Origin of the sequence: Geodermatophilus sp. CPCC 205506 (genome assembly GCF_051383635.1) — a bacterium.
Classification (GTDB): Bacteria; Actinomycetota; Actinomycetes; order Mycobacteriales; family Geodermatophilaceae; genus Geodermatophilus.
This window is the reverse complement of sequence record NZ_JALPKP010000043.1, coordinates 1-48,173: the sequence shown is the minus strand read 5'-3', so window position 1 is coordinate 48,173 and position 48,173 is coordinate 1. Positions and strand designations below refer to the sequence as shown.

The window sequence follows — 48,173 nt, the reverse complement described above, 5'->3', positions numbered from 1 at the left end:
CGGCCGGGCAGCCCGCGCCGGCCGTGGGCACCGTGCCGCCGGCCGCGTCCCACCCGCTGGCACGGCTGGCGCAGGTCGCCCGGGCCGCGCTCGGCGTGGCCCACCGGGTGCGGCGCGGCGCGCAGGCGGCGATCGGCGTACCGGCACCGCCCGTGCCCCCGTCACCGCCGGATCCGGCCGCCACCGACCGCGGCACCCGCCGCGACACCGAGCCACGCCCGGTGCAGGAGCGGCCACCGACCCGGGACGAGCGGATCGCGGCCGTGGCGGCCTCACCCGCCTGGCGGGCGGGCGCGGCGCAGCTGGTGCTCGCCGCCTGGCTGCTCGCCGCCGTCGCCGAGTGGCACGTACTGGAGGTCTACACGCTGCCGGCGGCGCTCGGCCTGCTGGTCGCGGCCGGCCCCCGGGTGGCGACCGGCCGGTCGGCGGCGGCCTGGGGGCCGGCGCTGTGGGTCGCCGCCGCGCCCTCGGTCGCCTACGCGGTGCTGGCCCCGGGCAGCCAGCGACCGGTGGCCGTGTTCGTCGTCGCCGCGACCGCGATGGCGCTGGGCGCGTGGCGGTCCGTGCGGGCCCCCGTCGTCGCCGGGGGCGTCACCGCCGTGACCCTGGCACTGGGGCTGCTCGCGGTGCAGCTGCCGCTGCCCATCGCCGGCGCGCTGGTCGTCGGAGCGGCCCTGCTGGGCGTCGGTGCCTGGCGGGAGCAGCTGCTGCGCCGGCGGCGGCAGGAGTCCGACGCCGGGGGGACGCCGGAGCCGGCGGGTCACGCCGACGGCTTCCGCACCCGGCTGGCCGACATGCGCTGAAGAGGAACCCCTCTGCCCCACGCCTCACAGGCTCGTCGCGGGACCCCGGTGAGGTGCTGGAATGGCCCCCTTCCAGGGCCCGCCCTGAGCCTGCGAAGGGCGGGGAGGAAGGGGGCCATTCCTCAGACGCGGAAGCCGAGGGCGCGCAGCTGCTCGCGGCCGTCGTCGGTGATCTTGTCGGGGCCCCACGGCGGCATCCAGACCCAGTTGATCCGGATGTCGTCGACCAGGCCGGGGCCGGGGCCACCGGTGAGGGCCTGGCGGGCCTGGTCCTCGATGACGTCGGTCAGCGGGCAGGCCGCCGAGGTCAGCGTCATGTCGATGACGGCGACGTTCGAGTCGTCGACGTCGATGCCGTAGACCAGGCCCAGGTCGACGACGTTGACGCCCAGCTCGGGGTCGACGACGTCGCGCATGGCCTCCTCGACGTCCTCGATGAGCGCCGACTTGTACGCGGGCAGCTCGGCCGCCGTCGCGTCGGTCGCGGCCGGCGTCGCGTTCTCGGTGGTCTCGCTCATGCCTGCTGGCCTCCAGTCGGGGTGGCGTCAGCGACCGACAGAGCTCGGGCGCTGGCGTCCTTGAGAGCCATCCAGCTCATCAGTGCGCACTTGATCCGGGCGGGGTACTTCGACACGCCGGCGAACGCGACGGCGTCCTCCAGCTCGTCCTCGAGCTTCTCGGCCACCGCGGCGTCGCCCTTGCTCTGCATCAGCGTCATGAAGTGCTCGCCGGTCTCGAGCGCCTCGGGCACGGACTTGCCGATGACGAGGTCGTACATCGCCGACACCGAGGCCTGGCTGATCGAGCAGCCCATCCCCTCGTAGGAGACGTCGGCCAGCGTGTCGCCGTCCAGGTGCACCCGCAGGGTCACCTCGTCGCCGCACGTCGGGTTGACGTGGTGCACCTCGGCCTCGAACGGCTCGCGCAGTCCGCGGCCGTGCGGGTTCCGGTAGTGGTCCAGGATGATCTCCTGGTACATCGACTCGAGCTGCATGCTCTAGTCCGCCCCATTCCCGTTGGGCACAGCCGGGGCAACGCCGAAGAACGTCTGGGCCTTCCGGATCCCGTCGGCCAGGGCGTCGATGTCGTCGTACCCGGTGTGCACGTAGAAGGTGGCCCGCGTCGTCGCCGGGACGCCGTAGCGCCGAACGACCGGCCACGCGCAGTGGTGCCCCACCCGGACCTCGACGCCGAGGTCGTCGAGGACCTGGCCGACGTCGTGCGGGTGGATGCCCTCGACGGTGAAGGAGACCGCGCCGCCGCGGGCCACGGTGTCGGGCGGGCCGATCACGGTGACCCCGGGGATCTCGGCCAGCCTCGCCAGCGCGTACCCGGTCAGCGCCTCCTCGTGCGCCTGCACGTCGGCCATGCCGAGGCCCTGCAGGTACTCGACGGCGGCGGCGAGCCCGATCACCTGCGCGGTCATCGGCACCCCGGCCTCGAACCGCTGGGGCGGCGGCATGAAGGTGCTGCCCTCCATGCGGACGACCTCGATCATCGAGCCGCCGGTCAGGAACGGTGGCAGCGCGTCGAGCACGTCGTACCGGCCCCACAGGACGCCGACCCCGGTCGGGCCCAGCATCTTGTGGCCGGAGAACACGAGGAAGTCCGCACCCAGGGCGGCGACGTCGACCGGCTGGTGCGGCACCGACTGCGCGCCGTCGACCAGCACCAGCGCACCGACCTCGCGCGCGCGGGCGACGATGCCGCCGAGCGGGTTGATCGTGCCGAGGATGTTCGACTGCTGGGTGACCGCGACCAGCTTGGTGCGCTCGTTGACCACGGTGGCCAGGTCCGAGAGGTCCAGCCGGCCGTCGTCGGTCAGCCCCAGCCAGCGCAGGGTCGCGCCGGTGCGCTCGCACAGCTGCTGCCAGGGCACCAGGTTCGCGTGGTGCTCCATCTCGGTCACGACGATCTCGTCGCCCTGGCCGACGGCGTACCGGCGGAACTCCGGCTCCTTGGCGGTGGCCGCGTTCGACAGCGCGTAGGCGACGAGGTTGATGCCCTCGGTGCTGTTGCGCGTGAAGACGATCTCCTCGGCCGGTGCGCCGATGAACGCGCCGATCGTGGCGCGGGCCGCCTCGTAGCGGCCGGTCGCCTCCTCGGCGAGCTGGTGCGCGCCCCGGTGCGGGGCGGCGTTGCAGGTCTCGTAGAAGTCGCGCTCGGCGTCCAGGACGCTGCGCGGCTTCTGCGAGGTGGCCCCGGAGTCCAGGTAGACCAGCCGCTTCCCGTCGCGGACGGTGCGGGTCAGGATCGGGAAGTCCGCCCGGATCGCCTCGACGTCCAGAGGCAGGGGCGTCTTCTGCGCCCCGGCTTCGGGACGCGAGACGGTCTGGGTCATGACTGGAGGACCTCCGCTGCGGCCTTCTCCGCGCTGGCCTGCTCGTTCGAGTCCTTGACGTACGCGGCGTAGCCCTGGTCCTCGAGCTTCTCCGCCAGCTCCGGGCCGCCCTCCTCGACGATCCGGCCGCTGACGAAGACGTGCACGAAGTCGGGCTTGATGTAGCGCAGGATCCGCGTGTAGTGCGTGATCAGCAGGACGCCGACCTCGCCCTCGGCGCGGGTGCGGTTGACGCCCTCGGAGACGATCCGCAGCGCGTCGACGTCGAGGCCGGAGTCGGTCTCGTCGAGGATCGCGATGCGCGGCTTGAGCAGCCGCATCTGCAGGATCTCGTGGCGCTTCTTCTCACCGCCGGAGAAGCCCTCGTTGACGTTGCGCTCGGCGAACGCCGGGTCCATCTCCAGGGCCGCCATCTCGGTCTTGACGTCCTTGACCCAGGTGCGCAGCTTCGGCGCCTCGCCCTTGACCGCGGTGGCCGCGGTGCGCAGGAAGTTGGAGACGCTCACCCCGGGCACCTCGACGGGGTACTGCATGGCGAGGAACAGGCCGGCGCGGGCGCGTTCGTCGACGGTCATCGCGAGGACGTCCTCGCCGTCGAGGGTCACCGTGCCGCCGGTGATCGTGTACTTGGGGTGGCCGGCGATCGAGTAGGCCAGGGTGGACTTGCCCGAGCCGTTCGGACCCATGATCGCGTGGGTCTCGCCGGCGCGGACGGTCAGGTCGACGCCGCGGAGGATCTCCGTGGCGTCGTCGCCCTCACCCACGGTGACGTGCAGGTTGCGGATCTCCAGCACGCTGCCGTTCTGGGGGGTGGTCACTTCTCGCTCCTCAGTTGCTGGCCGCGGGAACGGAGGCGTCGACGTCGACCAGGACGTCGTCGCCCTCCACCCGGACCGGGTAGACGGACACCGGCTCGGTGGCCGGCAGGTTGGTGGGCTCGCCGGTGCGCAGGTCGAAGCACGACCCGTGCAGCCAGCACTCGATGGTCGGGGCGCCGCGGAACTCCTCGACGTCGCCCTCCGACAGCGGGACCTCGGCGTGCGAGCAGAGGTCCTCGATCGCGTAGACCTCGCCCTCGAAGCGGACGACCGCGACGTCGACGTCCGCGAGCTCGACCCGCAGCGAGCCGGTCTCCGGGACCTCGGTCAGCGCGCACACCCGCTCGAAACTCACTCGGAGACCTCCACCGGCTGCTCGTCCAGGCCGGGCAGGGCGCCGAGACGGGCCTCGATCGTGCCCATCAGGCGGTCCTGCAGCTCCGGCAGGCCGATGTGCTGGACGACGTCGGCGAAGAAGCCGCGCACGACCAGGCGGCGGGCGGTCTCGGCGTCGATGCCGCGCGAGCACAGGTAGAACAGCTGCTCGTCGTCGAACCGGCCGGTGGCGCTGGCGTGCCCGGCGCCGACGATCTCGCCGGTCTCGATCTCCAGGTTGGGCACCGAGTCGGCGCGGGCGCCGTCGGTGAGCACCAGGTTGCGGTTGAGCTCGTAGGTGTCGGTGCCGGTGGCCGCCGGGCGGATCCGCACGTCACCCACCCACACCGTGTGCGCCTTCTCGCCCTGCAGCGCGCCCTTGTAGAGGACGTTGCTGGTGCAGTTGGGCACCGCGTGGTCGACCCACAGCCGGTGCTCCTGGTGCTGGGTCTCGTCGGCGAAGTAGACGCCGAACAGCTCCGCGGTCCCGCCGGGGCCGGCGTACTGCACGTTGCTGACCAGCCGGACGAGGTCGCCGCCGAGGGTGACCACGACCTGCTTGACCGTGGCGTCGCGGCCGACGACGGCGTCGAACTGCGCGCCGTGCACCGTGCCGGGCGCCCAGTCCTGCACCGAGACGAGGGTGACCTGCGCGCCGTCGCCGACGAGCAGCACGACCCCGCCGGAGTACCGGGCCAGGCCGCTGTGGTCGAGGACGACGGTCGCCTTCGCGAACGCGCCCACCTCGACGACCAGCTGGCCCCAGACGACCTCGTCGGACCCGGTGCCGGACAGCCCCAGCCGGACCGGGCGGTCGAGCTGGGCCTCGGCCGGCACGCGGACGACGGCCGCGCCGCCGCTGCGCTGCCGGGTGAGCGCCGCCAGCCGGTCGACCGGCTCGGGCAGCCCCTTGATCAGCGGGTCGTCGGCCTCGACGCTGGTCAGCTCGACGCCCTCGGGGAGCTCGGTGTCCCACTGCAGGTGGGCGTCGGAGGGCGCGCCCTGCAGCAGCGGGCGGATGCGGCGCATCGGGGTGAAGCGCCAGTCCTCCTCGCGGCCGGTGGGGTCGGCGAAGGCGTCGGGGTCGGTCGAGGTGAACCGCTCGGCCGGGGAGCCGGTCGGGGCCGGTCCGCCGTGGGAGTGCGCGCCCGGCGTGGCGCGGCCGGCCGTCGCCGTCTCCGACGCCGGGGTGGTCGGCGGGCCGGCCTGCGCACCCACGCCGGGGGCGAACAGCTCGCCGGCGAGGGTGGCCGGCGCGACCGCGACGTCCTCGGTGGTGCTCGGGGTGTTCTGCTCCGGCATCAGCCGACGGCACCTTCCATCTGCAGCTCGATCAGGCGGTTCAGCTCGAGGGCGTACTCCATGGGCAGCTCCCGGGCGATCGGCTCGACGAAGCCGCGCACGACCATCGCCATGGCCTCGTCCTCGGACAGGCCGCGGCTCATCAGGTAGAAGAGCTGGTCGTCGCTGACGCGGGAGACGGTTGCCTCGTGACCCATGGCCACGTCGTCCTCGCGGACATCGACGTAGGGGTAGGTGTCCGACCGGCTGATCGTGTCGACCAGCAAGGCGTCGCACTTCACCGTCGACCGGGACCCGTGCGCGCCCTCGTCGATCTGGACCAGTCCGCGGTAGGACGTCCGGCCGCCGCCGCGGGCCACCGACTTCGACACGATCGTCGAGGAGGTGTTCGGCGCGGCGTGCACCATCTTGGCGCCGGCGTCCTGGTGCTGGCCCTCGCCGGCGAAGGCGATGGAGAGCACCTCGCCCTTGGCGTGCTCGCCGGTCATCCAGACCGCGGGGTACTTCATGGTGACCTTGGAGCCGATGTTGCCGTCGACCCACTCCATGGTCGCGCCCTCGTGGGCGATGGCCCGCTTGGTGACCAGGTTGTAGACGTTGTTCGACCAGTTCTGGATGGTCGTGTACCGGCAGCGGGCGTTCTTCCTGACGATGATCTCGACGACCGCGGAGTGCAGCGAGTCCGACTTGTAGATCGGCGCGGTGCAGCCCTCGACGTAGTGCACGTAGGCACCCTCGTCGACGATGATCAGCGTCCGCTCGAACTGGCCCATGTTCTCGGTGTTGATCCGGAAGTAGGCCTGCAGCGGGATCTCCACGTGCACGCCCTTCGGCACGTAGATGAACGAGCCGCCGGACCACACCGCGGTGTTCAGCGCGGCGAACTTGTTGTCCCCCGACGGGATGACCGAGCCGAAGTACTCCCGGAAGAGGTCCCCGTGCTCCTTGAGCGCGGTGTCGGTGTCGAGGAAGACGACGCCCTGGTCCTCCAGCTCCTTCTGGATCTGGTGGTAGACGACCTCGGACTCGTACTGCGCGGCGACACCCGAGACCAGCCGCTGCTTCTCGGCCTCCGGGATGCCCAGCTTGTCGTAGGTGTTCTTGATGTCGTCGGGCAGCTCCTCCCACGAGGCCGCCTGGGCCTCGGTGGAGCGCACGAAGTACTTGATGTTCTGGAAGTCGATGCCGGAGAGGTCCGAGCCCCAGTCGGGCATGGGCTTGCGGCCGAAGAGCTTGAGCGCCTTGAGCCGGCGCTCGAGCATCCACTCAGGCTCGTTCTTGCGGGCCGAGATGTCCCGGACGACGTCCTCGCTCAGACCACGCTTGGCCGACGCTCCGGCGACATCGGCGTCAGCCCAGCCGTACTGGTAGCGGCCGAGCTGGTCGATCTGCTCGTCCTGCGTCAGCGGCGTACTGGTCACCGGCTGCTGGGTGCTGGTCATACGGGCGTCCTCTCCCGGTCGATCGTGGGGGCGGTGCTGGTGGACGGGGCGGTGCGCACAGTGGCCGTCGTCGGCCGCGCTCCTCGCTCACCTGGTACAGGTCTTTCGGGGGTCGGTCTGTTCCCTCGCCGCAACGGGCCGGGGATGTGTGTGGTGCAGATCCCGTCGCCGTGGGCGATCGTGGCCAGGCGCTGTACGTGCGTACCCACCAGGCGGCCGATCACCGCGGTCTCGGCCTCGCACAGCTGCGGGAACTCCGCCGCCACGTGCGCCACCGGGCAGTGGTGCTGGCAGAGCTGCCCGCCGCTGGAGATCGCCGAGGCCGAGGCAGCGTAGCCCTCGGCCGTGAGGGCCACGGCGAGCACCTGTGCCCGGTCGACGGTCCCGCCGCCCGCGGCCTGCTCCACGGCCGTGGAGCAGCGCCGCTCGAGCCCGGCGAGCTGGGCCTCGGCGACCGCACGGACGGCGTCGGGCCCGCCCGAGGCGGCGACGAACCGCAGCGCGGTCAGCGCCAGGTCGTCGTAGGCGTGCGGGAAGGCGCTGCGGCCGGCGTCGGTCAGGTGGAACAGCCGCGCGGGACGGCCCCGGCCCCGGCGGCCGCCGGGAGCCTGCCGCTCCTCGACCTGTCCGGTCGCGACGAGGGCGTCGAGGTGGCGGCGGACGGCGGTCGGCGAGACGCCCAGCCGGCCGGCCAGCTCGGTCGCCGTCTGCGGACCGTGCTCGAGCAGCAGGGCGCTGACACGGTGCCGCGTCCGGCCGTCGTCGGTGGTCGCCGACGGGCGGGACGGGGGCGCCATGCCCCCGACGTGCACGCTGTCGCTTTCCACAACACAAGTGTTACCTATTTCCGGCCGCTCGCAACCAAGGCTGCCCTAACCCGCCCCTTGCGCCGGACGCGCCTGTGATCGATGCCACCAGGAGCCACCGCCTAGCATCGGGGGGTGCCGGTCTCCCCTGCCGTCGTCTCGCGTCTCGCCCTGGCCAACGCCGTCGCCAACGGCGCCATCGTCCTCACCGGCGGGGCCGTCCGACTGACCGGCTCGGGGCTCGGCTGCCCCACCTGGCCGCGGTGCACCGACGCGAGCTTCGTCGCCACCCCCGAGCTGGCCGGCCACGGCGTCATCGAGTTCGGCAACCGGCTGCTGACGTTCGTCCTCGCCGCGGTCGCGATCGCCACCGTGGTCGCCGTCTTCCGCTCCCCACGGCGGGACCTGCGCGGGCTCGCCGTCATCGCGTTCCTCGGCATCCCCGCCCAGGCCCTGCTCGGCGGCGTCACCGTGCTCACCGGCCTCAACCCGTGGACGGTCGCCGCGCACTTCCTGGTCTCCTCGGGGCTGGTCGCCGTCACGACCGTGCTGTGGCTGCGGTCCCGCGAGCCCGGCGTCGGCCGGCCGCTGGTCCGCCGCCCGTTCGAGCTGCTGGTCGGGGGGATCGCCGCGGCGACCGCAGGGGTCCTCGTGCTCGGCACCGTCGTCACCGGCAGCGGGCCGCACAGCGGCGACCCCGAGGCAGGCCGCACCGGCTTCGACCCGGAGCTGGTCAGCCAGCTGCACGCCGACTCGGTGTTCCTCCTGCTCGGGCTGACGATCGCGCTCCTGGTCGCGCTGCACGCCACCGACTCGCCCGGCCGGATCCGGCGGGCCGCCCGCGACCTGTTGCTCGTCCAGCTGGCCCAGGGCGTCGTCGGCTACGTGCAGTACTTCACCGACCTGCCGATCGCCCTGGTGCTGCTGCACATGCTGGGCGCGGTGCTGGTGACGGCGCTCACCGCCCGGCTGGTCTGGTCGGTGCGCGGCCCGGCCTCCGACGTCCCGGTCGGGGCACCGGCGCCCCGGGTCTCGGCCCGCACGCACTAGCCGGTCGCCGACGGGTCGTCGTCTCGACGGCTGGAGGCGACGACCCGTCGGCGCGGTGCGAGCACGTGGTCCGGTGCTACGACAGGTCCACCCGCCAGACCTCCCCGTCGTACGTGACGATGTAGGCCGCGCCGCGGGTCACCTCGAGCGACGTGGGCCGGTCGAGCGGCTCCGCGACGACGTCGAAGCCGCCGTCGTCGACGCGCAGCAGCTGGCCGGTGTCCGGCACCGCGGGCGTGGCCGGCGTCCCGCCCGCGGGGAAGGCTCCCTGGGACAACGCGTACTCCGCGTGCCGGCCGAACTCCACGTCCACCAGGAGCCGGCCACCCGACGCGACGTCCCGCACGCGGTCCGAACCGACGCGGAACGAGACGATGCGCCCGTCCTCGGGCCGGTGCGGCACGGGCCCGGCAAGGGCGAGGTGGACCCGGCGTCCCTCGCCGTCCAGACCGGTCGGCACCACGTTGCCCAGTTGCAGGACCGAGCGCACGTCCCCATCGGGGTCGGCGCGCAGCACGCGGTTGTGGTTGCCGTCGGTGATCAGGAAGCCGCCGCGGAAGGGCTGCATGGCGTAGGGCACGCCGCCCGGGGCCTCCCCTCCCACCGGCGGCGGGTTCGCCCGGGAGAAGGCGCCGGTGTCCGCGACGACCGTGCAGGTGTCCTCGTCGTCCACCCGGTACACCCCGGTGACCGCGTCGGCGACCAGCCCGACCAGGACGTACATCGTGTCGTCCAGGAACGCCACGTCCATCGCGCCACCGGCCGTGGCCGCCGCCCCCCGGAGCGGCAGGCACGTCGCGACGACGGTCACCTCGCCGGTCCGGCGATCGATGCGGGACACCTCGCCCGCGGTGGGCTCGGTGACGTACAGGTCGCCGTCGGGACCGATCGTGCTGCCCGAGCCGCCGCCCAACCCGGATGCGAGCAACCGCGCCTCGGTCGGCTCACGCTGATCGTCGTGGCCCTGCGCCACCCCTGGTACCGCCAGCCCCGCCCCCACCACCGCGAGGACGAGCAGAGACCGGTTCCGGTGTCGTGGGTGCATGGTCGGACCTCCCCCTGCGCCGCCGTGCCGCACGCGCGGGTGCCTCCGCCGGCATCCCCGTCCCGGGCCCGACGTGCGGAGCCGGTCTACTCGGGTCGCCGGGGTGGGACAAGGGGTTTCGATCCGGCTCCGTCCGGAGGCTCGGAGCCGTCGCTCAGACGAGGACGTCGACGATGATCGCGACCGACACCAGGGTCATGTAGGTGATCGAGATGTGGAACAGCTGCATCGGCTTGGTCTCCGCGCCCGAGCGGATGCGGCCGAGCAGCCGGTGCGCCTCGATCGCGAACCACAGTCCCAGCCCCGCGGCCGCGGCGGTGTAGATCCAGCCGATCCCGAACCCGTCGGCCACCGGCCACAGCAGCAGCGAGATGGCGACCGTGGCCCAGGTCCACGCGACGGTCTGCCGGCCGACCGACTGCGCAGCGGCCACCACCGGCAGCATCGGGACGTCGGCGCGGGCGTAGTCGGACCGGAACCGCATGGCCAGCGCCCAGAAGTGCGGCAGCTGCCAGCAGAAGACGACGCCGAAGAAGACCACCGCCGGCCAGTCCAGGGACCCGGTGACCGCGGCCCAGCCGATGAGCACCGGCGCCGCCCCCGGCACCCCGCCGAACAGCGTCGAGTGCCGGGTGTGCCGCTTGAGCACCATCGTGTAGAGGACGGCGTAGTAGACGATCGCGCCCAGCGCCAGGGCCGCGGCCAGCAGCGTCGTGGTGGCGGCCAGCAGGGCGACCGAGACGACGGTCAGCACCAGGCCGAACACCAGCGCCCCGCGCGGGCTGACCTCGCCCATCGGCAGCGGCCGCCGCTCGGTGCGGTGCATCAGCCGGTCGATGTCGCGGTCGTACCAGCAGTTGAAGACGTTGGCGGCGCCGGCGGCGAGCGTGCCGCCGACCATGGTGGCCAGCAGCAGCCGCCAGGACGGCCAGCCGCCGACGGCGAGCATCATCGCCGGCAGCGTGGTGACCAGCAGCAGCTCGATGATCCGCGGCTTGGTGAGGGCCACGTAGTTGCGGATCGTGGCCGAGGCGCGACGGGCCTGGACGGCCGGGCGCTCGGACAGCGCCGTCACCGCGAGGCCTCGGGCACACAGGTGCGCGGGCAGGGCACCACCGGGCACCTGGACAGCACGGGGTCCCTTCCGACCGGGGACAGCAGAACGGGGACCACTGTAGCCCGCGGTGCCCCCCTGTCCTGGCGGGCATGACCGGCGTCCCGTCGCGGCAGACGGCTAGGGTCGATCACGTTGGTGCTGCGCTCGCAGCGGGTAGGGCCGACGTCGACGACGACGGTGCGTCCGGGTCCTGCACCGCAGGACCGGGGTGGCGCGCGCCAGGCCGGTCGCTGGAGCTCGGCACCGTCGTCCGCCCGGGGTCCGACGGCCCCACCGAGCGTCCCGGGTGGTCCCGCACCGGCCGACCCCGAGGGAGCACGCGAGAGATGGGAACCAAGAGCACCGAGTCCGAGGCCCCGGCCGAGGCCGCGAGCGACGCCCCGACCGGCAACCCGACGCAGCCCTCCCCCACGCTCCCCGACGACTTCGGGGACATGGACCGCCGGGTCATCGACACCGCCCGGGTGCTCGCGATGGACGCCGTCCAGAAGGTCGGCAACGGCCACCCCGGGACGGCGATGAGCATGGCCCCCACCGCCTACCTGCTGTTCCACAAGTGGCTGCGGCACGACCCCACCGACCCGAACTGGGCCGGCCGCGACCGGTTCGTCCTGTCGATGGGCCACTCGAGCCTGACGCTCTACGTCCAGCTGTTCCTGTCCGGCTACGGCCTGGAGGTCGAGGACCTGCAGGCGCTGCGCACCTGGGGCTCCAGGACCCCCGGCCACCCGGAGGTCAACCACACCCCCGGCGTCGAGACCACCACCGGGCCGCTGGGCCAGGGGGTCGGCAACGCGGTCGGGATGGCGATGGCGGCCCGCCGCGAGCGCGGCCTGCTCGACCCCGAGGCCGCCGAGGGCGAGAGCCTGTTCGACCACACCATCTGGTGCTTCGCCTCCGACGGCGACCTGGAGGAGGGCGTCAGCGGCGAGGCCTCGTCGCTGGCCGGCACGCAGCGGCTGGGCAACCTCGTCCTCGTCTACGACGACAACCGGATCTCGATCGAGGACGACACGAACGTCGCCTTCACCGAGGACGTCGGCAAGCGCTACGAGGCCTACGGCTGGCACGTGCAGCGGGTCGACGACGGTGAGGACCTCGCCGCGGTCGACGCCGCGTTCGCCGCCGCGGTGGCCGAGACGGGCCGGCCCTCGATCGTCGTGCTCCGGACGATCATCGCCTGGCCCGCGCCGAACAAGCAGAACACGGGCGCCGCGCACGGCTCCGCGCTCGGCGAGGCCGAGGTGAAGGCCACCAAGGAGATCCTCGGCTTCGACCCCGAGCGGACCTTCCAGGTCGACGACGAGGTGCTGGCGCACGCCCGCTCCGTCGTCGAGACCGGCCGCAAGGCCCGCGCCGAGTGGGACGAGCGCTTCGCCGCCTGGGAGCAGGCGCAGCCCGGGCGCGCCGCGCTGCTGGCCCGCATGCGGGAGCGCCGGCTGCCCGAGGGCTGGGCCGACGGCCTGCCGTCGTTCCCGGCCGACGAGAAGGGCGTGGCCACCCGCAAGGCCTCGGGGCAGACGCTCGCCGCGCTCTACCCCGAGCTGCCGGAGCTCTGGGGCGGCTCGGCGGACCTGGCGGAGAGCAACAACACCGCCGTCGAGGGCGAACCGTCGTTCCTGCCGGCCGACCGGCAGACCAAGATGTGGTCCGGCGGCCCCTACGGGCGCACCCTCCACTTCGGCGTCCGCGAGCACGCGATGGGCGCGATCATGAACGGGATCGCGTTGCACGGCGGCACCCGCGTGTACGGCGGCACGTTCCTGACCTTCTCCGACTACATGCGCGGGGCGGTCCGGCTGGCGGCGCTCATGCAGCTGCCGGTCACCTACGTGTGGACCCACGACTCGATCGGGCTGGGCGAGGACGGCCCCACCCACCAGCCGATCGAGCACTACGCCGCGCTGCGGGCCATCCCGGGGCTGGACGTCGTCCGGCCGGCCGACGCCAACGAGGTGACGGTGGCCTGGCGGACCATCCTCGAGCACAACGACCGGCCGGCCGGGATCCTGCTGTCCCGGCAGAACCTGCCGGTCTTCGACCGTGAGCGGTTCGCCTCCGCCGAGGGCGTGGCCCGCGGCGCCTACGTGCTGGCCGAGGCCTCGAACGGCGCGCCCGAGCTGATCCTGCTCGGCACCGGATCCGAGGTGCAGATCGCCATGGCCGCCCGCGAGCGGCTGGAGGCCGAGGGCGTGCCGACCCGGGTCGTCTCGGTGCCCTGCGTCGAGTGGTTCGCCGACCAGGAGCAGGCCTACCGCGAGGAGGTCCTCCCGCCGTCGGTGCGCGCCCGGGTCAGCGTCGAGGCGGGCGTGCCCATGGGGTGGCGCGAGTTCGTCGGCGACGCCGGCCGGATCGTGGGCCTCACCCACTACGGGGCCAGCGCCGCGTACTCCGTCCTGTACGAGCAGTTCGGCCTGACCGACGAGGCGGTCGTGACCGCCGCGCGGGAGAGCCTCGAGGCGGCGCGGTCCGGCACCGCCGTCCCGGCCGGTCCCGTCCCGGCCACCGGCGGACTGCCGCACCCGACCGGCGACCGCTGATGAAGGACCCCGCTGTCCCCCACCACTCGCAAGCTCGCGGCGGGCCCCTGCAGCGGGGCCGCTCCAGGCCCAACCACGAAAGGCAATGACATGGCACAGAACGAGAAGCTGGCCGACCTGTCGTCGGCGGGGGTCGCCATCTGGCTCGACGACCTGTCCCGCGACCGCATCCGCAGCGGCAACCTGCAGTCGCTGGTCGACGAGTACAGCATCGTCGGGGTCACCACCAACCCGACGATCTTCGCGGCGGCGATCAGCGGGTCGGAGCTCTACGACGACCAGCTGCACGCCCTCGCCGTCCGGCAGGTGAGCGTCGAGGAGGCGCTGCGGACGATCACCGGCGCCGACGTCCGGGACGCCTGCGACCTGCTCGCTCCGGTCGCCCAGCGGCAGCCCGGCGACGGCCGCGTCTCCCTCGAGGTGGCCCCCGGCCTGGCGCACGACACCGACGCCACGGCCGCCGAGGCCGCCCACCTGTGGTGGCTGGTCGACCGGCCGAACCTGTTCATCAAGATCCCGGCGACCGAGGCCGGGCTGCCGGCGATCACCACGTCGATCGCCCGCGGCATCAGTGTCAACGTCACCCTCATCTTCAGCCTCGAGCGGTACCGGGCGGTCATGGACGCCTACCTCGCCGGGCTGGAGCAGCGGCTGGCCGACGAGCCGGACGCCGACCTCACCGGCATCGCCTCGGTCGCGTCGTTCTTCGTGTCCCGCGTGGACACCGAGATCGACAAGCGGCTGGACGAGGTGGGGGCCGACCCGGCGCTCAAGGGCCGGGCCGGCGTGGCCAACGCCCAGCTGGCCTACCAGGCCTACGAGGAGGTCTTCTCCTCCGACCGCTGGAAGGCCCTCGAGGCCAAGGGCGCCCGGCCGCAGCGCCCGCTGTGGGCCTCGACCGGCGTCAAGAACCCCGACTACTCCGACACGCTCTACATCAGCGAGCTCATCGCCCCCGGCACGGTCAACACCATGCCGGAGAAGACGCTCATGGCCTACGCCGACCACGGCGCTCCCGGCACCCCGGTGCAGAAGAGCTACGACGAGGCCGCCTCGGTCATGCAGGCCGTCGCCGACGCCGGCGTCGACCTCGACGACGTCTTCCGCGTCCTCGAGGAGGAGGGCGTGCAGAAGTTCGTCGACTCGTGGGACGAGCTGACCGAGTCGGTGCGCACCCAGCTCGAGGACAAGAAGTGACCGAGGGCCGGTGACGCTGCGGTTCGCCTGCGCGGGCCTGGACGTCCCGCCGGCGGTCCGTACCCAGGTCGCCGACGACGACGTCGCCGCCCGGCTCGCGGCCGAGGACCCGACGCTGTGGGGTCCGGACGCCGCGGCCGGGACGGCGGCCCGGCTGGGCTGGCTGGACCTGCCCTCGACGTCCCGCGAGCTGGTGCCCCGGCTGGCCGCGCTGCGCGCCGAGCTGCAGGCCGAGGGCCTGGACCGGGTCGTGCTGTGCGGCACGGGCGGGTCCGCGCTGGCGGCCGAGGCGGCCTGCCGGACGGCGGGCGTCCCGCTGGTCGTCCTCGACGGCACCGACCCCGGCCAGGTGGCCGCGGCGACCGCCGAGCTGGAGCGCACGGTCGTCGTCGTGACCTCGGGCACGGAGACGACCGACGCCCACCGCCGGGCCTTCGTCACGGCCTTCGCCGCCGCGGGCCTGGACGAGGCGCGGATCGGCACCCGGTTCGTCGTCGTGACCGGCCCCGGCTCCCCGCTCGCGCAGACCGCGGCGGCGATGGGCGCCCGCGCGGTGTTCCTCGCCGAGCCGGGCCTCGGCAGCCGGTACGGCGCGCTGTCGGCGTTCGCGCTGGTGCCGGCCGCGCTGGCCGGGGCCGACGTCGGCGCGCTCCTCGACGAGGCCGTCGAGCTGGCCGAGGACCTGGTCAAGCCGGACAACCCCGCCCTGGAGCTGGGCGTCGCCCTCGGCGCGGGCTTCCGCACCGGCCGGGACAAGGTCGCCCTCGCCGACGGCGGCTCGTCCCCGGCGGGGTTCGCCGGCTGGGCCGAGCAGCTCATCGCGGGGTCCACCGGCACGCAGGGCCGCGGCCTGCTGCCGGTGGTGGTGGAGTCGGTCGACGCCCCCGGCGCCACCGGCGCGGACACGCTGCTGGCCGTCGTCGGCGGCGACCCCGTCGCCCCGGGCCCGTCGGTCGGCGTGACCGGTCCCCTGGGCGCCCAGTTCCTCGCGTGGGAGTACGCGACCGCAGTCGCCGGCCGGGTCCTCGGGATCGATCCCTTCGACCGGCCCGACCCGGACGAGGAGGACCCGCCGGTGCCCGAGGACGGCGTGCCGGAGCAGCGGCCGGCCGCGACGATCGGGGCGGTGCAGCTGTCCGGCGTGAACGGCGTCCTGGACGCGGTGGACCTCTCCCAGCACGACGGGGTCGCCCTGGCCCTGGCCGCCGTGCTGGCCGCCGTCCCGCCGCGCGGCTACCTGGCGGTCACCGCCCACCTCGACCCCGGGCGCGACGCCCGCGCGGCCGCGCTCCGGGCGGCGCTCGCCGCCCACGGCGATCGTGCGGTGACCTTCGGCTGGGGTCCGCGGACGCGGTCCACCACTGGTCCCTACCACCAGGACGGCCCGCAGACCGGGGTGTTCCTGCAGATCACCGGCGACGTCGACGACGACCTCCCGGTGCCCGACCGGCCGTACTCCTTCGGCGACCTCCAGGCGGCGCAGGCGGCCGCGGACCGGCAGGCCGTGGCCGACCGCGGCCGGCCGCTGCTGCACCTGCACCTGACCGACCGCGCCGCCGGCATCGGCCAACTGCTCGACGCGCTCGGCTGAGCGCCGTCCAGCAGGATCGGTGCCGGAGACTTGTCCTGCGATCCGCCCCGTCGGCCGGTCCACCGCCGCGCCGGACGACGGGTCCCCGCCGACCTCGAGGACGGAAGATGATCCCCAACCCGCTGCGCGACCCGCGGGACCGGCGGCTGCCCCGCGTGCCGGAGCCCTGCGCCCTGGTCGTGTTCGGCATCACCGGCGACCTGGCCCGCAAGAAGCTGCTGCCGGCGGTGTACGACCTGGCCAACCGCGGCCTGCTGCCCACGAACTTCGCCCTGCTCGGGTACGCCCGCCGCGACTGGGGTGACACCGACTTCGCCGAGCTCGCCCGCGAGGCCGCCCGCAAGGCCGCCCGCACGCCGTGGCGCGAAGAGGTGTGGGAGCGGCTGGCCGGCAGCGTCCGGTTCGTGCAGGGCTCGTTCGACGACGACAACGCCTTCGACCAGCTCGCCGAGACCCTCGGCGAGCTGGAGGGCACCCACGGCATCGGCGGCAACGCGGCCTTCTACCTGTCCATCCCCCCGGCCATGTTCCCCATCGTGCTCAAGCAGATGCAGCGCACCGGCATGGCCGACAGCACGCCGGACCGCTGGCGCCGGGTGGTCGTGGAGAAGCCCTTCGGCACCGACCTGGCCTCCAGCCGGGAGCTCAACGCGCTGGTCGACTCGGTGTTCAGCGCTCAGGACGTCTTCCGCATCGACCACTACCTGGGCAAGGAGACCGTCCAGAACCTGATGGCGCTGCGGTTCGCCAACACGCTGTTCGAGCCGATCTGGAACGGGCACAACGTCGACTCGGTGCAGATCACGATGGCCGAGGACGTCGGCATCGGCGGGCGGGCCGGGTTCTACGAGGAGACCGGCGCCGCCCGCGACGTCCTGCAGAACCACCTGCTGCAGCTGCTCGCCCTGACCGCCATGGAGGAGCCGGTCGAGTTCTCCGCCGAGGAGATCCGCACCGAGAAGCTCAAGGTGCTCCGCGCCATCTCGCTGCCCGACGACCTCGCCACCTTCGCCATCCGCGGGCAGTACGAGCAGGGCTGGCTGGCCGGCCAGCGGGCCAGCGGGTACCGGCAGGAGGAGGGCGTCGACCCCGAGTCGACCACCGAGACCTACGCCGCCGTCCGGCTGGGCGTGGAGACCCGCCGCTGGGCGGGGGTGCCGTTCTACCTGCGCACCGGCAAGCGGCTGCCGCGGCGGGTCACCGAGATCGCGCTGGTGTTCAAGCGCGCGCCGCACCTGCCCTTCGCCGACACCGACACCGAGGAGCTCGGCAACAACCAGCTGGTGGTGCGGGTGCAGCCCGACGAGGGGGTCACCCTCAAGTTCGGGTCGAAGGTGCCCGGCAGCGTCATGGAGGTCCGCGACGTGTCGATGGACTTCCTCTACGGCGAGCAGTTCACCGAGGTCAGCCCCGAGGCCTACGAGCGGCTGCTCCTCGACGTCCTGCTCGGCGACGCGACCCTGTTCCCGCGCAACGCCGAGGTGGAGGCCTCGTGGACGGTGATCGACCCGCTCGAGGAGTTCTGGGCCGGGACGACGCCGCACGCCTACCGGGCCGGCGAGTGGGGCCCGCGGGCGGCCGACGAGATGCTCGCCGCCGAGGGTCGACGGTGGCGGCGGCCGTGACGCGCACCCGCGGTACAGCCACCCGACTGGAGGAGACGCCATGACGACCCTGTGGGACACCACCGGATCCGCGGTGGTCAAGGAGCTGGCCGCCCAGCGGCGCACCGGCGGGGCCGTCCTGTCCGGGGTTGCGCTGACCCTGGTGGTCGTGGCCGACGAGGGGCGGGTCGAGGAGGCCGAGGAGGCCGCCACCGCCGCCTCCGAGCAGCACCCCTGCCGGCTGCTCATCGTCGTCCGCCGGCAGATCGAGGCCCCGGCGCCTCGGCTGGACGCCGAGGTGCTGATCGGCGGGCGGCTGGGTCCCGGCGAGGCCGTGGTGATGCGGATGTACGGGCGGCTGGCCCTGCACGCCGAGTCGGTCGTGCTGCCCCTCCTGGCCGCCGACGCGCCGGTCGTCACCTGGTGGCACGGCACGCCCCCCGAGCGACTGGACACCGACGCGCTGGCCGTCATCGCCGACCGCCGGATCACCGACAGCTCGCTGGCCGACGACTCGCTGGCGGCGCTGCGCACCCGGGCCGAGGACTACGCGCCGGGTGACACCGACCTCGCCTGGACCCGCAGCACGCCGTGGCGGGCCACCCTCACGTCGACGGTGGACTCGGTGGCGGGCCGGCGCGGGGACGTCGTCCGGGTGCACGGCGGTCAGGTCGAGGGCGATCCGCGCAACGCGACCGCCCTGCTGCTGGCGGGCTGGCTCAGCGCGCGGTGCGACACCGAGATCCCGGTCATCGAGGGCGAGCGGCGGCCCGGGCCCAGTGGGGTGTCCTCCGTCGTCCTGCAGCTGGACCAGGACGAGGAGGTGCGGGTCACCGCGGACCGGCGGGGCGGCGCCGTCATCGCCCAGCCGTACCGGCCCGAGGCCATGGTCGCGCTGCCGGACCGCCAGCTCGGCGACCTGGTCGGCGAGGAACTGCGCCGGCTGGACCCCGACGAGCCGTTCGCCGAGGCGCTGGAGGCGACGACCGGCACGTCCGGCCTGTCCCGGCGCTCACCGGTGCGCTCGCACGTGTGGTTCGACCCGACCGACGTCCGCGGCGGGGACGGCGACCCGCTGCCCACGGTGCCGCCGACGTCGGCGGGTGCCGAGGAGGTCGCCGAGCACGGCGAGCAGGACACCGAGGAGGTCCGCACGTGACCGGGCTCGCGACGTCACCGAGGAGCACGGCAGCCCGGCGCGCGCGTCGGCCGAGCGCCGGCGAGGCAGGCTCGTGAGCCTCCCCCCGGGGGACCGGATCGCCGCGCAGCTGCCCGAGGACGGGCGTCCGGTGCCCGACGTCGTCGTCGAGCCCGACGCCGACCGGCTGGCCCGCGCGGTCGCCTCCGCCCTGGTCGCCCGGCTCGCGGCGGCGCAGGCGGTGCACGGGACGGCGTCGGTCGTGCTCACCGGCGGCGGGATCGGGACCGCCGTGCTCAAGCGGGTCGCGGCCCTCGCGGCCGAGCCCGAGCGGGAGCGGGTCGACTGGAGCGCGGTCGACGTCTGGTGGGGCGACGAGCGCTACCTGCCCGCCGGCGACGGGGAGCGCAACGAGACCGGTGCCCGGCGGGCGCTGCTGGACGCGGTCGACGTCCCGGCGGAGCGGGTGCACGCCATGCCGGCCGCCGACGCCGGCTTCGCCGAACCCGAGGACGCCGCCGCCTGGTACGCGGGGCAGCTGGCCGACGCCGCCCCCGACGGCGCCGCGCTCCCCCGCCTCGACCTGCTGCTGCTGGGCATGGGCGCCGAGGGCCACGTCGCCTCGATCTTCCCGGACTCGCCGGCCGCCGCCGACGACCGCCCGGTGGTCGCGGTCCGCGACTGCCCCAAGCCACCCCCGACGCGGATCAGCCTCGGCTTCCCGGCGATCAACAGCGCGGAGGAGGTGTGGCTGCTGGTCACCGGGGAGGCGAAGGCGCCGGCAGTGGCCCGGGCGCTCCGCGAGCGGCCCGGCCCGCAGCAGCTGCCCGCAGCCGGGGTGCACGGCCGCCGGGCCACCCGCTGGCTGCTGGACGCGGCCGCGGCGGGCGGGCTCGACTCCGCGGACTGACCGGTGGAGGTGCGGGTCCTCGGGCCGCTGGAGGTGCGCCGCGACGGCGTCCCCGTGACCCTCGGTGCCCGGCTGCAGCGGGCCCTCCTGACCGTCCTCGTGCTCGAGGGCGGCCGGGTGGTGCCCGCCGACCGGCTGGCCGAACTGCTGTGGCGCGGCGCCCCGCCGCCGAAGACGTCGGCGTCGCTGCACACCACCGTGGCGCACCTGCGCCGGGCGCTCGAGCCGGGGCGGACGCCGCGCAGCGGGCCGTCGGTGATCGTCAGCGCGGCGCCCGGCTACCGGCTCGCCACGGAGGACGTCGACGTCGACGCCGACCGCTTCGAGCGGCTGCTGGCCGAGGCTCCCGGCCTCGCCGGAGCCGACGACGCACGGGCGCTGCGACTGCTCGACGAGGCGCTCGGCCTGTGGCGGGGGCCCGCGCTGGCGGAGTTCGCCGACGAGCCCTTCGCCCGCCCGGCGGCCGACCGGCTGGAGGCGCTGCGGCAGAGCGCCGTCGAGCTGCGGGCCGGCGTCCTCGTCGCGCTGGGCGACGTCGCCCGCGCGGTCGCCGAGCTGCAGGCCCACCTCGGCGCCCACCCGCTGCGCGAGCAGGCCCGCGCGTCCCTCGCCCGGGCCCTCTACCTCTCCGGCCGGCAGGCCGAGGCGCTGGCCGTGCTGGGCGAGGGCCGCCGGCTGCTGCGCGAGGAGCTCGGCCTGGACCCCGGACCGGAGCTCCGGCGGCTCGAGCAGCAGATCCTCGACCACGACGACGCGCTGCGACCGGAGCGCCCGCCGGCCCCGGCCGCCCCGGCACCTCCGCCCGCCCCCGCGCCCGCGCCCGTCCGGCTCACCGGTCGGGACGAGGAGGTGGCGCTGCTGCGGTCCGTCGTCGCCTCCGCCGCCGGCGGGAGCGGCGGGGTGGTCCTGCTCACCGGCGACGCCGGGATGGGCAAGACCGCGCTGCTCGACGCGCTGCGCGACGCGGTGTCCGACGCCGGGGGCACCGCGCGCGCGACGGTGTGCCGGGACGGCCTGGCCGCGCCGCCGTTCTGGCCGGTGGTCCAGGTGGTGCGCGCGGCCGCCGCGACGCTGGGCCCCGACGCCCGGGCGCGGCTGGGCGCCCGGCTGGGGCCGCTGCGCGGGCTCGTGCCCGACCTCGGCGGGCCGGGTGACCCGGCGGCCGGCGGCGTGGACCCGGCGATGGTGCTCGTGCACCTCACCGACGCGCTCGAGGTGCTCCTGACCGGGCCGGACGGCGGCCGGCCGGCCCTGCTCGCCGTGGACGACCTGCACCTGGCCGACCCCGCGACCCTGCAGCTGCTCACCGGCCTGGCGCAGGGACCGGACCGCACGCCGCTCGTCCTCGCCGTCGCGCTGCGCACCGGCGAGGACGCCGACTCCCCCGCGCTGACCGACGCGCTGGCCACGCTGGGCCGGCTTCCCCGGTCGGTCCGGATCGACCTCGAACCCCTGCCGGACGACGCGGTCGCCCGGCTGGTGCGTGCGGCCGCCCCGTCCGAGCCGGGGGCCGCGGAGGTCGCCGCCGTCGTGGCCCGCGCGGAGGGCAACCCGTTCTACGCCCTCGAGCTGGCGCGGCTGCCGGCGGACGACCGGCCCGCGCCCGGGGTGGGCCGTCCGGTCGGCGGCGTGCCCGCCGCCGTCTTCGACGTGCTGCGCCAGCGGGTGCAGCGCCTGCCGGCCCCCGGCGAGGAGCTGCTGACCGCGCTGGCCGTCGCCGGGGAGCCGCTGGCGGTCGACGACGTCGCCGCGGTGAGCGGGGTCCCGCTGCCCACCGCGCTGCCGGTGCTGGAGGCCGCGGTGCGGGCGCGGCTGGCGGTGGACGCCGGCGCGGGACGGTTCGGCCTGGCCCACGGGCTGCTCGCCGACGCGCAGCGGGCCTCGCTGAGCAGCGCCCGGGCGGCCCTGCTGCACCGGGCCCTCGCCGAGCGGTTCGCCGAGCGGCGCGGCGCCGATCCCGGCGAGGCCGCGTCGATCGCCCACCACCACCTGGCCGCCGCGGCGCTCGACGGCGGTGCCGCGGCCCTGCCGTGGCTCGAGCGGGCCGCCGACGCCGCCCTGGCCGTGTCCGCCCTGGACGCGCTGCGCGAGCTCTCCGGCCGGCTGCTCGCCCTCCCGGCGCTGGCCACCGATCCCGACCGGGACCGGCGGGAGCTGCGGGCGCGCAGCCGGATCGGCTACGTCGACGTCTGGTCGGCCGGCTACGACAGCCCGTCGATCCGGGAGTACTGCCGGCTGGTCGACCACTGGACCGTCCCCGACCAGGCCCGCCCGGACGACCAGGAGCTGCTCTGGGTGGCGGGCCTCTTCCAGTGCCAGGTCGGCCGGCTGGACGACGCCGACCGCACCGCCGCGCGGATGGCCGCGCTCGCCGGGGGTCTGGACGACGCCACCGCCACCTACCTGGCCGAGGACATGACCGCCGTCGTCCGGTGGATGCAGGGCCGGGCCGACGAGGCGCTGGCCGCCCTGGACCGCGCCGAGGCGGTGTCCGCGGCGGCCGACCTGCGGCGGTCGCTGGCGTTCTCCCCGCCCACCCGCATCGCCGTCGTCCGGGCCCTCGCGCTCTGGCACGTGGGCCGGCGGGCGGACGCCCGCGCGCAGGCCGACCTCGCGCTGCGCGCGGCCGCGGCGGCCGGGCTGGGTGCCGCCGGGTTCGCCCGGCGCTGGGCGCTGGTCCTGGCGCTGCAGGACGGGGACCCCGACCGGGTGCGTGCCCTGGTGTCGATGGAGCTGGCCGAGACCTCCTGGGAGCGGTTCCGCTACCCCTCCGCCGTCGTCGCGTTCGCCGAGGGCTGGCTGCAGGTCCGCACCGGCGACCGGGACGCGGGGCTGGCCGCCATGCGCACGGCCCACGCGGTGCTGGTCGACCAGGGGCTGTCCGCCGGCCGCTCGGTCTTCCTCGGGCTCCTCGCCGAGGCCGCCCTGGCCTGCGGGGACCCGCGGCAGGCGCACGCCTACGGCACGGCCGGCCTGGCGATCGGCGAGCGCGGCGAGCGGTTCTGGACGGCACCGCTCGAGCGGGTGCGGGCGGCCGCGCTCGCCGCGGACCCGGGGGCCGACGTCAGTGGATGACAAGTCCCGGCTCAGTCGGCCGGCCGACCCTGACCCCATGACCGAGACGCTGCTCCGCGACCCCCTCCGGGAGATCCGTCCCGGCGACCGCTGGCTGGTCGCCGTCGCCCACCCCGACGACGAGTCCTTCGGCTGCGGCTCGACGATCGCCCGCGCCGCGGCCGCCGGGGCCGAGGTGACGGTCGCCTGCGCCACCCGCGGCGAGGCCGGGGAGCTGCCGCCCGGGGCGCCCGACTGCGGCGACCTGGGCGCGGTGCGGGAGGCCGAGCTGCACCGCGCCGCCGCCGCACTCGGGGTGGCGCGCGTGGAGCTGCTCGGCTACCGGGACTCCGGCTTCGACGGCCCGCCGCCGCCCGGGTCGCTGTGCGCGGCCGACCCGGCCGCCGTGGCCGCCGTCCTGGCCCGGCTGGTCGCGGACCTGCGGCCCACGGTCGTGATCGTCCTGGACGGCAGCGACGGCCACCGGGACCACCTGGCGGTGCGGGCCGCGGCGCGGGCAGCGCTCGCCGGGCCGGGCGGCCCCCGCCCGGCCCTCTACGAGCACTGCCTGCCCAACGCCCTGATGCGCGGCTGGCTCGAGGAGATGCGCTCGCTGCGGCCGGACACCGCCTACCACGCGCTGGACCCGGCCACGCTGGGCCGGCCGGACGACGAGGTCACCGACGTCCTCGACGTCAGCGGGGTGCTGGACCGGCGGGAGGCCGCCATCGCCGAGCACCGGTCGCAGGCCTCGCCGTTCGACGGGCTCAGCGAGCCGCTGCGCCGGGCGTTCCTGACGACCGACCACCTGGCCCGCGTCCCCCTCGGGGAGCACACTGCCTGACGCGACCGCTGCAAGCAGATCGCAAGCGGGCCTCCAGACGGCGGCGGCACAGTGACCGCACCCCGTTCCCACGCACCCCGGAGACTGCGATGACGCTCCCCGCCTCCACCCGCCCGGCCATCGACCGCCCCGCGGGCGCCGTCGTGCCCACTCCGGCGCTCCGGCACGCCGGCTGCTACTGGGACCACGAGCAGGCGGGCTGGGTGCGGTACGCACCGGTGCCCGCGCCCCGGCCGGCCCAGGACTGACGAGGCCCCCCGCAGGTCCCCCCGCGAGCGGTGGGGGCAGGGGGTACTCCGTCAGGCGCCCCGGCGGGCCCGGAGCTTGGCGAGCGCCTCCTCGAGGAGCGCGTCGCCGTCGGCGTCGCTGCGCCGCTCGCGGACGTAGGCGAGGTGGGTCTTGTACGGCTCCGTGCGCGGCGCCGGCGGCGGGGCCGCCTGGTCCTGCCCGGCGGGCAACCCGCAGCGTGGGCAGTCCCAGAACTCGGGGACATCGGCGTCGGAGGCGAACGCCACCCGCGTCTCGTGCCCCTGCGTGCACCAGTAACCGATGCGGCGGCGCGGAGCGGTCTCGCCGCGCTCGGCCTCACCCATCGGCCCTGCGCCGACCCGCGTCCCCCGGATCGCGTTCCCACCAGCCACGAGCGCCCCCTGTGCGTCCCCAGGTGATCGCGACCCCGGACGGGCCGCGCGCGCAGTCTAGGGCTTGGACGTCGCGATTCCGGTCACGTTTTGCGCGCGGGACCGTGCCGCGCGCGCCGCCGGACCCCCGGAGCTGCGGCTCAGACCTTGAGCAGGATGCCCAGGCCCACGATGCAGACCGCCCAGATGAGGGCGGTGAAGATCGTCAGCCGGTTCAGGTTCTTCTCGACCACGGACGAGCCGGCCAGCTGCGAGGAGACCGCGCCGCCGAACATCGAGGACAGGCCCCCGCCCTTGCCGCGGTGCAGCAGGATCAGCACCACGAGGAGCACGCTGGTCAGCACCAGCAGCACGTTGAGGACCAGCTCGATCATGCATCGAGGGTAACCGACCGCTCGCGCACCCCCGACCGACGCGGCCGAGACCGGCTGTCAGCGGCTCTGCCACCCGTCCGCATCCGCGCCCTGGTCCGCTCCTCGCTCGCCGGCGCTCGCTGCGATGCTCCCAGGGCTGTCAGCGGCTGTGCCACCCGTCCGCATCCGCGCCCTGGTCCGCTCCTCGCTCGCCGGCGCTCGCCGCGATGCTCCCAGGGCTGTCAGCGGACTCCGGCGGTGGCCAGGTCGTAGGACGTGTAGGCCGACATCACCACGCCGTTGCGCAGCCGCTGACCGGCCAGCAGCTGCACCCGGGTCTCGGTCAGCGGCACGTACGCGCCGGTGGCGGTGGCCGCGGTGGCGACCTCGCTCCAGGCGGCCCGGGCGGCCCCCGGGTCCCCAGCCGCAGCGCGCGCGGCGTCGATCAGCCCGTCGACGGCGGGATCGGCCAGGCGCGCGAAGTTGGTGTTGCCCACCGGGCTGATCGACCGGCCGTCGACCAGCGGCTCCAGGAACGAGCCGGGCGTCGGGACGTCCGCCGTCCAGGTGGCCAGGACGATGCCGAACCCGTTGGCCGCCACGTTGTCGGGGTTGCCGACGTCGGTGGCGTAGAAGCTCGGCGCGGCCAGCGGGCGCACCTCGACCTGGATGCCGATCTCGCCCAGCTGGCCGGCGATCTCGTCGGCCACCGCGACGCTGGTGGTGGCGTCCGGGACGGCGAGCACCGTGCGGAAGCCGTCGGGCTGCCCGCAGGTGGCCAGCGACTCGCGGGCCGCGGCGAGGTCCGGCTCGGGGTCGGACTCCTCCGGCCCGCCCTCGAGGGCGCGCGGCCACAGCTGTGAGGTGCGGACGGCGTTGACCGCCCCGCCGAGCCGCTCCTGCACCGCCCGGCGGTCGATCGCGGCCGCGACCGCCGCCCGGCACGCGGGGTTGTCCAGCGGGGCCACGTTGGTCGGGAGGGCGAGCAGCCGCACCACCCCGCTGGTCACCTCGTCCACCCGCTCGGTGACCGGCACCTCCCCGCCGGCGCCCTCGGCCAGCCGTGCCGTCGTCGCCGCCTGCACGCCGGTGCCGGAGACGTCGACGTCGGCGGACCCGGCGAGCAGGGCCTGGTCGCGCTCCACGCCGGTCAGCCCGGTGCGCACGATCACCCGGTCGGGCAGCGCGGTGCGGACGTCGTCGGTGGCGCCGTCCCACTGCGGGTTGCGGTCGAGCACGATGCCGGTCACCGGGTCCACCGAGCTGATCGCGTACGGGCCGGAGGACACCGGATCGCGGCCGTAGTCGCCGGCGGTGTCGTTCTCGATCGGCACCGGGCTGCTGGAGGGCAGCGCCATCACGTACGGGAAGTCCGGCTGCGGGCTGCGCAGCCGGAAGGTGATCGTCCGGTCGTCGGGAGTCTCGACCGCCGCCAGCCCCAACTTGTCGGGCGCCTCGTCCTGGTAGGGCCCGGCGTAGGGGTTGCCCGGGTCGTCCAGCAGCTCGACGACCTGGGTGGGACCACCCACGACCACGTCGGAGGCGAAGGACCGTTCGATGCCGTACTTGACGTCGCGCGAGGTGATCGGCCGGCCGGTCTCGAACCGGGCGCCCTCGCGGAGGGTGAACGTCCAGGTGGTGCCGCCGTCGGGGCTGGTGCCCAGGTCGGTGGCGAGGTCGGCGACGAGCTGGTCGCTGCGCCCCGGCTCGGTGGAGAAGGTCACCAGGGTGCGGGTGTAGAGCCGCATGAGGTTCCACACGCCCGGCAGGTACGAGCGCTGCGGATCGAGGCTGTCCACCTCGCCGGTGACCACCCGGAGCGTGCCGCCCGCGGTGTCCGACGGCGCCCGGACACCGGTCAGGCCGGCGTCCGGGCCGCCGCCCTGGACGGGCACGCCCGTGTCGCCGTCCCCGCTGCTGCAGCTGACGGCGACCGCGACCACGAGCAGGACGGCGGCGGCGATGCCGACGACCCGGCCCCCGGTCCCGCGGGCCCAGGCCGGTCCCCGACTTCGCGTGCTGTCCACCTACCCGCTCCCCGCCTGCCGGCGGCGGCGGTCAGCTGCCGTCGGCGGCTGTCCGACAGATCTGCGTGAACTCGTCGGCGTCCAGGCTGGCGCCACCCACGAGTGCACCGTCGACGTCCGGCCCGGCCAGGATCCCGGCCGTGTTGGCGGCCTTCACCGACCCTCCGTACAGGATACGGACGACAGCGGCCGTCTCCGGGCCTAAACGCTCGGCGAGCCGCGTCCGCAGTGCGCCGCAGACCTCCTGCGCGTCCTCCGGGGTGGCGACCTCGCCGGTGCCGATCGCCCACACCGGCTCGTAGGCGATGACGATCCCGGTGCCCCCGCCCGGCGTGGTGACCTGCTCGGCGGTCAGCCCCTCGAGCGCCGCGTCGAGCTGCGCCGTGCAGTGCGCGACGTGCGTGCCGGCGCGGCGGACGTCGAGGCCCTCCCCCACGCAGAGGATCGGCACCAGGCCGTGCCGCAGCGCCGCCTGGACCTTGCTGGCCACGACCGCGTCGTCCTCGCCGTGCATCGCCCGCCGCTCGGAGTGGCCGACGACGACGTAGGCGCAGGCGAGCGCGGCGAGCATCGCCCCGCTGACCTCACCGGTGTACGCGCCGGAGTCCTGCACGGAGAGGTCCTGCGCGCCGTAGCCGACCTCCAGCTTGTCGCCGGTCACCAGCGTCTGCACGCTGCGCAGGGCGGTGAACGGCGGCAGGACGACGACCTCGGCGGCCTCGAGCTCGGGCTCCTTGAGCGAGAAGGCGAGCTTCTGCACCAGCCCGATGGCCTCGAGGTGCGTCATGTGCATCTTCCAGTTGCCGGCGATGAGGGGACGGCGCCCCTCCCGCCGCGCGGCGGTGCCCTTGCGTGCCATCAGGCGTCCCCTCCGTCGGCGAGCACCGCGAGGCCCGGCAGCTCCCGGCCCTCGAGGTACTCCAGCGACGCGCCGCCGCCGGTGCTGATGTGGCCGTAGGCGGCCTCGTCGAGGTCCAGCTGCCGCACCGCGGCCGCGGAGTCGCCGCCGCCGACGACGGAGAGCCCGTCGATGGCCGCGACCGCCTGCGCCACGCCGCGGGTGCCGGCCTGGAAGGGCGCCAGCTCGAACACGCCCATCGGGCCGTTCCAGAAGACGGTGCGGGCGCCGCCGAGCTCCGTGCCGAACACCTCGACGGTGCGCGGTCCGACGTCCAGGCCCATCTGCCCGTCCGGGATCTCCTCGACCCCGACCGTGGTCGTCGCGGCGTCGGCACTGAACTCCGGGGCGCAGACGACGTCGACCGGCAGGACGATCCGGTCCCCCGCCTCGTCCAGCAGCCGGCGGCAGGTGTCGACCTGGTCGGCCTCCAGCAGCGACTTCCCGACGCCGTGGCCCTGGGCGGCCAGGAAGGTGAAGCACATCCCGCCGCCGACCAGCAGCCGGTCGACCTTGGGCAGCAGCGCCTCGATGACGGCGAGCTTGTCGCTGACCTTGGAGCCGCCGAGCACCACGACGTAGGGCCGCTGCGGATCCTGGGTCAGCCGGGTGAGGACGTCGAGCTCCTGGGCCACCAGCCGGCCGGCCACGTGCGGCAGCCGCTGGGCGACGTCGAACACCGAGGCGTGCTTGCGGTGCACCGCGCCGAACGCGTCGTCGACGTAGACGTCGGCCAGCGCGGCCAGCCGGTCGGCCAGCTCGCCCCGCTCGGCGTCGTCCTTGGAGGTCTCGGCGGCCTCGAAGCGGACGTTCTCCAGCAGCAGCACGTCACCGTCGGCGAGGCCGGCGGCCCGGGCCCGCGCGTCGTCCCCGGCGACGTCGGTGGCCAGGGGCACCGCGGTGCCGAGCAGCTCGCCGAGCCGCTCGGCGACCGGGGCGAGGGAGAACTGCGGGTCCGGGGAGCCCTTCGGGCGGCCGAGGTGGGCGGCGACGATCACGCGGGCGCCGGCGTCCCGGAGCGCCTGCACGGTGGGCAGGCTGGCCCGGATCCGGCCGTCGTCGGTGATCGCGCGGGTGCTCTTGTCGAGGGGGACGTTCAGGTCGGCGCGCACGAGCACGCGCCGGCCCGAGACGCCCTCGGCGAGCAGGTCGTCGAGGGAGCGCATCGTCAGAGGGACTTGCCCACCAGCGCGGTCAGGTCGACGAGGCGGTTGGAGTAGCCCCACTCGTTGTCGTACCAGCCGAGCACCTTGACCATCGGGCCGAAGACCTTGGTCAGCTTGGCGTCGTAGATGCACGACGCCGGGTCGGTGACGATGTCGGAGGAGACGATCGGCGCGTCGGTGTAGGTGAGGTACTTGCCGAGCGGGCCGGCCGCCGCCTCGCGGTAGGCGGCGTCGATCTCCTCCGCCGAGGCCTCCCGGTTCACGGTCACCGTGAGGTCGGTGGCCGAGCCGGTGGGCAGGGGCACGCGCATGGCGTACCCGTCGAGCTTGCCCTTGAGCTCGGGCAGCACCAGCCCGATGGCCTTCGCGGCGCCGGTGGACGTCGGCACCATGTTGAGCGCGGCGGCGCGGGCGCGGCGGAGGTCCTTGTGCGGACCGTCCTGCAGGTTCTGGTCGGCGGTGTAGGCGTGGATCGTGGTCATCAGGCCGCGCTCGATGCCGAACGCGTCGTTGAGGACCTTCGCCAGCGGGGCCAGGCAGTTCGTGGTGCAGGACGCGTTGCTGATGATCGTCTGCGAGCCGTCGTAGAGGTTGTCGTTGACGCCCATGACGATCGTGATGTCGTCGTCGCTGGCCGGCGCGGAGATGATGACCTTCTTCGCGCCACCGGCGTCGACGTGCTTGCGGGCGTCGGCGGCCTTGGTGAAGAAGCCGGTGGACTCGACGACGACGTCGACGCCCAGGTCGCCCCACGGCAGGCTGGCCGGGTCGCGCTCGGAGAGCACCTTGATGGTGTTCCCGCCGACCTTGATGCCCTCGCCGTCGGCGGCGACGTCGTCGGCCAGCTTGCCGAGGATGCTGTCGTACTTGAGCAGGTGGGCGAGGACCTCGGGGCTGGTGAGGTCGTTCACCGCCACGATCTCGATGTCCTGGCCGCTGGCCGCGGCGGCCCGCCAGAAGTTGCGGCCGATCCGGCCGAATCCGTTGATGCCCACGCGCACGGTCACTGCAGACCTCCGATGTCGGTCGACGCTGTCAGTCGGGGCCGCGAGACCGCGGCCTCGCTCCGGCGACGACCCTAGCGGTCGCGGGAGGCCGGGGCGCGGGCCGCCCGGAGAGGCGACCCGGGCCCACGGAGGCGGCCCCTCCAGGGTCCCGCTGGAACGGCCACCCTCCAGGGTCCCGCGCCGAGCGAGGCGTGGGGGGAAGGGTGGTCCTCCTACTGGGCGAGCATGTCCTCGGTGACCACCGACTCGGTGTCGGGGATGCCGAGGTCCTTGGCCCGCTTGTCGGCCATCGCCAGCAGCCGGCGGATCCGGCCGGCCACGGCGTCCTTGGTCATCGGCGGGTCGGCGCGCTGGCCGAGCTCCTCCAGCGAGGCCTGGCCGAACTCCAGCCGCAGCCGGCCGGCTACCAACAGGTGCTCCGGGGCGTCGCCGGCGAGGATCTCCAGGGCGCGCTCCACGCGGGCGCTGGCGGCCACCGCAGCGCGGGCCGAGCGGCGCAGGTTGGCGTCGTCGAAGTTGGCCAGCCGGTTGGCCGTCGCCCGGACCTCGCGGCGCATCCGCCGCTCCTCCCAGGCCAGCACCGCGTCGTGCGCGCCCATGCGGGTCAGCAGCGCGCTGATCGCGTCGCCGTCCCGGACGACCACCCGGTCGGCGCCGCGCACCTCCCGGGCCTTGGCGGCGATGCCCAGCCGCCGCGCCGCGCCGACCAGGGCCATCGCGGCCTCGGGACCGGGGCAGGTGACCTCGAGCGAGGAGGAGCGGCCGGGCTCGGTGAGCGAGCCGTGGGCGAGGAAGGCGCCCCGCCAGGCGGCCTCGGCGTCGTTGATCCCGCCGGAGACGACCGACGGCGGCAGGCCGCGCACCGGGCGACCGCGCTGGTCGACCAGCCCGGTCTGCCGGGCCAGCCCCTCGCCGTGCTTGGCGATCCGGACGAGATAGCGGACGCCGCGGCGGATGTTGCCGCCGGCGAGCACGCTCACGCCGCTGGTGTAGCCGTAGACCTCGCTGATGTCACGGCGCAGCCGGCGGGCCACCGAGCCGGTGTCCAGCTCGGCCTCGATGACCACGCGGCCACCGACGATGTGCAGCCCGCCGCTGAAGCGCAGCAGGGCGGTGACCTCCGCCTTGCGCTCGGAGGTCTTGGTGCACTCCACCCGCGACAGCTCGTCCTTGACCATGGCCGTCATCGCCATGCCGTCCACCCCCACGTTCCCCCGGGGTTACCAGGCCCCATGTGCGACGTCCCCTCTTCTTCCCCTCGTACCGTCACCGGTACTCGGCGTTGCCGTACCCGGCAGCTCCCTTCCATGCCCTACGCCTCCCCGACGGCGGACCCGAGCGCCGCCGCCAGGCGGGCCGGGTCGTGCCGCGGAGCGCCGTCGAGCTCGGCGACGGGAGCCAGGACCAGCTCCGCGCCGCACTCACGCACCGCAGAAAGGAGACCACAGCGGTCAACAACCGAGTCGACATCGGCAATCACCGTGTGCAGCGCCACTCCGCCCAGATGGGCGCGCAGCACCGCCAGGTGCTCCTCCGGCGAGAAGCCGTCGGTCTCCCCCGGCTGCGGTTCCAGGTTGAGGACGACGACCACGCGGGCCCTGCTGGCGGCCAGCGCGGCCCGCAGCCGGGGCACCAGCAGGTGCGGCAGCACGGAGGTGTACCAGGAGCCGGGACCGAGCGACACGACGTCGGCCGCGGCGATGGCGTCGAGCACCGCGGCGCTCACCGGCGGGTCCGGCGGGGAGACCAGGATGTCCCGCACCCGGCCGGGCGTGCTGGCGATGGCCACCTGCCCGCGGATGGTGCGGGTGCGGGCCGGGTCGTCGGGGTCGGTGCTCTCCACCCGCGCGACGAGGTCGAGCGGGACGTCGGCCATCGGCAGCACCCGGCCGCGGGCGCCGAGCAGCCGGCAGAGGTCGTCCAGCGCCGCGACGGCGTCCCCGTCGTGCAGCTCGGTCAGGCCGGTGAGCACGAGGTTCCCCACCGGGTGCCCCGCCAGCACGCCGGTGCCGCCGAACCGGTGCTGCAGCAGCGCCGCCATCCGGCGGGTGTCCTCGGCCTGGTCGGCCAGGGCGGCCAGCGCCATGCGCAGGTCCCCCGGCGGCAGCACCGGCATCTCGCGGCGGATCCGGCCGGAGGAGCCGCCGTCGTCGGCCACGGTGACCACGGCGGTGAGCGCGGGGGTGATCCGTCGCCACGCGGCCAGCGCGGCGGCCAGGCCGTGCCCACCGCCGAAGGCGACAACGCGGGGCGGCCGCCCGGACGACGCCTCCGGACCCTCGGGTGCGGCGCCCACTACTCGCGGCCCAGGTCGCGGTGCTGGACGGCCGCCGCGACGCCGTCGGCGGTCAGCCGGCGGGCGAACTCCTCGGCGATCGCCACGCTGCGGTGCTTGCCGCCGGTGCAGCCGACGGCGAGGGTCAGGTAGCGCTTGCCCTCCCGCCGGTAGCCGGGGATCAGCAGCCGCAGCACGTCGAGGTAGCGGTCGAGGAACGCTCCGGCGTCCTCCTGGCCGAGGACGTAGTCGCGCACGTCCGGGTCCTGACCGGTGTGCGGGCGCAGCTCCGGCAGCCAGTGCGGGTTGGGCAGGAAGCGGGCGTCGATCACGAGGTCGGCGTCCAGCGGAAGCCCGTACTTGAAGCCGAAGCTGAGCACCGTCGCGGTGAGCGGTGGCGCCTGGCCCTCGTGGGCGAAGGAGTTCTCCAGCGTGGCGCGCAGCTGGTGGACGTTGAGGTCGCTGGTGTCGACCCACAGGTCGGCCTCACCGGCGATCCCGGTCAGCAGTGCGCGCTCGGCGGTGATCCCGTCGATGAGCGTGCCGCCGTCCTGCAGCGGGTGCTCGCGCCGGTTGGACTCGTAGCGGCGCACCAGCACCTCGTCGCGGGCGTGCACGTAGACCACCCGCGGCCGGTGGCCCACCTCGGCCAGCACCCGGATCGCCTCCTGCAGGTCGCTGGAGAACGCCCGGCTGCGCACGTCGACCACGGCGGCGAACCGGCGGACGTCGCCGCGCGCGCCCAGCTCGACCATCGGCAGCAGCAGCGCCGGCGGGAGGTTCTCCACGACGAAGAAGCCGAGGTCCTCCAGCACCCGGCCGGCGCTGTTCTTGCCGGCGCCGGACAGCCCGGTGACGACGACGACGTCCAGCGGCTGGGTCTCGGTCGACGTCGGGTCGATCGGCGGCGGCACGTCGGTGTGCGGGTGCCCGGGCGCGCCCGGCGGCGTGCCGAGGACGCCGCCGCCGGACGCGCGGGTCAGCTCGCTCACGAGGCCACACGTCCGACCTCGGCCGTGGCACCGGCGTCGGGTCGGGGCGTGCCGCGATCGGCGGGCCCCTGCGGCGCGGTGGTCGTCGCCACGACGTCGTCCGAGGCGGCGTCGGGAGCCGGCGGTGTCTCCGCCGGCTCCGCGACCGCGGCCTGCACCGCCTCCGCCGTCCGACGTCCGATGCCGGGCACGGCCATGAGCTCCTCGACCGTGGCCGCGCGCAGCCGCTTGAGGGATCCGAACTGCTTCATCAACGCCTTCCGCCGCGTCTCCCCGAGGCCGGGGACGTCGTCCAACAGGGAGACCAGCATGCCGGTGGACCGCTTCTGCCGGTGATAGGTGATGGCGAACCGGTGGGCCTCGTCGCGGACCCGCTGCAACAGGTACAGCGCCTCGGAGGTGCGCGGCAGGATCACCGGGTCGCGCTCGTTGGGCAGCCACACCTCCTCCATCCGCTTGGCCAGCCCGCAGACGGCGACGTCGACGACGCCCAGTTCGTCCAGCGAGCGCGCGGCCGCCGCCACCTGCGGCGCACCGCCGTCGACGACGAGCAGGTTCGGCGGGTACGCGAACCGGCGCGGCCGGCCCTCCTCCGCGGCGACGCCCTGCTCGTCCCGACGGTCGGCCTCCTCCTTGAGGTGCCGGGCGAACCGCCGCCGGACGACCTCGGCCATCGCCGCGGTGTCGTCGGTTCCGTTGGTGACGCTGAACCGGCGGTAGTCGGACTTCTTCGCCAGGCCGTCCTCGAAGACCACCATCGAGGCCACCACGTTGGTGCCCTGGACGTGGGAGACGTCGATGCACTCGATGCGCAGCGGCGCGTCGGGCAGCTCGAGCGCCTCCTGCAGCTCCGAGAGCGCCAGGGACCGGGCGGTGAGGTCGCTGGCCCGCTTCACCCGGTGCCGGGCGAAGGCCTCCTTGGCGTTGCGCTCCACCGTCTCCAGCAGCGCCCGCTTGTCGCCGCGCTGCGGCACCCGCAGCGAGACCCGCGAGCCGCGGAGCTCGCTGAGCAGGTCGGCGTAGACGTCGGCGTCGTCGGGGAGCTCGGGGACGAGCACCTCGCGGGGCACGGCCTCCCCCGCCTCGCCGACGCCGGTCTGCTCGTCGACCCCGCCGTAGACCTGCAGCAGGAACTGCTCGACCAGCTCGCCGGTGGTGACCGCCTCCACCTTGTCGACGATCCACCCGCGCTGGCCGCGAACCCGCCCGCCGCGGACGTGGAAGACCTGCACCGAGGCCTCGAGCTCGTCCTGGGCGAAGGCGACGACGTCGGCGTCGGTGCCGTCGCCCAGGACGACGGCCTGCTTCTCCAGGGCCCGCCGCAGGGCCCCCAGGTCGTCGCGCAGCCGGGCGGCCTTCTCGTACTCCATCGCCTCCGCGGCGGCGGCCATCTCCCGCTCCAGCCGCTTGACCATCTGCTCGGTGCGGCCGGCCATGAAGTCGCAGAAGTCGTCGACGATCTCGCGGTGCTCCTCGGCGGAGACGCGGCCCACGCAGGGCGCGGCGCACTTGCCGATGTAGCCGAGCAGGCACGGCCGGCCGATCTGCCCGGCCCGCTTGAAGACGCCGTTGCTGCAGGTGCGCGCGGGGAAGACCCGGGTGAGGGTGTCGAGGGTCTCGCGGATCGCCCACGCGTGCGCGTAGGGGCCGAAGTAGCGGACGCCCTTCTTCTTCGGCCCGCGCATGACCTGCAGCCGCGGGTACTCCTCGTTCAGCGTCACGGCCAGCGACGGGTAGCTCTTGTCGTCGCGGTAGCGGACGTTGAACCGCGGGTCGAACTCCTTGATCCAGTTGTACTCGAGCTGGAGCGCCTCGACCTCGGTGCCGACGACGGTCCACTCCACGCTGGCCGCCGTCGTGACCATCTGGCGGGTGCGCGGGTGCAGGCCGGCGACGTCGGCGAAGTAGCTGTTCAGCCGCTGGCGGAGGCTCTTGGCCTTGCCGACGTAGATGACCCGGCCGCCGGGGTCGCGGAACCTGTAGACCCCCGGCGACTCCGGGATGCTGCCGACCGCCGGTCGGTACGTGGACGGGTCCGGCATGGAGCCCAGGTTAGGTCGGGGGGACGACGGTCCGCCCACCCCGGGGCGCGGGAACCGTCACAGGGACCACACGGATGTGATTCCGCCGCCCGCCCGGCCGTTGACAGCCCCGCCGCCCGGGTCCCAGCCTGGTTCCGCACGGGGGCAGGCGAGAGGGCCCCTCCATGGGTGCACACGTCCGTGCGGGCGACCGGCAGATCTGGACCGAGCAGGTCGGGCAGGGGCCCGACGTCCTGCTGATCGGTGGTCTCGGCGACACCGTCGAGTCCTGGCAGTTCCAGCTCGACGGCCTGGCCGACCGCTACCGGCTGACCGCCTTCGACAACCGCGGCGCCGGGCGGACCCCGATGCCGGCCGAGGGAGCCACCGTGGCGGGGATGGCCGACGACGCGGCCGCCGTCCTCGACGCCCTCGGCATCGGGTCCGCGCACGTCGCGGGCTTCTCGGGTGGCAGCCTCATCAGCCAGGAGCTGGCACTGCGCCGTCCCGACCTGGTCCGCAGCCTGGTGCTGCAGAGCACGTGGGCGGCGCTCGATCCGTACTTCCGCGCATGGGGACACTTCGTCGAGTGGCTGGTCGACAACGCCTCCGACGAGCGCACCTTCCTCGAGTCGTTCTTCCTGTGGATCTACACGCCCCGCGCGCACAACGACGGCACCGTCGCAGCCTTCATCGACGAGGTGGTCGCCTTCCCCCACAAGCAGTCGGCGGAGGACGTGCACCGCTTCCTCGCCGACATCTGGCACTACGACAGCACCGAGCGGCTGCCCGGCATCAGCGCGCCGACGCTGGTGCTGGCGGGGGGTGTCGACCCCACCGCACGACCGCACCTCGGCCGGGCGGTCGCCGACCTGATCCCCGGGGCGCGCTTCGAGGTGTGGGAGACCGAGTCACACCAGCCCTTCCAGGAGGTCCCGGACCGGTGGAACGCCCGCGTGGACGCGTTCTGGCAGGAGGTCGCGGCCCGCGCCGGGACGCCGCACCCCCGGGCGGCGGACGACGAACACCCGTCGCCGGACCGGCCCCCGGCACCCTCCGCCCGCGGCGGTTGACCGGCCCGCCCACCGCGGCGCCGGAGAGAGGAGGCCGGAGATGGGCCGGCACATCCGGGTCCGGGAGCTCGACATCTGGACCGAGCAGGTCGGGCAGGGGCCTGACGTCCTGCTGATCGGCGGCGCCGGGGACACCGTCGAGTCATGGCAGTTCCAGCTCGACGGGCTGGCCGACCGCTACCGGCTGACCGCCTTCGACAACCGCGGCGCCGGGCGGACGGCGATGCCCCGCGGCCGGGTGAGCGTGGCCACGATGGCCGACGACGCCGCCGACGTCCTGGACGGCCTCGGGATCGCGTCGGCGCACGTGGCGGGGTTCTCCGGCGGCAGCATCGTCAGCCAGGAGCTGGCGCTGCGCCGTCCCGACCTGGTGCGCAGCCTGGTGCTGCAGAGCACCTGGCCGGTGCCGGACCGCTACCTGAGCACGTGGCTGCGGTTCGTCCAGCGGCTGGCGGCGGTCGACTGGAGCGAGCGCGACTTCCTCGAGGGCTTCTTCCTCGACATCTACACGGCACGGGCGCACGACGACGGCACCGTCGCGGCCTTCATCGAGGAGGTGCTCGCCTTCCCGCACAAGCAGGCGCCGGAGGACCTGCAGCGCTACCTCGACGCGTTCCTCGACCACGACGGCACGGCGGGGCTGCCCCGGATCACGGCGCCGACGCTGGTGCTCGCCGGTGGGGTCGACGTGGTCGCCCGCCCGCCGCTGGGGCAGGCCGTCGCCGAGGCGGTCCCCGGGGCGCAGTTCGAGGTGTGGGCGACCGAGGCGCACCAGCCCTTCCAGGAGGTCCCCGACCGGTGGAACGCCCGCGTCGACACGTTCTGGCAGGAGGTCGAGGCCGGCATCGGGACGCCGCACCCGCGGGCGGCGGACCACGACCGCGCGGCGCCGGCCCGCCGGGAGGGGTGACGCTCAGCCGGGGATCCGGCCGTCCAGCCAGGCCAGCAGGTCGCCGGTCACCTCGTCGCGGTTGGTCTCGTTGAAGACCTCGTGGCGGGCGTCGTCGTAGACGTGCAGCTCGACCGGCAGGCCCCGGGCCCGGAGCAGGTCGGCGAGTGCGGTGACCTGGCCGGCGTCGACCCCGCCGACCGGGTCCCGGCTGCCGGCCAGCAGCAGGACCGGCAGTCCGTCGGGGATCGTCGCGAGCGCGTCGGGGGTCACCGATCCGACGGCCAGGCCGAAGACGCCGGCGGCGTAGCCCGCGGTCAGCGGCATCTCGTCCCCGCACAGCGGGTCGGTGACGTACGCGTCGACCTCGGCGGGGTCGCGGGAGAGCCAGTCGAAGCGGGTGCGGGCCGGCTCGAAGGCCTCGTTGAAGGCGCCCAGCGCGTCGAGGGCGTGCTCGCCGGCTCCCGCCGCGACGGCCTCGTCCAGGGCGGCGACCGTGTCGGCGAGGTGCGGGGCCACCCCGACCGGCCCGGACAACACCAGGCCGGCGAGGTCGCCGCCGTCCCGCTCCGCGGCGGCGAGCGCGACGATCGAGCCCATCGAGTGGCCTACGAGCACCCGTGGCACGCCGGGCTGCTGCTCGGCCATCACCCGCTGCAGGGCCCGGACGTCCCCCAGGAGGCTGTCCACCCCGGCGCCTCCGGAGCCCCCGAACCGGCCGACCCCGCTGCTCTCCGCCGTCCGGCCGTGTCCCCGGAGGTCGAGGGCGTACACGGCCAGGCCGCGGCCGGTCAGCGCCGCCGCCAGGCGGCCGTACCGGCCGGAGTGCTCCGAGGCGCCGTGGACGATCTGGACGGTGCCGCGGACGTCGCCGTCGGGCAGCCAGCGCCGGTAGACCAGGCGGACGCCGTCGGGGGCCTCCAGCTGCCGCAGTTCGTCTGACGTCGCCGTCATCGGGGGGCCTCTCCAGGTGGGTTCTTCACCGCCAGGACCGGGCAGTCGACGTCCAGCAGGATCCGCTGGGCGGCGCTGCCCATGAGCAGCTTGCCCACCGCCGAGCGCTTGCGCAGCCCGATGACCAGCAGCTCCGCCCCGGTCTCCTCGACCACGGCGGCCAACTCCTCGGCCACGTCCCTCCCCCGGACCGGCTGGCGGACCTCGAACACGACCCCGGCCGCGGCGAGGTCGGTGTGCAGCCGCTGCAGGCGGTCGCCCTGGAGGAACTCCTCGTCGACGAGCGCGTCCCCGCGCGAGCTGTTGACCACCACCAGCCGCGCGTCCCGCCGCTGGGCCTCGACGACGGCGTGCTCCAGCGCCGCCTCACCCCGCGGGTTGGCGACGACGCCCACCACCACGACCCCGCTCACTCAGCCCTCCCCTCCCTCGCGGTTGGCCGCCGCGGTGTCGCGGTGGCGCAGCTCGCCGCTCTCCTGCACCTCCTCGGGGGTCGCGCGGCGGCCGCGGACGACGCGCAGCACGATCGGCACGACGAGCGCCAGGAGGGCCAGCAGCAGCACGATCCGGCTGAACCAGGTGTCGACGAGGACGCTGAGGTCCCCGCCGCTGATGGCCAGGGCCCGCCGGAGGTTGGTCTCGGCGATCGGCCCGAGGATCAGGCCGATCACCGCCGGCGCCACCGGCCAGCCGTAGCGCCTCATGACGAACCCGAGCCCGCCGAGCAGGAGCAGCAGCACGAGGTCGAGCGGGTCGGCGTTCACCGCGTAGCACCCGAGCGAGGCGAACAGCAGGATGCCCGCGTACAGGTACGGGCGCGGGATGCGCAGCAGCTTCACCCACACGCCGGCCAGCGGCAGGTTGAGCACCAGCAGCATCGTGTTGCCGATGAACAGGGCCGCGATGAGGGTCCAGACCAGGGTGGACTCGGTGGTCAGCAGGGTCGGGCCCGGCTGGATGCCGTAGCCCTGGAACGCGGCCAGCAGGATCGCCGCCGTGGCCGACGTCGGCAGCCCGAGGGTGAGCAGGGGCACCAGGACGCCGGCGGCCGCGGCGTTGTTCGCCGCCTCCGGCCCGGCCACGCCCTCGATCGCGCCCTTCCCGAACTGCTCGGGGTGCTTGGTCAGCTTCCGCTCGGCGGCGTAGGAGAGGAACGTCGGGATCTCGGCGCCGCCGGCCGGCAGCGCCCCGAACGGGAACCCGAGGGCGGTGCCGCGCAGCCACGGTTTCCAGGAGCGGCGGAGGTCCTCCCCGGTCATGTACCGGCCGGACGCCGCCATCACCTCCACGGGCCCGTGCCGCAGCCGGGAGGCGACGTAGAGCGCCTCCCCGACGGCGAACAGGGCCACCGCCACGACGACGACGTCGATGCCGTCGTTCAGCTGCGGGACGCCGAGGGTGAAGCGCTCCTGCCCGGTGAGGACGTCGGTGCCGACCAGCCCGAGGTAGAGCCCGATGCCGAGGGAGGCCAGGCCGCGCAGCGGGGACGCACCGAGCACCGTGGCCACCGCGACGAAGGCGAACACGGCCAGCGCGAAGTAGTCCGCCGCGGTGATCCCGATGGCGAGGTCGACGACGACCGGCGCCACCAGGGCGAGCAGCAAGGTGGCGATCGTGCCCGCCACGAAGGAGCCGATCGCCGCGGTCGCCAGGGCCGCGGCCCCACGGCCGGCCTTGGCCATCTTGTTGCCCTCGAGCGCGGTCATGATCGAACTGGCCTCGCCGGGGGTGTTCAGCAGGATCGACGTCGTCGACCCGCCGTACATGCCGCCGTAGTAGATGCCGGCGAACATGATGAACGCGCTGGTCGGCTCGAGGACATAGGTGACCGGCAGCAGCAGGGCCACCGTCATCGCCGGACCGATGCCGGGGAGGACGCCGACCGCCGTCCCCAGCAGCACGCCGATGAAGGCGAACAGCAGGTTGATGGGGGTCAGCGCGTCCGCGAAGCCGCCGGCGAGGTCGGAGAGCGCGTCCATCTAGAACCAGCCCGTCGCCAGCTCGAGGAGCGTCCCGCCGGGCAGCGCCACGTTCAGCGCCTTGACGAAGACGATCCAGACGACGATCGAGGTGATCCCCCCGACGATCAGCGGCCGGACGATGCCCCGGGCACCGAGGGCCCAGGCGACCGTGCCGAACATCAGGGTGACCGCCAGCGGCCAGCCGACGACGTTGATCAGCAGGGCGTGGGCCAGGAAGGCGACGGCGATGATGCCGACCGCGCGCCAGTCCGTGCCGACCGTGAGGTCGACGTCCTCGCTCTCGTCGGCGGGCCCCCGGTCGCCGCGGAACACCCGCACGCCCAGCGCCAGCGCGGTGGCGATGATCAGGCCGCCGACGAGGTAGGGGAAGAACCGCGGTCCGACGTTGCTCGCCGATCCGGGCACGGCGATGCTGCCGGCGTCCAGGACGAGGTAGACGCCGAGCGCGCCCAGCAGGACGGTCAGCGCCAGCTCGCCGTTGTTCCGGCCGGTCTGCTCCGGCGCGGGCGTCGCGGCCGGTGACTCGTCGCCGCCCGGCGGGGCGGGCGCGGGCTCCCGCGCGCTCACTGCACCAGGCCGATCTGCACCAGGATCTCGCGCACCCGCGTCTCCTCCGCGGCGAGGAACTCGCCGTACTCCTCCCCGGTGAGCAGCAGGTCGTCCCAGCCGTTGTTCTCCAGCGCCTCGGCCCACTCGTCGCTGTCATGCGTGTCGACGACCAGCTGGATGAGGTCCTCGCGGGCGGAGTCGCTCATGCCGGGGCGGGCCATCACGCCACGCCAGTTGGACACCTCGACGTCGAACCCCGACTCGATCAGCGTGGGGACGTCGGGGACCTGGTCGCTGCGCTCGGCCGTGGAGACCGCCAATCCCTTGAGGTCGCCGGAGGCGACCTGCGGCCCGTAGTCGGCGGTGCCGGAGATGCCGGCCGTGACCTGGCCGCCGAGCAGCGCCGACAGCGACTCACCCCCGCCGGAGTACGGGATGTAGTTGATCTGCCCGGGGTCGATGCCGGCGGCCACGGCGAGCAGGCCGGCGAGGATCTGGTCGGTGCCGCCGGCCGAGCCGCCGGCGATCGGCGTCGCGGCGGGGTCGGCCGCCCAGACCTCGACGAAGCCGGCGATGTCGTCGAACGGCGCATCGGCCGGGGCGACGATCAGCTCGGTCTCGCCGATCAGCCGGGCGATGGGCGTGACGTCGGTGAGCCGGGTGGACGAGTCGTTGGTGTCGACGGCGCCGACCATGACCAGCCCCATCATCATCAGCAGGGCGTCGTCGTCCTCCCGGCTGAGCTGGCCCAGGCCGATCACCCCGCCGGCGCCCTCGACGTTGAACACCTGCACGTTGCGGGCCAGGCCGCTGCTCTGGATGGTCCGCTGCATCACGCGGGCGGTCGTGTCCCAGCCGCCGCCGGGGCTGGCCGGGGCCATGATCCGCAGCCGGGAGAGGTCGCCGGGCTGGACCACCGTCCCCGCGCAGGACGCCAGCGCGCTCAGGGCCGGCGCGGCGACGAGGCCGGCGAGGAGGGATCTTCGGGTGAGCACGGCTGCCGGCCTCCCGGGGACGTGACCGCGGTCACCTGCACCCTAGCCGCGCACCGCCCAGCGCGTCAGCCGGACGTCCGGGCCCCGGAGCCGCCCGGTGGGGGACGGCTCCGGGCCCGCCTCAGCTGGCCTTCTTGCGGACCCGCTTCTTCGGCGCGGCCGCGGCGGCGACGGCGTCCGGGTCGAGGATCTTCGCCAGGTACCGGCCGGTGTGGCTCTCCGGCACGCCGGCGACGAACTCCGGCGGCCCCTCGGCGACGACCGTGCCGCCGCGGAACCCGCCCTCGGGGCCCATGTCGATGAGCCAGTCGGCGCTCTTGATCACGTCGAGGTTGTGCTCGATGACGACCACCGAGTTGCCCTTGTCGACCAGGCCCTGCAGCACCAGCAGCAGCTTGCGGATGTCCTCGAAGTGCAGGCCGGTGGTCGGCTCGTCGAGGACGTAGATGCTGCGGCCGTTGGAGCGCTTCTGCAGCTCGCTGGCCAGCTTGACCCGCTGCGCCTCGCCGCCGGACAGCGTGGTCGCCGGCTGGCCCAGCCGCACGTAGCCCAGGCCGACCTCCGTGAGGGTGCGCAGGTAGCGGGCGATCGCCGGGATGGCCGCGAAGAAGTCGGCCGCCTCCTCGATCGGCATGTCGAGGACCTCGGCGACGGTCTTGCCCTTGTAGTGCACCTCGAGGGTCTCCCGGTTGAACCGGGCCCCCTTGCACACCTCGCACGGCACGTAGACGTCCGGCAGGAAGTTCATCTCGATCTTCAGGGTGCCGTCGCCGGAGCACGCCTCGCAGCGTCCGCCCTTGACGTTGAACGAGAACCGGCCGGGCAGGTAGCCGCGCATCTTCGCCTCGGTGGTGCTGGCGAACAGCTTGCGCACGTGGTCCCAGACCCCGGTGTAGGTGGCCGGGTTGGACCGGGGCGTGCGGCCGATCGGCGACTGGTCGACGTGCACCACCTTGTCGAGGTGCTCCAGGCCGGTGACGGTCCGGTGCCGGCCGGCGACCATCCGCGCGCGGTTGAGCTGGTTGGCCAGCGTCGTGTACAGGATGTCGTTGACCAGCGTGGACTTGCCGGATCCGGACACCCCGGTGACCGCGACGAAGCAGCCGAGCGGGAAGGTGACGTCGACCCCGCGGAGGTTGTGCTCGCGGGCGCCCTTGACCACCAGCTCCCGGCCGGGCGTGAGCTCGCGCCGGACCTTCGGGATCTCGATCGCCATGCGCCCGGACAGGTACGCCCCGGTCAGCGAGCGCTCGCTCGTCATCAGGTCGTCGAGGTGGCCGCTGACGACGATCTCGCCGCCGTGCTCACCGGCGCCGGGGCCGATGTCGACGATCCAGTCGGCGACCTTGATCGTGTCCTCGTCGTGCTCGACCACGATCAGGGTGTTGCCCATGTCGCGCAGCCGGACGAGCGTCTCGATCAGCCGGGTGTTGTCGCGCTGGTGCAGCCCGATCGACGGCTCGTCGAGGACGTACAGGACGCCGACCAGCCCGGACCCGATCTGGGTGGCCAGCCGGATCCGCTGCGCCTCGCCACCGGCGAGCGTGGCGGCCGGCCGGTCGAGGGACAGGTAGTCGAGGCCGACGTCGACGAGGAAGGACAGCCGGGCCTGGATCTCCCTGAGGACGCGGTCGGCGATGGCCCGCTCCCGGTCGCCCAGCTCGAGCCCGCCGAGCCACTCGGAGGCGTCACCGATGGAGAGGTTGGTGACCTCGGCGATCGAGCGTCCGTTGAGCTTGACGGCGAGGATCTCGGGCTTGAGGCGGGTGCCGTGGCAGACGGGACAGGGCACGTCGCGCATGTAGCCCTCGTACTTGTCCCGCGCCCAGTCGCTGTCGGTGTCCTCGTGTCGGCGCTCGAGGAACGGCATCACGCCCTCGAACGCGGCGTAGTAGCTGCGCTCGCGGCCGTACCGGTTCTTGTAGCGGACGTGCACCTGGTCCGGGGAGCCGTGCAGGATCGCCTTCTGCGCCTTGGCCGGCAGCCGCTCCCACGGGTCGTCCATCGAGAAGCCGAGCTGCTGCGACAGCCCGGAGAGCAGCCGGAGGAAGTACTCGTTGGTCATCGAGCTGGCCCACGGGGCGACCGCGCCCTGCGCGAGGCTCTTCTCCGGATCGGGGATGACCAGCTCGGGGTCGACCTCCTTGCGGGTGCCGATGCCGGTGCACTCGGGGCAGGCGCCGAACGGCGAGTTGAAGGAGAACGACCGGGGCTCGAGCGCCTCGAACGACAGCCCGTCGTCGACGCAGGCGAGGTGCTCGGAGTAGGTGCGCTCGCGGTGCGGGTCGTCGTCGGGGAGGTCGACGAAGTCGAGGACGACGAGCCCGCCGGCGAGGCCGAGGGCGGTCTCCACCGAGTCGGTCAGCCGGCGCTTGGCGCTCTCCTTGACCGTGAGCCGGTCGACGATCACCTCGATCGTGTGCTTCTCCTGCTTCTTGAGCTTCGGCGGCTCGGTCAGCGGGTGCACGGTTCCGTCGACCCGCACGCGGGAGAAGCCCTGGGTCTGCAGCGAGCTGAACAGGTCGACGTACTCGCCCTTGCGGGCGCGGACGACGGGCGCGAGCACCTGGAAGCGGGTGCCCTCCTCCATCTCGAGGACCTGGTCGACGATCTGCTGCGGCGTCTGCCGGGAGATCGGCTTGCCACAGTTGGGGCAGTGCGGCTGGCCGGCCCGGGCGTAGAGCAGCCGCAGGTAGTCGTAGACCTCGGTGATGGTGCCGACGGTCGAGCGGGGGTTGCGGTTGGTCGACTTCTGGTCGATCGAGACCGCGGGCGACAGGCCCTCGATGAAGTCGACGTCGGGCTTGTCCATCTGGCCCAGGAACTGCCGCGCGTAGGCCGACAGCGACTCGACGTACCGGCGCTGGCCCTCGGCGAAGATCGTGTCGAAGGCGAGGCTGGACTTGCCCGAGCCGGAGAGCCCCGTGAACACGATCAGCGCGTCGCGGGGGAGGTCGAGGTGGACGTCCTTGAGATTGTGCTCGCGGGCGCCGCGGACGACGAGGCGGTCCATGTGATCCCTGTCGGTCGTGCTCGGTGGAGGCCAAGCCGGTGGGGTGCTGCCGTGCGGGTGGTGCGGGGACGCCGGGCCCGGTCGCGCGCCGACGCCGGCCGCGGCGGCGGTGCCGGGCCGGTCTTGCTCAGGCGGGTGCTGGGACCGGTGGTGCAGTCGGGTCGAAGACCGGCGCGTACCGGCGCCACGGCTGTCGCCGCTCCAGCTCTCCGGCGACCCAGAGTAGTCGCGTCTCGGCTCCTGGGGGGCCGGCGAACTGGACGGCCAGCGGGTGCCCCTCGGGCCGGGTGCCGGCGGGCAGGACCAGCGCGGGCAGGCCGGCCAGGTTCCAGGCCGCCGTCCACGGGGCCCAGCGGGCGTTGGCCGTCACGTTGGCCAGGAACGACCGCTCGTGCCACGGCCGGGCGGGCAGGGGCGGGCCGGTCGTCACCGGGCTGAGCAGCAGGTCGACGTCGGCGAAGAAGGCGCTCATGCGCTGCCGGAAGCGGTCGGCGGTGGCCGGCCGGACCAGGCCGGCGGCGCGGACCGCCCGCCCGATGCGGGCGTGCGTGCGGCTGCGCGGCTGGAGGTCGGCCAGGTCGATGCCGAGGTGCTCGGCGTCGTTCGCCGCGCCGGCCATCCACCGCGCGACGGCTCCGGCCGCGGCACCCGGGCTGACCGGTGGATCCCTGCGGACGACGGTGTGCCCGGCGGCGGTGAGCAGTCCCACGACGGCGTCCACCGCCGCCCGCGCCGGGCCGTCGGCGCGGATCCCCGGCAGCGGCGACCGGGTGCTGACCGCGACGCGCAGCGGCCGATCGGGGGCGACCGGCGGTGCCGGCTCCTCCCCCGCCATCACGGCGTGGGCCAGCGCGAGGTCGGCCACCGTCGTCGCCAGCGCGCCGTTCTCCGCCATGCCCGACCAGTCGTCGGCGCCGATCCCGGCGGGGACGACGCCGCGGCCCGGCTTGAGCGTGACCAGGCCGCAGGCGGCCGCCGGGAGCCGCAGCGAGCCCAGGCCGTCGTTGCCGTGCGCCAGCGGGACCGCACCCGACGCGACCGCCGCCGCGCTGCCCCCGGAGCTGCCGGCCGGCGAGCGGGCGGTGTCCCAGGGGTTGCGGCTCACCGTGCCGGGGCCGTCGGTGGAGGCGTAGAGGCACAGCTCGGGGGCGCGCGTGAGGCCGACGACGACCGCGCCGGCGGCGCGCAGCCGGGCCACGACGGGGTGGTCCTGGGCCGCCGTCCGGCTCGGGCAGGCCGGCGAGCCGTCGGTGCAGGCCTCGCCGGCGACGTCGACGTTGTCCTTCACCGCGATCGGCACCCCCGCCAGCGGGAGTGATCCGCGGTCGGGAGCGGCGTCGACGGCAGCCGCCTCGGCCAGCGCGGCCTGCCGGCGGACCACCCGGAAGGCCCCGACGCGGGCCTCCACCTCGTCGAGGTGGGCGAGGTGCGCGCGCACCACGTCGACGGCGGACAGCTCCCCCGCACGCACGCGGGCGGCCAGCTCGGTGGCGGGGAGGCCGACGATCGTCCGGCCCTCGGCACCGACCGGCAGACCTCCGCTAGCGTCCATGCCGAGGACCGTAACCGCGGCCGCCGACACTCTCGAACGGAGTCCAGGATGAGCTCGGGGACCTACACCGGCGACGTCGAGGTGGGCGGGCCCGCCGACGTCCGGGAGCTGCCGGGGCTGACCATCAGCAAGCTCGCGGTGAGCGAGATGGCCAACAACGCCTACCTGCTCCGCTGCGCCACGACCGGCGAGGCGCTGCTGATCGACGCGGCCGCCGAGCCCGACGCGCTGCGCACCCTGATCGGCGACACCGACCTGCGCACCGTCGTCACCACGCACGGGCACTGGGACCACCACCGCGCCCTCCCCCAGGTCGTGGAGGCGACCGGCGCGACCACGGTGGCCCACCCGGCGGACGCCGGCGACCTCCCCGTCCCGGTGCAGCGGCCGGTCGAGCACGGCGACACGGTGACCGTCGGCGCGCAGACCCTCGAGGTCGTGCACCTGCGCGGGCACACACCGGGCAGCATCGCGCTGGTCTGGCACGGCCCGGACGACGCCGGCACGCACGTCTTCACCGGCGACAGCCTCTTCCCCGGCGGCGTCGGCAACACCCAGAAGGACCCGCAGCGGTTCGCCAGCCTGATCGACGACGTCGAGCAGCGGCTGTTCGGCACGCTGCCCGACGACACCTGGGTCTATCCCGGCCACGGCAAGGACACGACGCTCGGCGCCGAGCGCCCGCACCTCGGGGAGTGGCGCGCCCGCGGGTGGTGATCCGGTGACCTTCCGGGCCGACGAGGTGGAGTTCCTGCGGTCCCACGGGATCGCTCGGCTGGCGACGCTGGGTGTAGACGGTCAACCCGACGTCGTACCGGTCGCCGTCGAGTTCGACGGTGCGCACTTCTGGGTCGGCGGCGCCGGGGCGAGCGTCCTGCGGACCCGCAAGGTCGGCAACGTGCGGGCCGGACGTCGCAAGGTCGCCCTGGTGGTGGACGACCTGCCCTCCTTCGACCCGTTCATCGCGCGCGGGATCCGGGTCTACGGCGTGGCCGACGGTCCGGTGGAGCGGGTCGGAATGGTGGGTCCGGGTCTGTACCTGCGCATCACCCCCCAGGTCTCCTGGAGCTGGAACATGGCCGGCGAGCCGGTCGGCGCCACCTGGTACGAGACGAGACGGACAGTCCACGACAGCTCAGCGAGCGGAGCCGACGACCTGAGCTGACTGCTCGACCCTCTTCCCCGGGGGTCCAGGGAGGACATCGAACCCGACGGACCTCACGTCGCTGATACACGACCTCGAGGCGCGGAGCTTTGGCCGTCTCGACGACGCGACGTGGTTCTAACCCGGCCACGTGAAGAACAGCACCCTCGGCGCCGAACGGCCCCAGTTCGGAGAGTGGCGCGTCCGAGGGGATGACCGTAAAGGCGGCCTAATCCGAAAATGACCTCAGCTGGGCATGGGGGCAGCGCCCGGGGGCTGTCCGGGATTGTTGCTGGTGAGCTGATCGACTGATTCAGGCTGCTGGGTTGAGGGTCACGGTGTAGCCGAGCTCCTGCAGTTCGCGGACGTGCTGGCGGATCTTGCGCTCGGCATTGGTTCTCGAGGCGTAGTAGTCGGCGCCGAGGTCGACGAACTGGGCGTCTTCGTCGGAGAGCAGGGCCCAGACGATGACGAGGATGGAGCGGCCGATCGCCACGATCGCGCGGTTCTTGCCTCGTCGGCGGGCGATGCGTCGATAGCGCTCGCCGAGGAAGGTGTCGGTGCGGGCGGCGCCGATCGCGGCCTCGCCGAGCACGCGAGCGAGGTAGCGGTTGCCCTTGCCGCTGGCCGCTTTGCCGGTCGGGCGGCCGGCAGATTCGTTGACT

The 48,173-nt window shown here is 74.4% G+C and carries 42 protein-coding genes and 1 pseudogene; 15 read left to right on the top strand and 28 right to left on the bottom strand.

The features are described from left to right. Positions 1-803: SCO7613 C-terminal domain-containing membrane protein (locus tag MY520_RS21305; RefSeq protein ID WP_436694571.1), on the top strand; the 803-nt coding region annotated here is incomplete at its 5' end. Positions 804-925: 122 nt separating this feature from the next. On the opposite strand, the gene MY520_RS21300 is transcribed toward MY520_RS21305, so the two are convergent. From MY520_RS21300 to MY520_RS21265, 8 genes are read right to left on the bottom strand one after another with little or no spacing between them, the layout of a single operon-like run. Continuing rightward, positions 926-1,321, bottom strand: coding sequence for a metal-sulfur cluster assembly factor (locus MY520_RS21300; protein ID WP_436694570.1), 396 nt, complete (start codon positions 1,319-1,321; stop codon positions 926-928). Beyond that, positions 1,318-1,797, bottom strand: coding sequence for a Fe-S cluster assembly sulfur transfer protein SufU (gene sufU / locus MY520_RS21295; protein WP_436694569.1), 480 nt, complete (start codon positions 1,795-1,797; stop codon positions 1,318-1,320). Before sufU ends, MY520_RS21300 begins: the two co-directional genes overlap by 4 nt. 3 nt (positions 1,798-1,800) lie before the next feature. After that, positions 1,801-3,144 (bottom strand): cysteine desulfurase, encoded by a 1,344-nt coding sequence (locus MY520_RS21290; RefSeq protein ID WP_436694568.1) that lies wholly within the window; start codon positions 3,142-3,144, stop codon positions 1,801-1,803. Next, entirely contained in the window at positions 3,141-3,962 is an 822-nt protein-coding gene (sufC, locus tag MY520_RS21285) for a Fe-S cluster assembly ATPase SufC (RefSeq protein WP_436694567.1), read from the bottom strand. Before sufC ends, MY520_RS21290 begins: the two co-directional genes overlap by 4 nt. A 10-nt stretch (positions 3,963-3,972) precedes the next feature. Next, positions 3,973-4,317 (bottom strand): non-heme iron oxygenase ferredoxin subunit, encoded by a 345-nt coding sequence (locus tag MY520_RS21280; protein ID WP_436694566.1) that lies wholly within the window; start codon positions 4,315-4,317, stop codon positions 3,973-3,975. Next, positions 4,314-5,639 (bottom strand): Fe-S cluster assembly protein SufD, encoded by a 1,326-nt coding sequence (sufD, locus tag MY520_RS21275; protein WP_436694565.1) that lies wholly within the window; start codon positions 5,637-5,639, stop codon positions 4,314-4,316. Before sufD ends, MY520_RS21280 begins: the two co-directional genes overlap by 4 nt. After that, a complete protein-coding gene (gene sufB, locus MY520_RS21270) occupies positions 5,639-7,081 on the bottom strand; it encodes a Fe-S cluster assembly protein SufB (RefSeq protein ID WP_436694564.1) in 1,443 nt (480 codons plus the stop codon). The genes sufD and sufB overlap by 1 nt, the downstream gene beginning before the upstream one ends. After that, positions 7,078-7,908, bottom strand: coding sequence for a helix-turn-helix transcriptional regulator (locus tag MY520_RS21265; protein WP_436694563.1), 831 nt, complete (start codon positions 7,906-7,908; stop codon positions 7,078-7,080). Before MY520_RS21265 ends, sufB begins: the two co-directional genes overlap by 4 nt. Before the next feature lie 114 nt (positions 7,909-8,022). On the opposite strand from MY520_RS21265, the gene MY520_RS21260 reads away from it, so the two are divergent. After that, entirely contained in the window at positions 8,023-8,937 is a 915-nt protein-coding gene (locus tag MY520_RS21260; RefSeq protein WP_436694562.1) for a COX15/CtaA family protein, read from the top strand. A 76-nt stretch (positions 8,938-9,013) separates the two neighbouring features. Here the strand turns inward: MY520_RS21260 and MY520_RS21255 are convergent, their stop codons facing one another. After that, positions 9,014-9,982, bottom strand: a complete 969-nt coding sequence (locus MY520_RS21255; RefSeq protein WP_436694561.1) for a ScyD/ScyE family protein — start codon at positions 9,980-9,982, stop codon at positions 9,014-9,016. Positions 9,983-10,136: 154 nt separating this feature from the next. After that, a complete protein-coding gene (locus MY520_RS21250; protein ID WP_436694560.1) occupies positions 10,137-11,057 on the bottom strand; it encodes a heme o synthase in 921 nt (306 codons plus the stop codon). Positions 11,058-11,425: 368 nt separating this feature from the next. Between MY520_RS21250 and tkt the strand changes: the two genes are divergently transcribed. The 9 genes from tkt (at position 11,426) to MY520_RS21205 (ending at position 24,225) form a co-directional block, all read left to right on the top strand. Continuing rightward, positions 11,426-13,639, top strand: a complete 2,214-nt coding sequence (gene tkt, locus MY520_RS21245; RefSeq protein WP_436694559.1) for a transketolase — start codon at positions 11,426-11,428, stop codon at positions 13,637-13,639. Between the two features lie 90 nt (positions 13,640-13,729). After that, entirely contained in the window at positions 13,730-14,836 is a 1,107-nt protein-coding gene (gene tal / locus MY520_RS21240; protein WP_436694558.1) for a transaldolase, read from the top strand. Between the two features lie 10 nt (positions 14,837-14,846). Next, the gene (locus tag MY520_RS21235) at positions 14,847-16,427 is read left to right on the top strand and encodes a glucose-6-phosphate isomerase (protein WP_436694557.1); all 1,581 of its coding nucleotides are present in this window, start codon (positions 14,847-14,849) and stop codon (positions 16,425-16,427) included. Positions 16,428-16,534: 107 nt separating this feature from the next. Continuing rightward, positions 16,535-18,052 (top strand): glucose-6-phosphate dehydrogenase, encoded by a 1,518-nt coding sequence (gene zwf / locus MY520_RS21230; protein WP_436694556.1) that lies wholly within the window; start codon positions 16,535-16,537, stop codon positions 18,050-18,052. Between the two features lie 40 nt (positions 18,053-18,092). Next, on the top strand, positions 18,093-19,190 hold the full coding sequence (locus tag MY520_RS21225; protein ID WP_436694555.1) for a glucose-6-phosphate dehydrogenase assembly protein OpcA: 1,098 nt from the start codon (positions 18,093-18,095) through the stop codon (positions 19,188-19,190). 73 nt (positions 19,191-19,263) lie between these two features. Further along, complete coding sequence (gene pgl / locus MY520_RS21220; protein WP_436694554.1) at positions 19,264-20,079, top strand: 6-phosphogluconolactonase; 816 nt, start codon at positions 19,264-19,266, stop codon at positions 20,077-20,079. A 3-nt stretch (positions 20,080-20,082) separates the two neighbouring features. Continuing rightward, positions 20,083-23,154: a BTAD domain-containing putative transcriptional regulator gene (locus MY520_RS21215; protein ID WP_436694553.1), complete on the top strand. Its 3,072-nt coding sequence runs from the start codon at positions 20,083-20,085 to the stop codon at positions 23,152-23,154. Positions 23,155-23,191: 37 nt separating this feature from the next. Continuing rightward, positions 23,192-23,977, top strand: coding sequence for a PIG-L deacetylase family protein (locus MY520_RS21210; protein WP_436694552.1), 786 nt, complete (start codon positions 23,192-23,194; stop codon positions 23,975-23,977). Positions 23,978-24,066: 89 nt separating this feature from the next. Then, a complete protein-coding gene (locus MY520_RS21205; protein ID WP_436694551.1) occupies positions 24,067-24,225 on the top strand; it encodes a hypothetical protein in 159 nt (52 codons plus the stop codon). Positions 24,226-24,276: 51 nt separating this feature from the next. Here the strand turns inward: MY520_RS21205 and MY520_RS21200 are convergent, their stop codons facing one another. From MY520_RS21200 to uvrC, 10 genes are all read right to left on the bottom strand, one after another. Further along, positions 24,277-24,618, bottom strand: a complete 342-nt coding sequence (locus MY520_RS21200; RefSeq protein WP_436694550.1) for an RNA polymerase-binding protein RbpA — start codon at positions 24,616-24,618, stop codon at positions 24,277-24,279. Positions 24,619-24,758: 140 nt separating this feature from the next. Beyond that, positions 24,759-24,992, bottom strand: coding sequence for a preprotein translocase subunit SecG (secG, locus tag MY520_RS21195; RefSeq protein WP_436694549.1), 234 nt, complete (start codon positions 24,990-24,992; stop codon positions 24,759-24,761). A gap of 221 nt (positions 24,993-25,213) precedes the next feature. Next, positions 25,214-26,998, bottom strand: coding sequence for an ABC transporter substrate-binding protein (locus MY520_RS21190; protein WP_436694548.1), 1,785 nt, complete (start codon positions 26,996-26,998; stop codon positions 25,214-25,216). Between the two features lie 31 nt (positions 26,999-27,029). Continuing rightward, positions 27,030-27,857, bottom strand: coding sequence for a triose-phosphate isomerase (gene tpiA, locus MY520_RS21185; protein ID WP_436694547.1), 828 nt, complete (start codon positions 27,855-27,857; stop codon positions 27,030-27,032). Then, entirely contained in the window at positions 27,857-29,062 is a 1,206-nt protein-coding gene (locus MY520_RS21180) for a phosphoglycerate kinase (protein ID WP_436694546.1), read from the bottom strand. The genes tpiA and MY520_RS21180 overlap by 1 nt, the downstream gene beginning before the upstream one ends. 2 nt (positions 29,063-29,064) lie before the next feature. Beyond that, the gene (gene gap, locus MY520_RS21175) at positions 29,065-30,069 is read right to left on the bottom strand and encodes a type I glyceraldehyde-3-phosphate dehydrogenase (RefSeq protein ID WP_436694545.1); all 1,005 of its coding nucleotides are present in this window, start codon (positions 30,067-30,069) and stop codon (positions 29,065-29,067) included. Between the two features lie 212 nt (positions 30,070-30,281). Continuing rightward, complete coding sequence (gene whiA, locus MY520_RS21170; protein WP_436694544.1) at positions 30,282-31,262, bottom strand: DNA-binding protein WhiA; 981 nt, start codon at positions 31,260-31,262, stop codon at positions 30,282-30,284. A gap of 119 nt (positions 31,263-31,381) precedes the next feature. Further along, positions 31,382-32,365 (bottom strand): gluconeogenesis factor YvcK family protein, encoded by a 984-nt coding sequence (locus MY520_RS21165; RefSeq protein ID WP_436694543.1) that lies wholly within the window; start codon positions 32,363-32,365, stop codon positions 31,382-31,384. After that, positions 32,365-33,336: an RNase adapter RapZ gene (gene rapZ / locus MY520_RS21160; protein WP_436694542.1), complete on the bottom strand. Its 972-nt coding sequence runs from the start codon at positions 33,334-33,336 to the stop codon at positions 32,365-32,367. Before rapZ ends, MY520_RS21165 begins: the two co-directional genes overlap by 1 nt. Beyond that, positions 33,333-35,378 (bottom strand): excinuclease ABC subunit UvrC, encoded by a 2,046-nt coding sequence (gene uvrC / locus MY520_RS21155; RefSeq protein WP_436694541.1) that lies wholly within the window; start codon positions 35,376-35,378, stop codon positions 33,333-33,335. The genes rapZ and uvrC overlap by 4 nt, the downstream gene beginning before the upstream one ends. 164 nt (positions 35,379-35,542) lie before the next feature. On the opposite strand from uvrC, the gene MY520_RS21150 reads away from it, so the two are divergent. Together MY520_RS21150 and MY520_RS21145 are read left to right on the top strand one after the other, a co-directional pair. Further along, entirely contained in the window at positions 35,543-36,430 is an 888-nt protein-coding gene (locus tag MY520_RS21150; RefSeq protein WP_436694540.1) for an alpha/beta fold hydrolase, read from the top strand. A gap of 40 nt (positions 36,431-36,470) precedes the next feature. Then, positions 36,471-37,340, top strand: a complete 870-nt coding sequence (locus MY520_RS21145; RefSeq protein WP_436694539.1) for an alpha/beta fold hydrolase — start codon at positions 36,471-36,473, stop codon at positions 37,338-37,340. 3 nt (positions 37,341-37,343) lie between these two features. Here the strand turns inward: MY520_RS21145 and MY520_RS21140 are convergent, their stop codons facing one another. The 7 genes from MY520_RS21140 to MY520_RS21110 form a co-directional block, all read right to left on the bottom strand. Beyond that, positions 37,344-38,273 carry an alpha/beta fold hydrolase gene (locus MY520_RS21140; RefSeq protein ID WP_436694538.1) on the bottom strand — a complete coding sequence of 310 codons (930 nt, stop codon included), beginning with the start codon at positions 38,271-38,273 and terminating at the stop codon, positions 37,344-37,346. Beyond that, complete coding sequence (locus MY520_RS21135) at positions 38,270-38,686, bottom strand: universal stress protein (protein ID WP_436694537.1); 417 nt, start codon at positions 38,684-38,686, stop codon at positions 38,270-38,272. Before MY520_RS21135 ends, MY520_RS21140 begins: the two co-directional genes overlap by 4 nt. Further along, positions 38,687-40,252, bottom strand: coding sequence for a tripartite tricarboxylate transporter permease (locus MY520_RS21130; RefSeq protein WP_436694536.1), 1,566 nt, complete (start codon positions 40,250-40,252; stop codon positions 38,687-38,689). It abuts the gene before it with no gap. After that, positions 40,253-40,822, bottom strand: coding sequence for a tripartite tricarboxylate transporter TctB family protein (locus tag MY520_RS21125; RefSeq protein ID WP_436694535.1), 570 nt, complete (start codon positions 40,820-40,822; stop codon positions 40,253-40,255). Continuing rightward, positions 40,819-41,799, bottom strand: a complete 981-nt coding sequence (locus MY520_RS21120; RefSeq protein ID WP_436694534.1) for a Bug family tripartite tricarboxylate transporter substrate binding protein — start codon at positions 41,797-41,799, stop codon at positions 40,819-40,821. Before MY520_RS21120 ends, MY520_RS21125 begins: the two co-directional genes overlap by 4 nt. Before the next feature lie 121 nt (positions 41,800-41,920). Then, positions 41,921-44,812: an excinuclease ABC subunit UvrA gene (gene uvrA, locus MY520_RS21115; RefSeq protein ID WP_436694533.1), complete on the bottom strand. Its 2,892-nt coding sequence runs from the start codon at positions 44,810-44,812 to the stop codon at positions 41,921-41,923. Positions 44,813-44,939: 127 nt separating this feature from the next. After that, the gene (locus tag MY520_RS21110; protein WP_436694532.1) at positions 44,940-46,364 is read right to left on the bottom strand and encodes an amidase; all 1,425 of its coding nucleotides are present in this window, start codon (positions 46,362-46,364) and stop codon (positions 44,940-44,942) included. 48 nt (positions 46,365-46,412) lie between these two features. Between MY520_RS21110 and MY520_RS21105 the strand changes: the two genes are divergently transcribed. Together MY520_RS21105 and MY520_RS21100 are read left to right on the top strand one after the other, a co-directional pair. Then, positions 46,413-47,081 carry an MBL fold metallo-hydrolase gene (locus tag MY520_RS21105; RefSeq protein ID WP_436694531.1) on the top strand — a complete coding sequence of 223 codons (669 nt, stop codon included), beginning with the start codon at positions 46,413-46,415 and terminating at the stop codon, positions 47,079-47,081. 4 nt (positions 47,082-47,085) lie between these two features. Further along, the gene (locus MY520_RS21100) at positions 47,086-47,529 is read left to right on the top strand and encodes a PPOX class F420-dependent oxidoreductase (RefSeq protein ID WP_436694530.1); all 444 of its coding nucleotides are present in this window, start codon (positions 47,086-47,088) and stop codon (positions 47,527-47,529) included. Between the two features lie 292 nt (positions 47,530-47,821). Here the strand turns inward: MY520_RS21100 and MY520_RS21095 are convergent. Then, a pseudogene (locus MY520_RS21095) lies at positions 47,822-48,173 on the bottom strand (IS110 family transposase); the annotation flags it as partial.

Bases quoted from the DNA above. Each gene is read 5' to 3' on its own strand.
- MY520_RS21300 (WP_436694570.1), bottom strand. From the start codon at position 1,321: ATGAGCGAGACCACCGAGAACGCGACGCCGGCCGCGACCGACGCGACG.
- sufU (WP_436694569.1), bottom strand. From the start codon at position 1,797: ATGCAGCTCGAGTCGATGTACCAGGAGATCATCCTGGACCACTACCGG.
- MY520_RS21290 (WP_436694568.1), bottom strand. From the start codon at position 3,144: ATGACCCAGACCGTCTCGCGTCCCGAAGCCGGGGCGCAGAAGACGCCC.
- sufD (WP_436694565.1), bottom strand. From the start codon at position 5,639: ATGCCGGAGCAGAACACCCCGAGCACCACCGAGGACGTCGCGGTCGCG.
- sufB (WP_436694564.1), bottom strand. From the start codon at position 7,081: ATGACCAGCACCCAGCAGCCGGTGACCAGTACGCCGCTGACGCAGGAC.
- MY520_RS21255 (WP_436694561.1), bottom strand. From the start codon at position 9,982: ATGCACCCACGACACCGGAACCGGTCTCTGCTCGTCCTCGCGGTGGTG.
- tkt (WP_436694559.1), top strand. From the start codon at position 11,426: ATGGGAACCAAGAGCACCGAGTCCGAGGCCCCGGCCGAGGCCGCGAGC.
- tal (WP_436694558.1), top strand. From the start codon at position 13,730: ATGGCACAGAACGAGAAGCTGGCCGACCTGTCGTCGGCGGGGGTCGCC.
- zwf (WP_436694556.1), top strand. From the start codon at position 16,535: ATGATCCCCAACCCGCTGCGCGACCCGCGGGACCGGCGGCTGCCCCGC.
- MY520_RS21225 (WP_436694555.1), top strand. From the start codon at position 18,093: ATGACGACCCTGTGGGACACCACCGGATCCGCGGTGGTCAAGGAGCTG.
- MY520_RS21210 (WP_436694552.1), top strand. From the start codon at position 23,192: ATGACCGAGACGCTGCTCCGCGACCCCCTCCGGGAGATCCGTCCCGGC.
- MY520_RS21205 (WP_436694551.1), top strand. From the start codon at position 24,067: ATGACGCTCCCCGCCTCCACCCGCCCGGCCATCGACCGCCCCGCGGGC.
- secG (WP_436694549.1), bottom strand. From the start codon at position 24,992: ATGATCGAGCTGGTCCTCAACGTGCTGCTGGTGCTGACCAGCGTGCTC.
- tpiA (WP_436694547.1), bottom strand. From the start codon at position 27,857: ATGGCACGCAAGGGCACCGCCGCGCGGCGGGAGGGGCGCCGTCCCCTC.
- MY520_RS21180 (WP_436694546.1), bottom strand. From the start codon at position 29,062: ATGCGCTCCCTCGACGACCTGCTCGCCGAGGGCGTCTCGGGCCGGCGC.
- whiA (WP_436694544.1), bottom strand. From the start codon at position 31,262: ATGGCGATGACGGCCATGGTCAAGGACGAGCTGTCGCGGGTGGAGTGC.
- uvrC (WP_436694541.1), bottom strand. From the start codon at position 35,378: ATGCCGGACCCGTCCACGTACCGACCGGCGGTCGGCAGCATCCCGGAG.
- MY520_RS21150 (WP_436694540.1), top strand. From the start codon at position 35,543: ATGGGTGCACACGTCCGTGCGGGCGACCGGCAGATCTGGACCGAGCAG.
- MY520_RS21145 (WP_436694539.1), top strand. From the start codon at position 36,471: ATGGGCCGGCACATCCGGGTCCGGGAGCTCGACATCTGGACCGAGCAG.
- MY520_RS21140 (WP_436694538.1), bottom strand. From the start codon at position 38,273: ATGACGGCGACGTCAGACGAACTGCGGCAGCTGGAGGCCCCCGACGGC.
- MY520_RS21130 (WP_436694536.1), bottom strand. From the start codon at position 40,252: ATGGACGCGCTCTCCGACCTCGCCGGCGGCTTCGCGGACGCGCTGACC.
- uvrA (WP_436694533.1), bottom strand. From the start codon at position 44,812: ATGGACCGCCTCGTCGTCCGCGGCGCCCGCGAGCACAATCTCAAGGAC.
- MY520_RS21110 (WP_436694532.1), bottom strand. From the start codon at position 46,364: ATGGACGCTAGCGGAGGTCTGCCGGTCGGTGCCGAGGGCCGGACGATC.
- MY520_RS21105 (WP_436694531.1), top strand. From the start codon at position 46,413: ATGAGCTCGGGGACCTACACCGGCGACGTCGAGGTGGGCGGGCCCGCC.